Source organism: Bradyrhizobium murdochi, from assembly GCF_000472965.1.
In the GTDB taxonomy this organism is placed as follows: Bacteria; Pseudomonadota; Alphaproteobacteria; order Rhizobiales; family Xanthobacteraceae; genus Bradyrhizobium; species Bradyrhizobium murdochi.
Window position 1 is genome coordinate 225,610 of record NZ_AXAU01000009.1, and the last position, 54,907, is coordinate 280,516.

42 protein-coding genes, 2 pseudogenes and 1 riboswitch (1 of these 45 cut by a window edge) are annotated in these 54,907 nt (G+C 59.8%); of the genes and pseudogenes, 36 read left to right on the forward strand and 8 right to left on the reverse strand.

The features are described from left to right. The 5 genes in view from cobN to cobJ are tightly spaced (at most 2 nt apart) and all read left to right on the forward strand, a layout consistent with a single transcriptional unit that may run on beyond the window. A protein-coding gene (gene cobN, locus YUO_RS0119190; RefSeq protein ID WP_028348746.1) for a cobaltochelatase subunit CobN crosses the window boundary here: on the forward strand, positions 1-2,316 show its 3' portion. The gene continues 927 nt to the left of window position 1, outside the view; 2,316 of the gene's 3,243 nt are visible here — the last part of the coding sequence; the start codon falls outside the window, past its left edge; it ends in the stop codon at positions 2,314-2,316. Next, positions 2,313-3,476: a precorrin-3B synthase gene (gene cobG / locus YUO_RS0119195; RefSeq protein WP_028348747.1), complete on the forward strand. Its 1,164-nt coding sequence runs from the start codon at positions 2,313-2,315 to the stop codon at positions 3,474-3,476. Before cobN ends, cobG begins: the two co-directional genes overlap by 4 nt. Further along, positions 3,476-4,105, forward strand: coding sequence for a precorrin-8X methylmutase (locus YUO_RS0119200; RefSeq protein ID WP_028348748.1), 630 nt, complete (start codon positions 3,476-3,478; stop codon positions 4,103-4,105). Before cobG ends, YUO_RS0119200 begins: the two co-directional genes overlap by 1 nt. A 2-nt stretch (positions 4,106-4,107) precedes the next feature. Continuing rightward, positions 4,108-4,839 (forward strand): precorrin-2 C(20)-methyltransferase, encoded by a 732-nt coding sequence (locus YUO_RS0119205; protein WP_028348749.1) that lies wholly within the window; start codon positions 4,108-4,110, stop codon positions 4,837-4,839. Continuing rightward, complete coding sequence (gene cobJ / locus YUO_RS0119210; RefSeq protein ID WP_028348750.1) at positions 4,836-5,570, forward strand: precorrin-3B C(17)-methyltransferase; 735 nt, start codon at positions 4,836-4,838, stop codon at positions 5,568-5,570. The genes YUO_RS0119205 and cobJ overlap by 4 nt, the downstream gene beginning before the upstream one ends. Here cobJ and YUO_RS0119215 read toward each other — a convergent pair. Continuing rightward, positions 5,546-6,295 carry a cobalt-precorrin-6A reductase gene (locus YUO_RS0119215; protein WP_028348751.1) on the reverse strand — a complete coding sequence of 250 codons (750 nt, stop codon included), beginning with the start codon at positions 6,293-6,295 and terminating at the stop codon, positions 5,546-5,548. The genes cobJ and YUO_RS0119215 overlap by 25 nt on opposite strands. Here YUO_RS0119215 and YUO_RS0119220 point away from each other — a divergent pair. From YUO_RS0119220 to cobT, 8 genes and pseudogenes are all read left to right on the forward strand, one after another. Beyond that, the gene (locus YUO_RS0119220; protein WP_028348752.1) at positions 6,294-7,475 is read left to right on the forward strand and encodes a bifunctional cobalt-precorrin-7 (C(5))-methyltransferase/cobalt-precorrin-6B (C(15))-methyltransferase; all 1,182 of its coding nucleotides are present in this window, start codon (positions 6,294-6,296) and stop codon (positions 7,473-7,475) included. The genes YUO_RS0119215 and YUO_RS0119220 overlap by 2 nt on opposite strands. Beyond that, positions 7,472-7,840 carry a cobalamin biosynthesis protein gene (locus tag YUO_RS0119225; RefSeq protein ID WP_028348753.1) on the forward strand — a complete coding sequence of 123 codons (369 nt, stop codon included), beginning with the start codon at positions 7,472-7,474 and terminating at the stop codon, positions 7,838-7,840. The genes YUO_RS0119220 and YUO_RS0119225 overlap by 4 nt, the downstream gene beginning before the upstream one ends. After that, positions 7,837-8,619: a precorrin-4 C(11)-methyltransferase gene (gene cobM, locus YUO_RS0119230; protein ID WP_028348754.1), complete on the forward strand. Its 783-nt coding sequence runs from the start codon at positions 7,837-7,839 to the stop codon at positions 8,617-8,619. Before YUO_RS0119225 ends, cobM begins: the two co-directional genes overlap by 4 nt. Continuing rightward, positions 8,619-9,929, forward strand: a complete 1,311-nt coding sequence (locus YUO_RS0119235; protein ID WP_028348755.1) for a cobyrinic acid a,c-diamide synthase CobB — start codon at positions 8,619-8,621, stop codon at positions 9,927-9,929. Before cobM ends, YUO_RS0119235 begins: the two co-directional genes overlap by 1 nt. Continuing rightward, positions 9,926-10,653: pseudogene (gene cobA, locus YUO_RS41100) on the forward strand (uroporphyrinogen-III C-methyltransferase). The gene YUO_RS0119235 and the pseudogene cobA overlap by 4 nt, the downstream one beginning before the upstream one ends. A gap of 48 nt (positions 10,654-10,701) precedes the next feature. Beyond that, positions 10,702-10,919, forward strand: a riboswitch (cobalamin riboswitch). A 37-nt stretch (positions 10,920-10,956) separates the two neighbouring features. Next, positions 10,957-11,634 (forward strand): energy-coupling factor ABC transporter permease, encoded by a 678-nt coding sequence (locus YUO_RS0119245; RefSeq protein ID WP_028348756.1) that lies wholly within the window; start codon positions 10,957-10,959, stop codon positions 11,632-11,634. Positions 11,635-11,683: 49 nt separating this feature from the next. Then, entirely contained in the window at positions 11,684-12,433 is a 750-nt protein-coding gene (cobF, locus tag YUO_RS0119250; protein ID WP_028348757.1) for a precorrin-6A synthase (deacetylating), read from the forward strand. Positions 12,434-12,485: 52 nt separating this feature from the next. Then, positions 12,486-13,541: a nicotinate-nucleotide--dimethylbenzimidazole phosphoribosyltransferase gene (gene cobT / locus YUO_RS0119255; RefSeq protein WP_028348758.1), complete on the forward strand. Its 1,056-nt coding sequence runs from the start codon at positions 12,486-12,488 to the stop codon at positions 13,539-13,541. Here the strand turns inward: cobT and YUO_RS0119260 are convergent. Further along, positions 13,536-14,111, reverse strand: a complete 576-nt coding sequence (locus YUO_RS0119260) for a histidine phosphatase family protein (protein ID WP_028348759.1) — start codon at positions 14,109-14,111, stop codon at positions 13,536-13,538. The genes cobT and YUO_RS0119260 overlap by 6 nt on opposite strands. Positions 14,112-16,688: 2,577 nt before the next feature. On the opposite strand from YUO_RS0119260, the gene YUO_RS0119270 reads away from it, so the two are divergent. The 20 genes from YUO_RS0119270 to YUO_RS44825 all read left to right on the forward strand — a co-directional run bounded on the left by YUO_RS0119270 (position 16,689) and on the right by YUO_RS44825 (position 39,879). After that, complete coding sequence (locus tag YUO_RS0119270; protein WP_028348760.1) at positions 16,689-18,164, forward strand: coproporphyrinogen-III oxidase family protein; 1,476 nt, start codon at positions 16,689-16,691, stop codon at positions 18,162-18,164. 19 nt (positions 18,165-18,183) lie between these two features. Beyond that, entirely contained in the window at positions 18,184-19,374 is a 1,191-nt protein-coding gene (locus tag YUO_RS0119275; protein ID WP_028348761.1) for a hypothetical protein, read from the forward strand. 56 nt (positions 19,375-19,430) lie between these two features. Then, positions 19,431-19,958, forward strand: coding sequence for a GNAT family N-acetyltransferase (locus YUO_RS41105; protein WP_051379510.1), 528 nt, complete (start codon positions 19,431-19,433; stop codon positions 19,956-19,958). Positions 19,959-20,421: 463 nt separating this feature from the next. Further along, positions 20,422-21,513, forward strand: coding sequence for a hydrogenase small subunit (locus tag YUO_RS0119290; protein WP_028348762.1), 1,092 nt, complete (start codon positions 20,422-20,424; stop codon positions 21,511-21,513). Between the two features lie 21 nt (positions 21,514-21,534). After that, a complete protein-coding gene (locus YUO_RS0119295) occupies positions 21,535-23,325 on the forward strand; it encodes a nickel-dependent hydrogenase large subunit (protein ID WP_028348763.1) in 1,791 nt (596 codons plus the stop codon). A gap of 10 nt (positions 23,326-23,335) precedes the next feature. After that, positions 23,336-24,064 (forward strand): Ni/Fe-hydrogenase, b-type cytochrome subunit, encoded by a 729-nt coding sequence (cybH, locus tag YUO_RS0119300; RefSeq protein WP_028348764.1) that lies wholly within the window; start codon positions 23,336-23,338, stop codon positions 24,062-24,064. Between the two features lie 12 nt (positions 24,065-24,076). Beyond that, positions 24,077-24,661, forward strand: coding sequence for a HyaD/HybD family hydrogenase maturation endopeptidase (locus YUO_RS0119305; RefSeq protein ID WP_028348765.1), 585 nt, complete (start codon positions 24,077-24,079; stop codon positions 24,659-24,661). Positions 24,662-24,677: 16 nt separating this feature from the next. Then, on the forward strand, positions 24,678-24,968 hold the full coding sequence (locus YUO_RS0119310; RefSeq protein WP_028348766.1) for a HypC/HybG/HupF family hydrogenase formation chaperone: 291 nt from the start codon (positions 24,678-24,680) through the stop codon (positions 24,966-24,968). A gap of 472 nt (positions 24,969-25,440) precedes the next feature. Next, on the forward strand, positions 25,441-26,259 hold the full coding sequence (locus YUO_RS0119315) for a hydrogenase expression/formation protein (RefSeq protein WP_225673238.1): 819 nt from the start codon (positions 25,441-25,443) through the stop codon (positions 26,257-26,259). Next, complete coding sequence (locus YUO_RS0119320) at positions 26,256-26,471, forward strand: rubredoxin (protein WP_028348768.1); 216 nt, start codon at positions 26,256-26,258, stop codon at positions 26,469-26,471. The genes YUO_RS0119315 and YUO_RS0119320 overlap by 4 nt, the downstream gene beginning before the upstream one ends. Continuing rightward, entirely contained in the window at positions 26,461-26,991 is a 531-nt protein-coding gene (gene hybE / locus YUO_RS0119325; protein WP_063830304.1) for a [NiFe]-hydrogenase assembly chaperone HybE, read from the forward strand. The genes YUO_RS0119320 and hybE overlap by 11 nt, the downstream gene beginning before the upstream one ends. 137 nt (positions 26,992-27,128) lie before the next feature. Next, complete coding sequence (locus tag YUO_RS0119330) at positions 27,129-28,082, forward strand: nickel-dependent hydrogenase large subunit (protein WP_347335938.1); 954 nt, start codon at positions 27,129-27,131, stop codon at positions 28,080-28,082. Beyond that, entirely contained in the window at positions 28,075-28,416 is a 342-nt protein-coding gene (hypA, locus tag YUO_RS0119335) for a hydrogenase maturation nickel metallochaperone HypA (protein WP_028348771.1), read from the forward strand. Before YUO_RS0119330 ends, hypA begins: the two co-directional genes overlap by 8 nt. Further along, a complete protein-coding gene (hypB, locus tag YUO_RS0119340) occupies positions 28,416-29,375 on the forward strand; it encodes a hydrogenase nickel incorporation protein HypB (protein ID WP_028348772.1) in 960 nt (319 codons plus the stop codon). The genes hypA and hypB overlap by 1 nt, the downstream gene beginning before the upstream one ends. Continuing rightward, positions 29,372-31,636, forward strand: a complete 2,265-nt coding sequence (hypF, locus tag YUO_RS0119345) for a carbamoyltransferase HypF (RefSeq protein ID WP_028348773.1) — start codon at positions 29,372-29,374, stop codon at positions 31,634-31,636. The genes hypB and hypF overlap by 4 nt, the downstream gene beginning before the upstream one ends. 1 nt (position 31,637) lies before the next feature. Further along, positions 31,638-31,874 (forward strand): HypC/HybG/HupF family hydrogenase formation chaperone, encoded by a 237-nt coding sequence (locus YUO_RS0119350; RefSeq protein ID WP_028348774.1) that lies wholly within the window; start codon positions 31,638-31,640, stop codon positions 31,872-31,874. Next, positions 31,871-33,010 (forward strand): hydrogenase formation protein HypD, encoded by a 1,140-nt coding sequence (gene hypD, locus YUO_RS0119355; protein WP_028348775.1) that lies wholly within the window; start codon positions 31,871-31,873, stop codon positions 33,008-33,010. Before YUO_RS0119350 ends, hypD begins: the two co-directional genes overlap by 4 nt. Beyond that, positions 33,010-34,056 carry a hydrogenase expression/formation protein HypE gene (gene hypE / locus YUO_RS0119360; RefSeq protein WP_028348776.1) on the forward strand — a complete coding sequence of 349 codons (1,047 nt, stop codon included), beginning with the start codon at positions 33,010-33,012 and terminating at the stop codon, positions 34,054-34,056. Before hypD ends, hypE begins: the two co-directional genes overlap by 1 nt. Positions 34,057-34,436: 380 nt before the next feature. Beyond that, positions 34,437-35,771 carry an oxygen-independent coproporphyrinogen III oxidase gene (gene hemN, locus YUO_RS0119370; RefSeq protein ID WP_028348778.1) on the forward strand — a complete coding sequence of 445 codons (1,335 nt, stop codon included), beginning with the start codon at positions 34,437-34,439 and terminating at the stop codon, positions 35,769-35,771. Positions 35,772-38,286: 2,515 nt separating this feature from the next. Beyond that, positions 38,287-39,879 carry a carbohydrate porin gene (locus YUO_RS44825; protein WP_083754631.1) on the forward strand — a complete coding sequence of 531 codons (1,593 nt, stop codon included), beginning with the start codon at positions 38,287-38,289 and terminating at the stop codon, positions 39,877-39,879. 587 nt (positions 39,880-40,466) lie between these two features. Here YUO_RS44825 and YUO_RS0119385 read toward each other — a convergent pair. Both YUO_RS0119385 and YUO_RS0119390 read right to left on the reverse strand, forming a co-directional pair. Next, complete coding sequence (locus YUO_RS0119385; protein WP_028348780.1) at positions 40,467-40,898, reverse strand: hypothetical protein; 432 nt, start codon at positions 40,896-40,898, stop codon at positions 40,467-40,469. A 466-nt stretch (positions 40,899-41,364) separates the two neighbouring features. Further along, on the reverse strand, positions 41,365-42,285 hold the full coding sequence (locus YUO_RS0119390; protein ID WP_028348781.1) for a TauD/TfdA dioxygenase family protein: 921 nt from the start codon (positions 42,283-42,285) through the stop codon (positions 41,365-41,367). A 1,419-nt stretch (positions 42,286-43,704) separates the two neighbouring features. Here YUO_RS0119390 and YUO_RS46320 point away from each other — a divergent pair. After that, complete coding sequence (locus YUO_RS46320) at positions 43,705-44,115, forward strand: hypothetical protein (protein ID WP_156908682.1); 411 nt, start codon at positions 43,705-43,707, stop codon at positions 44,113-44,115. A 1,121-nt stretch (positions 44,116-45,236) separates the two neighbouring features. After that, a complete protein-coding gene (locus YUO_RS46330; RefSeq protein ID WP_156908684.1) occupies positions 45,237-45,404 on the forward strand; it encodes a hypothetical protein in 168 nt (55 codons plus the stop codon). A 293-nt stretch (positions 45,405-45,697) separates the two neighbouring features. On the opposite strand, the gene YUO_RS0119410 is transcribed toward YUO_RS46330, so the two are convergent. From YUO_RS0119410 to YUO_RS47795, 4 genes are all read right to left on the reverse strand, one after another. After that, complete coding sequence (locus YUO_RS0119410) at positions 45,698-46,087, reverse strand: response regulator transcription factor (protein WP_028348784.1); 390 nt, start codon at positions 46,085-46,087, stop codon at positions 45,698-45,700. 97 nt (positions 46,088-46,184) lie between these two features. After that, a complete protein-coding gene (locus YUO_RS0119415; RefSeq protein WP_028348785.1) occupies positions 46,185-46,859 on the reverse strand; it encodes a response regulator transcription factor in 675 nt (224 codons plus the stop codon). Next, positions 46,856-49,390: a PAS domain S-box protein gene (locus YUO_RS41110; protein WP_083754632.1), complete on the reverse strand. Its 2,535-nt coding sequence runs from the start codon at positions 49,388-49,390 to the stop codon at positions 46,856-46,858. The genes YUO_RS0119415 and YUO_RS41110 overlap by 4 nt, the downstream gene beginning before the upstream one ends. A gap of 974 nt (positions 49,391-50,364) precedes the next feature. Then, entirely contained in the window at positions 50,365-50,724 is a 360-nt protein-coding gene (locus tag YUO_RS47795) for a transposase (RefSeq protein WP_235782756.1), read from the reverse strand. An 838-nt stretch (positions 50,725-51,562) separates the two neighbouring features. Between YUO_RS47795 and YUO_RS47800 the strand changes: the two are divergent. Next, a pseudogene (locus tag YUO_RS47800) lies at positions 51,563-54,907 on the forward strand (hypothetical protein); the annotation flags it as partial.

Sequence of the window (54,907 nt, forward strand, 5' to 3'; positions counted from 1 at the left end):
CATGTAGCGTTGCCGGAGATTGACGGCCGGCTATTTGCGGGCGTGGTCAGCTTCAAGTCGGCGGGTGAGCGCGATCCCGATCTGCAATTTGCGCATCTGGCGCACAGGCCTGACGACGAACGTGTCGGTTCGGTCGTGGATCGGGTGGTAGCTTGGCACAGGCTCGCGGGCAAGCCGGCTGGCGTGAAGCGGCTGGCGATTGTGCTCTCGAACTATCCGGGCCGTCCGCACCAGCTCGCGCATGCGGTTGGGCTCGACGCGCTCGCTTCGGTCGAAACGCTGCTGTCCGATCTCGAAGCTGCTGGTTACGACGTGAAAGCGGCGGGAGCGTTCGGTGAAACTCTCCAGCGGGAGGAATTGACCTTTAGCGTCGCGGATTACCGCACGGCGCTGGCGAGGCTTCCGCGCCCGTTACAGGATGACCTTGCGCGCGCCTGGGGCGCGCCGCAGAACGATCCCGCCTGTCGTGGTGGCGAATTTCATTTCGCAGTGATCCAATGTGGCAAGGCGATTATCGCCGTTCAGCCTGAACGCAGTGACGTTACCAATCGTGACGCCGAGTATCATGATCTTTCCCGCACGCCTCGCCACGCCTATGTCGCATTCTATCTTTGGCTCAGGCAGCAAAAGGTCGACGCGGTCGTCCATATGGGCGCTCACGGAACGCTAGAATGGCTGCCCGGCAAGTCCGTGGCGCTGTCCGCTGCCTGTTGGCCTGAAGCGCTGATCGGCGACATGCCCGTGATCTATCCCTTCATTGTCAATGATCCCGGCGAGGCCGCGCAGGCCAAGCGGCGCATCGGCGCTGTCACGATAGGGCATTTGCCGCCACCATTGGCTCGGGCGGCGTTGCCTCAAGGCCTGCGCCGGCTCGAGCAACTGCTCGATGAATATTCGACGGCCGATGGTCTCGATCCCGCGCGCCGCCAGCGCCTAATCGCGTCGATTCGCGATGAAGCGCGTGCCGCGGGACTGGAAGAGGATCTCGGGCTTGGCGCCTCGGCTGCGGCGGCTGAGGCAATTCCCCGGATCGATCGCTTCGTCTGCGACCTCAAGGAAAGCCAGTTCGGCGATGGCCTGCATGTGTTCGGCCGCGGGGCTTGCGGCGAGGCGGAGAAGGGCGCGCTGCTTGACGCTCTCTCTGGTAGGCGCGTTGCTGCGGGGCCGGCAGGCTCGCCCTATCGCGGGCGGCGCGATGTGCTGCCGACCGGACGCAATCTGTTCGCCGTCGATCCCCGCGCAGTGCCGACACCGTCCGCGCATGTACAGGGGATCAAGCTCGCCGAGGAATTGCTGCGCCGTCACCTGCAGGATCACGGCGACTGGCCGAGGGGGCTGCTGGTTGATCTCTGGGGATCATCCACCATGCGCACCGCAGGCGAGGATTTCGCGATGGCCCTGCACCTGGCAGGCATCGCGCCGCGCTGGGACCACGGATCGGGCCGCGTGTCGGGTTATGAGATCATCGCACCAGCGGCTCTTGGTCGGCCGCGCATCGACGTGACGCTTCGCGTGTCGGGACTGTTTCGCGACGTCTTTTCATCTCTTGCGCAATTGTTCGAGGCGGCAACGGAAGCGCTTTCTGAACGCGACGAGGAGGGCGAGGAAAATCCCTATCGTCATCGCGCGGCGCGTGTGTTTGGACCCCGGCCGGGGCAGTACGGTGTCGGTATGGCATCGATGCCGGATGTCTTCACGGCGACGACGCGCGAGGCGGCCGGTGAAGCCTGGCTGTCGGCTTCGTCCTGGGCATTCGCGTCCGACGGCACGATGCGGCCTGATCGTACAGGTATCGAGGCAAGGCTCGTCGCCGCTAATGCCTTTGTCCATGTGCAGGACCTGCCGGAAACGGATCTGCTGCTCGCCGCAGACTATGCCGTGCATGAGGCGGGCCTTGCGGCCGCGGCGGCGCGCCTGGGCGCGGCCACACCATCGCTCTACCACCTCGACGCGACACATCCCGATCAGCCGCGTGCTCGCTCGTTGACCGAGGAAATCTCGCGCGTCGTGCGTGCGCGTGCGGCCAACCAAAAATGGATCGCCGGCATGATGCGCCACGGCTTTCGGGGCGCGGCGGAAATCGCTGCCACGCTAGAGCATATGGCCAGCTTTGCACATCTTGCCGATGCGGTACCCACGCATCTCTTCGATCTCTATTACGACGCGACGCTTGGCAGCGACAACGTGCGAACTTTCATGGCGCGCGAGAATCCGGCGGCGCTCGCGGCGATCGAGGCTTGCTTCACCCGTTTGCATCAAGCTTCGCTCTGGAGGACACGGCGCAATTCGATCGCGGCTGCGCTGGAGGCCTCATGAGCGCCGTTGCGATCAAGGGCTGGTGTCCCGGCGCCTTACGGCCGATGCTGTCGGGGGATGGGCTTGTGGTTCGCATCCGGCCGCACGGTGGCCGGCTCGATGCGAAGCAGGCAGCGGGAATTGCGGTGCTGGCCGAGTGCTACGGCAACGGCCTGATCGATCTGACCAGCCGGGCCAACCTGCAAATCAGGGGTGTCAGTGATCAAGGTCATCGGCCCTTGATCGAGGAACTATCACGGTTGCACTTGCTCGATCCCGATCCGGACTCGGAAGCGCGGCGCAACATCCTTGTCACGCCCTTCTGGAGCGAAAGTGACGATACCTGTTTTCTCGCAGCAGAACTTGAACACGGGCTTGTGATGGGACCGCCCAGCCTGCCGACCAAATTCGGCTTCGCCGTTGATTGCAGCACAGAGCCCGTGCTGGCCGGCGCCTCCGCCGACATCCGCATCGAGCGCAGCATCGCGGGAGAGCTGATCGTGCGTGCCGACGGTGCGGAGCATGGGCGTCCCGTCTCGCGGACAGAAGCGGTAGGCGTTGCGCTCGCGCTTGCCGAGTGGTTCGTCGATTCGGGCGGAGCCAGGGAGGGCAGAGGGCGAATGAGAGCGCATGTCGGGGCTGGCGCAAAACTGCCCGACGCGCTTCGTGGCAACGTCAAGCCGGCTTGCATGACCGCGGAGCCGCATCCCGGACTTTATCCGCAAGGCGCGATGGTCGCTGCGGCTTTCGGACAGCTGACACATGCCGCGCTCAGCCATCTTGCCGGATGCTCGCAAGGATTAAGGATGACGCCCTGGCGTATGATTGTGGCGGAAGAATTGCGCGAAATGCCCCAATGCGAGGGCCTCGTCACCCAAGCGGACGATCCCATCCTGCGCGTCGTCGCCTGCAGCGGTGCGCCCGCCTGCTGTGAGGCGCATTCCGATACTCGTGCACTTGCAGCGGCGCTTGCGCCGCATATTGCCGCGGACGAGAGGCTTCACGTCTCTGGCTGTGCCAAAGGCTGTGCCCATTTGGGGGCTGCCGCGCTCACGCTTGTTGCGACCCGCGAGGGATTTGATGTCATCCGCAGCGGCTCAACGCGGGATACGCCTAGCCAGCGTGGAGTAAGCGCAGGCCGAATAATCGCGGATCCTTCCGTTCTGACGGGAGCGCACTGATGCCGCACGTCTATGAAACCGATGGTGCGGCGATCTACCGTCAATCCTTCGCCACCATCCGTGCCGAGGCGGACCTTGAGCGCTTTTCGGCCGACGAGGAGCCGGTCGTCGTTCGCATGATCCATGCCGCTGGCATGGTCAGTCTCGAATCCTGCATCCGCTTCACGCCTGGCATGGCGCGCATCGCGCGCGCTGCGCTTCAGAACGCCGCGCCTATCCTCTGCGACGCACGCATGGTGTCGGAGGGAATTACGCGTGCGCGCCTGCCGGCCGGCAACGCCATCATCTGTACGCTTGACGATCCCGCGGTTCCCTCCCTCGCGCAATCCATGCGCAATACCCGCTCAGCCGCGGCACTGGAATTGTGGAGGCCGCATCTGGACGGCGCGATCGTCGCTATCGGCAATGCGCCGACCGCGCTATTTCACCTGCTCAACATGCTAGAGGATCGCAACTGTCCAAGACCTGCAGCGATCATAGGTTGTCCGGTCGGCTTTGTCGGCGCGGCTGAAGCCAAGGTTGCGCTGATGGCTGACCAGCCTGCGCCGGCGCTGACGGTCGAGGGGCGCCTTGGCGGCTCGGCAATCACGGTGGCCGCCGTGAACGCGCTGGCGAGCCGGAACGAATAGCCATGGGGCGCATCATCTGTTGCGGCCTCGGGCCAGGAAATCCGGACCTCATGAGCGTGCGCGCCGATCGTGAGGTCCGTGCGGCCAAGCACGTTGCCTATTTCCGGAAGAAGGGACGGCCCGGCCAGGCGCGCCGCATCGTCGATGGACTACTGGCAAAGGACGTCTGCGAATATCCGATGGAGTATCCGGTCACGACTGAGATCGCCTTCGACAGTCTGGAATATATTCGCCTCCTTGCCGGCTTTTACGACGAGTGGGCGGAGCGTCTTGCGCGGATCGCCCGCGCGGTCGACATCGTCGTTCTCTGCGAGGGCGATCCCTACTTCTACGGCTCCTTCATGCATCTGCGTGCACGTCTGCAGGGCCGCGTCGAGATCGAGGTGATCGCCGGCATTCCCGGTATGGCTGGCTGCTGGAATTCGGTCGGCCTGCCGATCGCCCTCGGCGACGATGTGATGACGGTGCTGATGGGTACGCTGTCGGAACACGAGCTCGAGCAACGCGCGCGCAGTTCCGATGCGCTCGTCGTCATGAAGACCGGGCGCAATCTGAAGAAGGTGCGCCGCGCGCTCGCCGCCGCCGGCCGCCTGGGCGAGGCATGGCTGATCGAACGCGGCACCATGCCTGGCGAGCGCGTCGCGCGGCTGAAGGACGTGGACGAGACCGAGTGTCCCTATTTCGCGATCGTGCTCGTGCATGGGCAGGGACGCCGGATGGAGGCGGCCGAATGACGGGCATATTGACCATCGCGGGACTTGGGCCGGGGGACCAGGCGCTAGTCACGCCGGAAGTCTCCGCCGCGCTCGCCGCCGCGACGGACGTCGTGGGCTATGCGCCCTATGTCGCGCGGGTGCAACAGCGTGAAGGACTGACGCTGCATCCATCAGACAATCGCATGGAGTTGCAGCGCGCAAGCGATGCCTTGCAGCTGGCATCGGAAGGACGCCGCGTTGTCATGGTTTCTTCCGGCGACCCGGGTGTTTTCGCCATGGCAGCGGCTGTATTCGAAGCCCTTGAAGTCTCGCCGCAATGGCAGGGCCTTGCAATCCGCGTTCTGCCCGGCGTAACTGCAATGCTGGCAGCGGCCGCGCGCGCCGGCGCGCCGCTCGGCCACGATTTTTGCGCGATCAATCTCTCCGATAATCTGAAGCCGTGGCCGACGATCGAGAAGCGCTTGCGGCTTGCTGCCGAAGCCGACTTTGCGATCGCGATGTACAATCCGCGCTCAGTGAGCCGGCCCGAGGGTTTTGGACGCGCACTTTCGGTTCTGAAGGAGGCAGGTTGGGGCGAACGCCTCGTGATCTTTGCCCATGCGGTCAGCACGGCCGCGGAGCGAATTGAAACAGTGATGCTGCGCGAGGCACGGCCCGAGATGGCCGACATGCGAACCCTTGTCATCGTCGGCAATTCGGCAACGCGCCGCGTCGGCCGCTGGGTCTATGCACCGAGGCATGTCCGATGACCGAGCCATTGCATGACATCCGCCACGCTTTCGACCCGCGGCCTGTCAGGCAATTCGGGCCGCTTGAGCATCACGACGGGAAGGCCGAGCTCGCGCGCGGCGTCGATCTTGGCGCGCGCGCCCGTTCCACCGGAGTTGCGGGCAACAACCCATTCGATGCCGCGCGCGCGCATCATCTCCAATTCGCCGGCGAGGGTGAATGGTCCGCGCGACACGATGACATCGACGTCCGGAAACGGCAGTGGTCCATCGGGGGGATCGACAAACCGCAAAGTGTAGGCATGCTGCGGTCTGGCGCTGAAAGCTGCGATGTGCTGCCGTCCGATCGCAAGAAATATCCGCGCGCGATTGTTCGGCAACGCTGCCGCGGCGGAGGAGATATCCGCGGCCTCGATCCAGGAGTCGCCGGTCCATTTTGCCCAGGGCGCACGCTCGAGCGCGATCAGCGGTGTTCCGGTCGTCTCGCACGCTGCAACCGCATTGCGGCTCATCTCGGCCGCGAAGGGATGGGTTGCATCGACAAGGTGCGTTATTCCCTCGCGTCGAATGAACTCGGCAAGGCCATTCACGCCGCCGAACCCCCCGATGCGGGTCGGCAGCGGCTGGTTCGCGGGGGCGCGGGTGCGACCTCCATAGGAATAGATCGCATTACACCCCGCGCGCGCCACAGCGTCCGCGAGCAGATTGGCATCGCTTGTTCCGCCCAGAATGAGGGCGCGCATCATGCATGATCCCTGGCTGACGATTATCGGCATTGGCGAAGATGGCCTTGCCGGCCTCTCGGATGCAAGCCGAAAGGCGCTTGCGGAAGCCGAGACTGTGTTTGGCGGCGAACGGCATCTCGCGCTGGCAGGGATTGCCGACCGCGGCCGTCCCTGGCCGGTGCCGTTCGAGACCGATTGCGTGCTGACCTGCCGCGGTCGTCCGACGGTGGTGCTCGCCTCGGGCGATCCGTCCTGGTACGGCGTAGGAGCCAGTCTCGCGGAACGGCTCAGCAAGAGCGAATGGATTGCGCATCCCGCGCCCTCGACATTCTCACTTGCCGCCGCGCGGCTCGGATGGCGGCTCGAATCTGTCGTCTGTCTTGGACTCCACGCGGCGCCATTCGAACGCCTGGTGCCGCATCTGACACGTGGAGCGCGCATTATTTGTCTCGTGCGCGACGACAAGGCGCCCGGCGATCTGGCCAAATGGTTGACGGCGCGCGGCTGGGGCGATTCACGGCTGTGGACGCTCACCGCGCTCGGCGGTGCCCGCGAATCCGTAGTGCAATATCGGGCCGACAGCTACGCCGCCGATGGCGGTGCGGGTCCGGTGACAGTTGCGCTGGAAACCAATGGACCGCACGGCGTTCCGCGCAGCTCCGGCCTTTCGGACGCGCTCTTCGTGCATGACGGTCAGTTCACCAAGCGGCCGATGCGCGCGCTCGCGCTTTCGGCGCTGGCGCCGAGATGCGGCGACAGATTATGGGACATTGGCGCCGGTTCAGGTTCGATCTCGGTAGAATGGGCTCTCTGTGGTGGCACGGCGATCGCCATCGAAGCGCGGGCTGATCGCGTAGCGAATATCCGCGGCAACGCGGCAACCTTCGGTCTGACGCATCGCATCGCCATCGTTGAGGGAATAGCGCCTGATATCCTCTCAGGCCTTGGGACACCGCAAGCCGTTTTCATCGGGGGAGGGTTCGACGCGAGGATGTTCGATGCGGTGTGGTCGCGCATTGAGCCGAGAGTAAGGTTAGTTGCGCATGCCGTCACGCTGGAGACCGAGGCGCTACTATCTGACCTTCATCAACGCCACGGTGGCGAGTTGATGCGGATCGAGATTGCGCATGCAGGTCACCTCGGCCGCTATCGATCCTGGGAAGCGGTGCGGCCGGTCGTGCAATGGAGTGCAGTCAAGTGAAAGTCGCAGGTCTGGGGTTCAAGCGGGAGGTCACACTGGCTGCGCTGCGCGAAGCTCTCGCCGCCGCGGGCGGTCCTGAAGATCTCGCGGCAGTTGCAACGGTCAGCGACAAGGCCGAAACCGCCGCGCTCAAATTGCTGGCGCGCGAACTCAACGTGCCGATCCGGCCTGTTTCGGCCGATGTCCTGGCCGGCATTGCCACGCCCACACAGTCAGAATCCATCAAGGCGAAGTTCGGTACGGGCTCCGTCGCCGAAGCCGCAGCGCTTGCGGTCGCCGGCCGTGGTGCGCGCCTCGTTTCGACGCGGGCCCTCTCGCAGGATCGGACGGCGACCGCAGCGATCGCGGAAGGAGACGGCGAATGACGGTGCACTTCATCGGCGCCGGACCGGGAGCAGCTGATCTGCTCACCTTGCGCGGTCGCGATCTGATCGCCGCCTGTCCGGTCTGCCTCTATGCCGGCTCTCTCGTGCCCGAGGGCGTTCTTGCCCATTGCCCAAAGGATGCACGGATCGTGAACACCGCGCCGCTGTCGCTCGACGACATCATGTCGGAGATCGTCGCCGCGCATCATAAGGGCAAGGACGTCGCACGGCTACATTCCGGGGATCTCTCGATCTGGTCGGCGATGGGCGAGCAATTGCGCCGCCTGCGCGCGCTTCAAATCTCCTATTCAATCACGCCCGGCGTGCCGGCCTTTTCCGCCGCCGCGGCCGCGATCGAGGCCGAGCTCACGCTGCCGGGTCTTGTGCAATCGGTCGTCCTGACGCGGATGCCGGGCAGAGCGAGCGCGATGCCGAAAGGCGAGAAGCTCGCCACCTTCGCCGCGACCGGTGCGGTGCTCGCCATCCATCTCTCGATCCATCTGCTTTCCAGGGTAATTGATGAGCTGACGCCGCACTACGGAGGAGACTGTCCAGTCGCAATAGTCTGGCGCGCAAGCTGGCCGGATCAGCGCATCATTCGCGCTACGCTCGGTACGCTGGATTCTGCTGTAAGCACCGAGCTCGAGCGCACGGCCGTTATTCTGGTTGGCCGCACCCTGGGTTCGGAAGATTTCGGAGAGAGCCGCCTGTATGCCGCCGACTATGACCGCCGCTATCGGGCGCTCGGGCCGACGCCGCGCTTTCCGGAAGGCTCGTGATGACGGCGAGCCTCGTCATCTCCGCGCCTGCATCCGGTGTCGGCAAGACGACGCTGACGCTGGCGTTGGCGCGCGCCTATCGCGATCGCGGGCTGAAGGTCCAGTGCTTCAAGAGCGGGCCCGATTATATCGATACCGCCTTTCATGCGGCCGCCGCGGGGCGCACCTCCGTCAACATCGACAGCTGGGCCATGCACCGCGATGAGATCGAGGCGCTCGTTTCGCGCGGTGCGAATGCGGATCTCGTCCTGGCCGAAGGTTCGATGGGCCTCTTCGACGGCGTTGCCGCAGGGGGCCTCTCGGGGACCGGCGCTACCTCCGATATCGCCGAGATGATGGGCTGGCCGGTCCTGCTTGTGATCGATCCCTCCGGGCAGGCGCAAACCGCCGCGGCGGTGGCTGCGGGACTGCGCGATTTCCGCGCAGGCGTGCGTCTTGCCGGCGTCGTTCTCAACCGCGTCGCCAGCACCCGGCACGAGGACCTGGTGCGCCGTGCCATGGCAGGCGCTGGCATTGCCGTGTTCGGGGCGTTGCCCCGCCACGCCGCGATCAGCTTGCCGAAGCGGCATCTTGGCCTGGTGCAGGCTGAGGAGCAGGGCGAGGTCGACGGCCTGATCGCGGAAGCCGCCTGCTTCGTCGCCGAGCATGTCGATCTCGATGCAGTGTTGCAATCGGCGGCATGCGCCTGGACGGCGCCATGCGCCGCACGCCCGAGCGTCAAACCACCCGGCCAGCGCATCGCTCTGGCGCGCGACGGCGCATTCTCGTTCGTCTATCCGCACATGCTGGAGGCCTGGCGTGCCGCCGGTGCCGAGATCGCGACCTTCTCGCCGCTCGCCGACGAGGGTCCTGATGATAGTGCCGACGTCTGCTGGCTGCCCGGCGGCTATCCGGAATTGCACGCCGGCCAACTCGCGGCAAATCGCCAATTCCGCCGTGCGCTAAAATCCTTTGCCGAGATACGGCCGGTGCATGGCGAATGCGGGGGCTACATGGTGCTGGGCACCTCCTTGACCGACGGTGGCGGCACACGCCACGAGATGACTGGACTGCTCGGCCTGCATACGAGTTTTGCCCGACGTCGCATGCATCTGGGCTATCGGCTTGCGGAACTCGCTCTGCCGATGCCCGGATATCAGGCCAGAGCGCTCCTGCGCGGCCATGAATTCCATTACTCCACGATTGTCTCGCAGCCCGATACACCTCTGGCTATCGTGCGCGACGCGACTGGCGCGGTCGTTGCGGAGACGGGCTCGCGGCGCGGCTACGCCACCGGCACGTTCTTCCACCTCATTGCGGAGGACAGGTGAGCGGCTTTGTTTCCTTTGTCTCGGCCGGCCCAGGCGATCCCGAGCTCCTGACGCTCAAGGCGGCTGCGCGTCTGCGCGCTGCTGATGTCGTGCTGTATGACGACGTTGCCTCGGGCGCGATCCTCGATTACGCCCGAGCCGGGGCCAATCTGGTAGCGGTTGGCAAGCGTGTGGGTCGGCCCTCAGCCAAACAGGAGCACCTCAACCGGCTGCTCATCGACTACGCCGCCGCAAACGCCCGCGTTGTACGTTTGAAATCGGGAGACGCCGGCATCTTCGGCCGGCTTGAAGAAGAGATCGAGGCGCTGCGCGCGGCGGGCATCGACTACGAGATCATTCCAGGCGTCACCTCAGCCTGCGTTGCGGCAGCGCGCGCCAGCATTCCACTCACCCGCCGGCGCACCTCGCGCCGCGTCCAGTTCGTGACCGGCGCAGATGTCACCGGGCGGTTGCCCGCGAATCTCAATTGGGCGGCACTGGCCGATCCGGAATCGACGACCGCGGTCTATATGGGCAAGCGCACATTCCCGGCGCTCGCGGCAAAGCTGATAGAGCACGGCATGGCTCCCGACACGCCGGCGCTATTTGCGGAGTCTCTGGGCCGCGCCGAGGGCAGATTGTCCGCACCACGATTGCACAGCTCGTAGAGCAGCTCGCGCAAGCGACCGCCGCAACGACGGCGGCGGTCATTCTTTTCGGCGCGCTGGCGGGAGAGAGTCTATGAGGATGCCGTCGCCCGATCTCGCCAGCCCCTTGACGTCTCCTCGGAAGGAGCACACAGAACAGGCATGGTGCTCGAGGCGGCGGAAAGCGCCGGAGCATAACCGGGAACGGGCAAGGGCGGACGTGAATGCGGCGCCCAAAGCTCCGGCCGCGCCCGCGCCTGTAAGCAGTGAGGGGCTCCGATCCGCCACTGGGCCGTCAAGCTTGGGAAGCCGGGACCCGTTTCGAACCGCGAGCGAGGAGACCGGCCCTGCAATTTTTAACACCAGCGCCGTCGGGTGTGACGGCAGAAGGGACGTAAGTCATGCATATCGAACCAGGTATCGTTACGGGCGCCAAGCTCGTGCTGAGTTACGCGACGAGTGCCGTTGCCGGCGGCTGCGCTCTCAAGCTCACGGTCGAAACCGTGCGCGAGCAGGGGGGTGTTTCATTCGCGGTGCGCACCATCGCAACAACGGTCCTGGTTTTCTCGTTCTTCGAACTCCTGCCGCATTTCCGGATGGGGGTCTCGGAGGTGCATTTCATTCTCGGCTCGACGCTGTTTCTCCTGTTCGGCGCAGCGCCAGCCGCGTTCGGGCTGGCGCTTGGTCTTCTGCTGCAGGGGCTGTTCTTCGTGCCGACCGACCTGCCGCAATATGGTATGAACGTGACGACGCTGCTGGTGCCTTTGTTTGCGATCCAGGCGCTGGCCGGGCGGATCATTCCTCGCAACACCGCCTATGTTGACCTGCAGTATCGGCAGGCACTTGCGCTTTCGACCGCCTATCAATCCGGAATCGTGGCGTGGGTCGCCTTCTGGGCGCTGTATGGTGCGGGCTTTGCGGCCGAGAACCTCGCCTCCATCGCGTCTTTCGCCGCTTCCTACGCGCTCGTCATAGTAATTGAGCCGCTGGCCGATCTAGCCGTGCTGGCACTTGCGAAATCACTGAGAGCTGTGACGGCCGATGGTCTTGTTACTTATCGGCTTCACAACGCCGCCTGAGATGGCCTAAGGGCGGTCGCAAGTCGCGGCCGCCCCGACTCATAACGCGATGCTGACACTCTCCCTGATAGGCATTGGCTGCGGCGATCCCGAGCAGCTCACGCTTGCTGCGATCCGCGCAATCAATGCGGCTGACCTGGTGCTGATTCCGCGCAAGGGCCCGGTGAAGTCCGATCTCGCCGACCTGCGCCGGCTGATTTGCGCGCAAGCCTTGACGAACAGCCGTACGCGCGTTGCCGAGTTCGACCCGCCCATTCGCGACACGGCGCAGGAGGGCTACCGCAAGGCAGTGGACGAATGGCACGACGCCGTCGCAGTGACCTGGTCCCGAGCGATTGCGGCGCATCTCGGTGATGACGGACGCGTTGCCCTGCTGATTTGGGGCGATCCTTCGCTATACGATTCGAGCTTGCGGATCGCACGAAAGCTTGATCCGTTGCCAAGAATCGAGGTCGTGCCAGGCGTCACGTCAATCCAGGCGCTTTGCGCCGCACATTCACTGCCGCTGAACGACATTGGGGAGCCTTTTCTCGTCACCACCGGACGGCGGCTGCGCGAAGGCGGTTGGCCGTCCGGCGCCGACACGGTGGTCGTCATGCTCGATGGCGGCGCCGCGTTCCAGTGGCTCGATCCGAACGGACTACATATCTGGTGGGGCGCCTATCTCGGGATGCCCGAGCAGATCACAATGTCAGGTCCGCTCGCAGAAGTGGGGCCAGGCATCGTCGCCACCCGACAGGAAGCACGCGCCAGGCATGGCTGGATCATGGATAGCTACATCCTCAAGCGCGTGTCGTAGCACTCGTGCGAAGGCAGCTGGCATCTTGAACAATCACCAAGGGCAGGACGACATGCTACCCGAGTGGGTCTACCAGGAGTGCCCGGGCGTTTCGACCTTCCATCGCGATGCCGCCCTGGCCCGTCAGGCCGAGCTCACCAAGCCGACCGGTGCGCTGGGTCGCCTCGAGCACCTCGCGATCGAGCTGGCCGGTCTGCAACAAACCGACCGGCCTCGAGCCGAGCGCGTGCCGATCATCGTCTTTGCAGGGGATCACGGCATCGTCGCGCAGGGCGTATCGGCCTATCCTCAGGAAGTTACGATCGCGATGATGTCGAATTTCGCGTCAGGCGGTGCAGCAATTTCGGTTCTCGCGCGCGAACTGGGCTTAAGTCTGGAAATCGTCGATGCCGGAACGCTCGCCGAACAGCCCGTCCCGGGAGTCGCGACAGACAAGCCGCGCCGGGGCAGCCGGGATTTCAGCAAGGAAGCGGCGCTCGAGTTGGGCGAGGTCGCCTTCGCCTTCGACTGCGGCAAGCGCGCCATCGCGCGGGCGGCCTCAGCAGAGCCAGATCTTCTGATCCTTGGTGACATGGGGATCGGCAACACCACGACTTCTGCGGCAGTCGCCGCCGCCCTGCTTGGTATGCGCGCCGAGCAGGTGACCGGCAATGGCACCGGGATCGATGCAGACAGCCGTGCGCGCAAGGCGCACCTGATTGATGCAGCGCTGGCTCGTCATGACCTTACAAGACCAGGAACTTCTGCCGAGCGGATCCTGTGCGCGGTCGGCGGTCTTGAAACTGCTGCTATTACGGGCGCGATCATCGCCGCCGCACAGCGTCGCCTCCCGATCCTGATCGACGGTTTCATCGTGTCCGTCGCGGCGTTGACGGCGGTGCATCTTAATCCGTCGTGTCGGCCCTTTCTCTTATCCTCGCATCAATCGGCCGAGCAGGGGCACCGCCTAGTTCTTGAGGCGCTGAATGTGCAGCCGTTATTCAATCTGGACCTCAGGTTAGGGGAGGGGTCGGGCGCCGCGCTTGCATTGCCGATCCTGCGGCTTGCATGCGCTCTGCACAACGGCATGGCGACATTCGCGCAAGCCAGCGTTCCGAATCGCTCATAACGCGACATTCTGATTAACTGACACAATCCGCCAATCGTTCCGTAGCCGATCAATTCGGGTGATCGACAGCGGATCGATTACGAAGCGCAACGCTGCTCGCGGTGTGATGTCGAGGGCTACGCAGAGCGCGGCGCGAATAGTGCCGGAATGGACGACGAGCGTTGCTGGACCAGCAGCTATTTTACGAAGTCCATCCCGAACCCTCGCTACCTGATCTTCGAAGCTCTCGCCGCCGGGTGGGTTTGAACGAGCGGGATCCTTCCAGAACTCGGCGTATCCTTCTTCTCCGAGAGCGGCGAGATCGTCGTGACGTCGACCAGTCCAATCCCCGAAGTCCTGCTCCCGGAACTCAGGCACCAGGATTGGATCAAGCTCGAATGCGTGTGCGGTATCGACAGTCCGTCGAGACGGACTCGCATAGCTTGCGGCGTCCCGCGGCAAGCGCCTTCGGACGGCTTCCAAATGCGCCCGATCGCTGAGATCGGCCGATGCGCCCGAAGGGGAGATCGTTCCTTCGATAGAATCGACGACCGCATGCCGTACCAACCAAAGAAAGGCTTCCCCTTCCATCCCTATATCTCCGATGCTTATCAATGCGAGAAACATCCTTAACATTCGCCCGCGGAGGCTTTACCGCGAAGGACTGATATCACGGTCGGAGAAAAATGCGTATCTCAACACCTCCCGGCGCCGCCGACCTGCAACGAAGGCGCGTTGCCGCGCGTCAGGCCAGTTTCGCATGACCGCGCTCGTCGCTTCTCGTTAATGCGACGGCGATGGGCGCTCGAGCCGAAGTGTAGCAACTCGTTGCGAGCGTGGCGGTCGCCTAACCACCTGCGCAAGCCAATTTCCGAAAGAATTGCCGGGGTGTCGCCACAGCGGCGACCTAGAAAAAAGGCCGCTTGTAATGAACAAGCGGCCCAAGTCTAGGGAGGAAACGCCCAAGGAGGGCTGCGATAGCGCATCGCGCTACCGTGGTGCGTATATGCGTTGGCGGTGCACAAAACGCAAGACTTGACTTCCGGATCGGCATCAAAGCGCATAATTTCCCGAGGCGCGCTCACGCCTCCGGGTGAAGCCGTTTGCAGTCACATGCTATTAACGTCAACTGTCTCCTTATCCACTCGGCAACGACATCCCTGTTGATGCTGCCTTGAAATTAAGGCGCGCGGCGAAACTGAGGCGCCAGCGGCTCAGACTTGAAATACGAAAGGAGACGACGGTTCCTGCACAAAAAGCGAGCGAAGAGCAGATCCGTAAGCCGAAAGTTCTCACAAATTCGTGCGAAGACCCTCAAGTGACACTTGAATCGCACGTAGCGTCAAGTTGTATGCTTCAAAGCAGTGTTTCCGACTTTGCGAATGATGTCGTCACAGTGCGTTTGAAAAGGCGCAACGAAGAAGTCCGGAAGCTGAGATGTCCCGATAGCGCGCCACTTCTCATGCTTCCGACGTTCTCGCTTCCGCATATGTTCCGCCGTGCTCGCAGGGCATTCTCGTAGCGACGTGAGCGTCATTGGCCGTGCGCATATAGCAACCACCGTGCCGGAGGCGTCCTTAACGTGTAAGCTGCCGAGTTAGTCTCAAAACAATTGCGGACTATTGCCTGGCTCTGAGAACGTGTTCAGGTGTTACTCAGAGCATCAATCGAGACGCATCTTCAGTGGAGCCGGCATTAGTCGACGGCCAGAGCAAGTTGCATCCCGCTGGCCCGGCGTGGACAAGCGCCCCCAGTCTGCATCGGTGCTCACTAACCAAGGACGGACCCTCGTGTAGGTTTTCGGCCGCTCCCTCGGTATAATTGAGCCCACCTCAACTGCGCTTTCACTGCGCGATCGGTCGGAGCAGCCGAATGCAGGTCTCGAATGCTTCTGCAAGGTGGTCAACAGGATCGAACGTTATCGCAGTCAAAATCATCTGGAAGATGCAGGCGAAGTCGTTGGCGGTTTGGCGCAGATGGCACACACACTCGACGTCATTTCCGTCGTGGATCAGGATCAGTCAGTGAGTGAAGTATTGCCGAATATCCGTTTCCGTGGGGTTTATCGGAGAAGCATGGTCTTTGACGACCTTCATAAGATTACGTGAAGGGAAAAACTGAGGCCGTTGTCGACCTTGTTGCACGCGAACGTTGGGCTGAATTCCTTGGATCTTGTTTCGAGAGGAAAGGAAGCGATCTAAATTTCGTTTGGAACGGATATCGGTCTTCCCTTGGCTAAAGCTAACGGCGACGCCTCGCCGCGAATGAACCGTCGGCACCATCCCTCTGCCGACGGAAGCTGGTGCGATGTGTAGCAGCGTCGCTCCTCCGAGGCTGGCTTCCCGCTCGGCCGACGAAAGGGACCTGGCTTCTTTACTGTGGCGAGTATAAGCTCCCGCTTAGAGATCTTGCATTTGATCTCACACCCCTGAAGTCAGGTGATAATACTATTCCCAAGACCATTCGCCAACTGCCACGGAGCTCCGGAAAGTTGGAAAATGCTGCCAGAGCCCGGCAACGCCCCAAAACCCTAGCACCGCCGTACTACGGGGCTTCTTTGCGGATCGATTACGAAGCGCACCGCCGCCCTCCCAGGCCTACCTCCCGCTCGGCCTCCGGAACAGCGCAACTAAGCTCGTCGAGAGAGGACATCATCGTTTGATGCTCCTCGTGTCGTGTTCAACGTGTCCGGTTGAAGACACGTATGTGCGGAAACCCACACCAAGGCGCAAACATGCCTCGCCGCGGCGCGAAGTACATGGTTTTCGCTCTTCGAGGAAGACTCGCACGACGTGCTTGGTGGCACGTAGTTTGCTGGAAGGGATCCGCACGACTATGCCGCTCTCCCAGTCGTAGGCGCACGAGCGAAATGAAACCTACTCGATTGATCCAAATCAACGCCGGAGACGCCGCACTGAGTGCCGTCGTGTTTCGCAACGCACGAAGACGCATTGGCCGCGACATCTGCCTGTCCTCGACAAACTGTACTCATCCCGCGCGCCGCGCCGGCGCTTGGCGAGGTGCGATCTGACCTGCGTCGAGCGACGGGAGACAAATGCAGTTCGCTGATCGAAATGCGCTTCTCAGTAAGAGGCAAAGAGATGTGACGCCGGCCGCAGCTGCCATCGCGGCTTGCCTACACACGAACATTAATGGGAGTCCGAAGGCATGAACACGCCAAGCTATTCCGAGGCCCTGGAGTTCGCGATCGACCGCTCGTACGAGATCAACCTAGACATGTTGAGATCGCGAAACTTGCACCTTGATTCATACAACGATTATCTCGTCGGCACATATCCGCCTCTCAAAGCAATGGGGGACCTGAATGCCGAAAGATTGTTGAATAAGGTCGCGTCGTCAATTGATCTCTATTTTCACATTCCCTTCTGTAATCAGTATTGCACCTTTTGCCACTTCGCCAAGGAAATCAATCCATCTTCCGAACGAGTGGAACGTTATCTGGCGGCTTTGAATAAGGAGATGAGTTGGTCAGAGGCGGCGCTTGCTGGCAAAGATATTGAAACTGCGTTCTTTGGAGGTGGCACGCCCTCCTTTTTGACGAACCGTCAACTCAAAACGCTGTTTGATATGACTAATCAGCGCTTCGATTTATCGAAATCCGAAGTAAGTTTCGAGTTGCATCCCTCTCTTGTGAAGCATGCGGACGCTGCCGATTGCATATCCACTCTAATTAGAGGTGGGGTAAACCGATTTGTGCTGGGCGTGCAAAGTCTAGACCCGACTATTTTGCGCATTCTGAACCGCGGACACGGTGTAGAGGAGGTGATACAAGTCGTAAAACTGCTGAATGAGATGGGCGTTGAGAATCTGTCGCTTGACCTCATGTATGGGCTGCCGCAGCAAACGCTCCGGAGCTGGTACGACTCGATTGTCGGCCTGTTGGAAATGGGAATTGAGAAGTTCAATGTATTCCCATTGATGTTCAAATCCACTGACCCCGTAGCCCGCCATTTGGCCAGAGGGCGATATCAATTCGCGGGGGCTAAAGAGCGCATCATAATGCACTTTATGGCAGAGCACATTCTCACGAAACTCGGCTATCGCCACGGGCCGATTTTTTATTGGACTAAGAGGTCGCAGCCCCACTCCGTTCAACAACGCCGTAAGTACGATTCCTGGAATGATAACAATCTTGTCCCATTCGGGGTTGGTGGATTTGGCTACATGAGCCAGTGCCAGTTCTATAACGAAGCAGATTTGGATCGCTATCTTTCTAGGGTTGAGGCAGGCGAGAAGCCGGTATGGAAGGGAGCTGTACTCTCGCAGGACGACCTCATGCGGCGAACGTTAATGTTTGCCTTGCGAAGCAGCGGAGTGTTGCTCTCCCGCTTCAAGCGGGAGTTTGGGGTATCGGTTGAGGAATACTTTGGCCGCGAGCTTGAGATCTTAAGGGAGGCAGGTCTCGTCTGCATCTCAAAAGACGGAGTGATGTCGTTAACTGCCGCCGGCAATATCAACTCGGGCGCCGTATCACTGCTATTCTTCTCCGACAATGTGCTTGAGCGGGTCGCGTACAACGATGGCAGGATAGCAGATAAGCGAACCGATCTGCTCGAAAAACACGACTACTCGCCCGCCGCAAGATACGGGACAAGTGCAGAAATGCAGGCTGTCTTTCGATGAAATCAGGGCGCGCTCTTCCATGGTCGCTCACTTATCCTTTTCCACTCCGAAGCCGCCGCCCAATCGGGCGCAGCAGATATTTTCTCATCTAACCGATCGCATTGACCGCGAGCAGCGAAAACGCCCGCTGGGGCTCGTCAGCAACTTTGTCGCCGATCAGCTGCCGCATCGCATTGCCGAGATCAAAGACAGTAAACGGCCAGATGAAGGGGTCAAGGCGCTTGGACGCAGCATTAACGCGATGATTGCATCGGCTGATTATGAGGTACAGCTGCTGAATCTACCGCAGCCCGACTTCGCCATCGCCAAGACAGACATCCACTATCTCGTCAACTGTGCTTATCAGATGTCAGCGTTTGCTGGTCTTCATCCGGTAGAAGCGGAGTTGACCGTGGGAGAGGAGCTGAGCCGTCTTGCCCGATTGAGTTGTCATCGGCAGCCTAGTATTGAGGTTCTCTCGTATGAAGATATGATCCTTACAAACCCGGTGCAGAGCGATCCACGCGTATATTGCCTCGGCGCGGCCGGTGTCGAAGAGCGAGATTTTTGCTTGGGTCACCAACTCATCGAGAGCGAGCTACAGCTGGCAATCGAAGCTCTACTTGAATTGCGTGACACGGCTGAGGCGGACGCTGGCCACTGTCTTGCGGTATGCTTGGAGTGCCTTGAGTCAGCAAAGTTCATTCTGACGCGCTTTTACGAGCATATGTCACCTGACCTATTTGGCCAATTTCGTGTGTTTTACGGAAAAAACCCTTACAAGAATAGGCTTGGCCCGAGCGGCCGGTTCTCTGCGCGGATCGTGGCGGTCTCGGTGCTATTGGTCGGTGATGATCTCTTCCAACAGAAGCCGCAGTTTTATAGGGATGTATATCGGCTGTCTGAATACTATCCGCATGAATGCATTAACGAGGTGTTTCGCTGGTTGTCACCGGGCAATGCAAGCGCGGAGCTCACGCCAGCTTGGCTAAAAGGGAAAGCGGACTTTCCCAGGTCTGCAACCATTTCACCCGTCATCAAACGCCATGGTAATGAAATCGCAAAGCTATGCGCGTCTTGTGTTTATGCGCTGGATCAGTTTACGCGGATGCACCGTATTACTGCCTTAAAATATACGGTCGAACCGGGTCGTCCAATTGTCGGAGTTGAGGCGTCTGAAAGTGTTGAGGCTGTTCTTTCACAGCGGCTGTTGACCGGGGCGCGTTTCTAAGCTGACGATGTGCGTCAGGCGTGTGGTGTCCGACATCGGTCGAAAGGTGATGTGCGATGTCCAAAGAAAGGGTGATCTTTCGTCGGTTTGAGTCGGGGGATACTGATGATGTGTGGCATATGCACAGAAGCGCATCGGAGGATGTTGGTGTGCGCGGCCCTGAAGGGGCGTGGGAGGATGATCTACGCAACATTAGGGAAGTATATATCGCGTCAGGCGGAGACTTCGTGGTTGCGCATATTGGTTCCCAGCTCGTTGCTATGGGCGGATTGAAACCTATTGGCGGTGATGTCGTAGAGCTGAAGCGGATGCGAGTCGATCCCACCTTTCAACGACGTGGGCTTGGGAGGCGAATTCTTAATGAATTGGAATTGCGAGCCGGTGCTCTAGGGTTCAAGTGGATAATTCTTGACACGACAAAGATCCAGGTAGGGGCTCAAAGACTTTACGACACCGCTGGCTACATTCGCCGCAAGGAAGGGATGTTGCATGGATATGCAGTGATCTTCTACGCTAAGCGGCTCACCGGCCGGGATGACCCACCTGACGACATTGCGAGCGTGGAAATCCAAATCCACTCTTGAGAGGCCAGCTTCGTGAAAACTTAAAGAAGGTGGAGGCGCCGGATTTCGGCGCGCGACGACGAAGAGAAGCGCGTAGGGTGAGCTCGACGAGTAGAGAGGTGGCGATATCCTCCTATAGGATGATGTTTAGCTATGAGGCAGTGTCGAACAGAGACTTGGTTATGCAGATGCTGCGGCCGCACACCGTGCGTCCGTTCGGCTTCGCGTCATTTGAACGGCAGACTGATCGCAAAGTCACCGAGCTCTAGCCAGCAGCTTGCGTGCCCTTCTGATCGAATGCGTGCCGTTTCCTCGGCTCTCATCGCGCTTGCGTGACGTATTTGAGCGCGTCTTCTGGAAACGGCCTGGCATCTCTCAAGTGTTTCACGTGTGGTGTTGGCCTGCTTCTTGCTATCAGAGCGCCAGTAAGTCGTGGATAACTGTCGAACGGGCGGGCTGAATAGCCAACAGCGTGGAAGGGTTTATGGGCGGGGCAACGGAAACGTTTTACAGCGTCATCAGACGTCAGGGTATCACACGTCGCAGTTTCCACAAATTCTGCAGTTTGACGGCAACGAGCCTCGGGCTCGGTCCGCTTGCGGCAAGCCAGATTGCCAACGCGCTGGAGACAAAACCGCGTGTGCCCGTGATCTGGATGCACGGGCTCGAATGCACATGCTGCTCGGAAAGCTTTATCCGTTCGGCCCATCCGCTGGCCAAAGACGTGGTGCTGTCGATGATCTCGTTGGATTATGACGATCCAATCATGGCGGCGGCAGGACACCAGGCCGAAGCCATCCTTGAGGAGACCCGCGCCAAGTACAAAGGCCAGTATGTGCTTGCGGTCGAAGGTAATCCTCCCCTTAACGAAGGCGGCATGTTCTGCATTGATGGCGGCAAGCCGTTCGTCGAAAAGCTTAAGGCGATGGCGGCAGATTCCATCGTGATCATCGCTTGGGGGACTTGTGCTTCCTGGGGTTGCGTGCAGTCAGCTAAGCCCAACCCGACTCAGGCGACCCCGATTGATAAAGTGATCACGAACAAACCGATCATCAAGGTGCCCGGCTGCCCGCCCATCGCAGAGGTAATGACCGCCTTGGTGACCTTCATCACCACGTTCGGGAAGCTTCCCGAGCTCGACCGCCAAGGGCGTCCAAAGATGTTCTATTCTCAGCGGATCCACGACAAGTGCTATCGGCGCCCCCATTTCGACGCCGGCCAGTTTGTCGAGAGGTGGGACGACGAGTCCGCGCGCAAGGGCTATTGCCTCTACAAGATGGGATGCAAGGGGCCCACCACCTACAACGCCTGCTCGGCCGTTCGGTGGAACGGCGGCGTTTCCTTTCCGATCCAATCCGGCCACGGCTGCTTCGGCTGCTCGGAAGACGGCTTCTGGGACAAGGGCTCATTTTACGATCGACTGACGACCATCAAGCAATTCGGCATCGAGGCCAACGCCGATCAGATTGGCATGGCCGCTGCCGGCGCGGTCGGCCTAGCCGTTGCCACGCACGCGGCGGTCACGGCCGCGAAGCGGCTGACCCGTAAACCTGGCCGCGTAGCTCAGGAAAAATAACTAATTCAGGGAAGGACAACAATGGGCGCCCAGACACCCAATGGGTTCAAGCTCGATAATTCCGGCAAACGCATTGTCGTCGATCCGCTGACCCGGGTCGAAGGCCATCTCCGCGTCGAGGTCAATCTTGATTCCGATAATGTAATCTGCAACGCGGTCTCATCCGGAACCATGTGGCGCGGCATCGAGACGATCCTGCGTGGACGCGATCCTCGCGATGCCTGGGCGTTCACCGAGCGGATTTGCGGCGTCTGCACGGGCACGCATGCGCTCACCTCGGTGCGCGCGGTAGAGAACGCGCTAGGTATCATCATTCCTGAGAATGCTAATTCGATCCGCAATATCATGCAGCTCTGCTTGCAGGTGCACGATCATCTTGTGCACTTCTATCACCTGCACTCGCTGGATTGGGTCGACGTGATTTCCGCCCTCAAGGCCGATCCCAAAGGGACCTCTGCGTTGGCGCAATCGATCTCCTCCTGGCCGCTATCATCGCCAGGCTATTTCAAGCATCTGCAGATCAGGCTGACAAAGTTCGTTGAATCAGGACAGCTCGGCCCGTTTAAGAATGCCTATTGGGGGCATCCGGCCTACAAGCTTCCGCCGGAAGCGAACCTGATGGCCTTAGCGCACTATCTGGAAGCGCTGGACTTCCAGAAGGACATCGTCAAGATCCACGCCATCTATGGCGGCAAGAACCCGCATCCGAATTGGTTGGTCGGTGGCGTGGCCTGCGCCCTCAATGTCGATGGTACCGGTGCAGTGGGTGCCATCAATATGGAGCGGCTAAACCTGGTATCCTCGATCATTGGCCGTGCGATCGAATTCGTCGAGCAGGTTTATCTGCCCGACGTTGCCGTGATTGGCTCCTTCTACAAGGACTGGCTCTATGGCTGCGGTCTCTCGGGTAAGAGCGTAATGTCCTATGGCGACATTCCCGAGAACGCCAATGATTATTCCGCGAAAAACCTCAAGCAGCCGCGCGGCGTGATCCTCAATGGCAATTTCAGCGAAGTTCTGCCGATCGATCACGGCGATCCCGAGCAGATCCAGGAGTTCGTCGCTCATTCCTGGTACAAGTATCCCGATGAAACCAGGGGGCTGCATCCCTGGGATGGTATAACCGAGCCGAATTTCCGGCTCGGGCCCAACGTTAAGGGCACCAGGACCGACATCAAGGAGCTCGACGAGGGCGGCAAATATTCCTGGATCAAGGCGCCTCGCTGGCGCGGCAACGCCGTCGAGGTGGGACCGCTGGCGCGATACCTCATAGGTCACGCACAAGGCAAAGTGGAGTTCAAGGAGCCGACCGAGAAGCTGATGAAGAGACTCGATCTTCCTTTCGCTGCACTCTTCTCGACGCTCGGCCGCACTGCGGCGCGTGCGCTCGAATGCCAATGGGCCGCGCACCAGATGCGCTATTTCCAGGACAAGCTTATGGCGCATATCAAAGCGGGTGACACCGCTACCGCCAACGTCGATAAATGGAAGCCGGAGAGCTGGCCGAAGGAAGCCAAGGGCTACGGTTTCACCGAGGCGCCGCGTGGTGCGCTCGGGCACTGGATCAAGATCAAGGAGACCAAGATCGACAACTATCAATGCGTCGTGCCGACGACATGGAACGGCTCGCCACGTGATCCAAAGGGCAATATCGGTGCATTTGAGGCCGCCCTTGTGGATACGCCGATCGCTGATCCGGGGAAGCCGCTGGAAATCCTGCGCACGATCCATTCTTTTGATCCATGCCTGGCCTGCTCGACCCATGTGATGGGGCCGGATGGCCAGGAAATGGCAACGGTCAAGGTCCGCTAGGGGAGGCGGCATGTTGGACAAATCTCTGCAAGCGCTAACCGCCGCTGTCACGCTCGACCCCGTGCGCTCCAGCAGCAGCGAGCGTGGCGTCGTCTACGTCTACGAGGCGCCCGTGCGGCTGTGGCATTGGATCAACGCGGCGGCAATCCTGGTGTTGAGCCTCAGCGGCTATTTCATCGGCAGTGCGATACCAACCATGCCCGGAGAGACAAGCGACAATTTCCTGTTCGGCTATATCCGTTTTGCGCATTACCTCACAGCCTATGTGCTCACGCTCGGCTTCCTCTTGCGCATTTACTGGGCGATCGTGGGAAACCCCTATGCTAAGCAGATTTTCTACGTGCCGCTCTGGCGCAAGAGCTATTGGCGCGAGGTGTGGCACGAGATTCGCTGGTACGCTTTCGTTGCGGCCGAGCCGAAAGAATACGTCGCGCACAATCCGTTGGCCCAGCTTGCAATGTTCTTCATGTTTACGCTGACGATCGCATTCATGATCGTCACCGGCTTTGCACTGTACGCGCAGGGCACCGGCAACGACAGCTGGCAGTACAGGCTGTTCGGCTGGGTGTTTTCGATTTGGCCGAACAGCCAGGACGTCCACACCTGGCATCATCTCGGCCTGTGGATGATCATGACATTTGCGCTCATCCACATCTATACAGCAGTTCGCGAAGAGATCGTGTCGCGCCAGAGCATCGTCTCCTCGATCATTTTCGGCGAGCGCGAATTCCGCGATTGATTGACGATGCAGATGCCAACTCCGGAGAACACCAAACGAATCCTGGTGCTCGGCATCGGCAATATCCTGTGGGCCGATGAGGGGTTCGGCGTTCGGGTGGTGGAGCAGTTCCACCGCCGCTACGCCGTCCCTGGCAATGTCACCATGCTCGATGGCGGCACGCAGGGGCTCTACCTCGTCAACTTTCTCCAGGAGGTCGATTGCCTGATCGCGTTCGATGCCATCGATTATGGACTCGCGCCCGGGCACTTGAAGCTCGTGCGAGATGAGGAGGTGCCGAAATTCACCGGCGCCAAGAAGGTGAGCCTGCATCAGACCGGTTTCCAGGAGGTCTTAAGTGCGGCCAACCTCCTTGGCCGCTGCCCGCGAGAGCTCGCTCTAATCGGCTGTCAGCCACTTAATATGGAGAATTGGGGCGGGCCGCTGACGGCTCCGGTGCGCACTCAGATTGCGCCTGCGATCGAACTGGCTTGCGAACTGCTGGCGCAGTGGGGTTCTCCGGCAAAACTGCGGACCGCGCCGCTACCTCAGTCGGATCGTCTGCTCGCGAACGATATCGACCACGCAAACTATGAGAGGAGGGGGCGACCGATCTAGCGGCTCGCGGATTACCATGTGCCTTGGCTTGCCAATGACGATTATTGAGACCGACGGCATGTCGGCGCTTTGCGAATATGGCGATGAACGGCGGCACGTCTCAGTCATGCTGCTCTCCGAGCCGCCGGTCGGTGCCAAGGTGCTTGTCCATATCGATACCGCGGTGCGGCTCTTGGATGACGACGAAGCTCGGCTGATTGCGGACGCGCTTGAGGGCCTTTATGCGGCCCTCAATGACCATGATTGCGATCTTTTCTTTGCAGATTTGATCGCTCAAGAGCCGCAATTGCCCGAGTACCTGCGCTAGCCCGGTGCCGCCTCCCGGTCACTGCCTGCCCATCTTTGCCCATATCAGCGGAATCCGAATTTGAAGCCGAAACAAGCTTCACGAGGAATATCTCGAGCGGGTGCTGATCCGAGCGGGAACGCAATCGCGGAAGAGCAACGATTGGCACGTCCCTTGCTACACCTCATCCAGCAGAACCATGGAATATCAGAGTGGCGGCTAATGGACCTTCAGTCCGGGAAACATGATCTGACGCGGCTCCGTCTGTTCGAGGTGGGGACCGCAAGCGTCCCACAAGCGCGAGACACTCGGCATGATCGCCAAGATCCGGGAGATCTCTATCGACCGCATTTCGAAGCTCATTGATCGCCCGCGCGCCAATGGCGCGTTCGTGGACATAAGTATCATCCCTCTCAGCACACCATCGGAACGTCGCATTATGAAACAGGTTTCCGGCTCGCGCCCGATAGCGCCGAGAAAATGCGAGCGGCCGATGCGCGTGTTTCCTATCGCCGCGGAAAGTCTCCACGCAGCCCATAGCGGACTAACGGCTGCGGGGGCGCTCGCGAAGCCCGCTGCGCTCAATGCCATCGAGCTGGCAAGGAACTGTCCGAACGCCATCGCGCTGTTGTATTCCGTCGCGGCTGCCGTTGCCGGCCAGAAGAGCGATGTGCCGACGCAGCTGTTCCGGATCGGAAATCTCAGCGATCTCGAGCGCAGGCTGATTGCGGAAGTGCTTGGGGAGGGCGATCTCGCCGGCGTCGTTGCGCTGCCGGGTGGCCGCGTGGCGCAAATCCAGGAATCGGTACTTGCGGGAATCTGGCGCGTGCGCATCGAGACCGACACCGCACATGAGTATGTCGAGGTCGGTGCGATCCCGGAGATCGTTCGGCGCGCCGCAACCGATCTGACGTCGAGGGATCTCATGATCGGCGCGGCACCCGACGGCGCGATGAACGTGCTACCGGTGCTCACGGAAATCCGCGAGCGGGCACTGGCCTGGCAGCCCGGTATGCGCTCGCACATCATCAACTTCACCCTGCTGCCGATGAGTCCGGTCGACCTGGCTTTTTTGCAGCAAAGCGTCGGAAACGGTCCGATCCAGATCATCTCGCGCGGCTACGGGAGTTGCCGAGTGCTTGCGACGGGCATCCGGAACGTCTGGTCGGTGCAGTTCTTCAATGCCATGGACACCATCATTCTGGATACGCTGGAAGTCGGCGGCGTGCCAATGGCTGCCTTGGCCGCCGAGGAAGATTTCTGGGGTTCCGCCGAACGCCTGCAAGAAATCATCAAAGCTTACGTCGAATGACGAGCTTCGAGAATTTTGGTGTCCGGAAGGATATCGCAAACGGCGCGCGCATGGAGTGCGGCATCTGTTGCATCGTCTACGACCCGGTTGAGGGAGATGAGACAACGCAAATTGCAGCGGGAACGCCTTTCGGCGGGTTGCCAGAAAATTGGCGTTGTCCAAACTGCGATGCGCCCAAATCGAAGATCATGGCGATTGAAGATGACGCCTGACCGCGAACGGCATTCCCGCAGGAGCATGCACGTCGCTGCGTCGGCGTGGGGCGAGATACTCGCGGCAGTCTATCGGGATATCGCCGATCGTACCATGCGCGACCTGCCGATCTTCAACGAGGCCTTGAGCATCGAAGCGATCGGCTTTCGCGCGCGCGAGGGCAGGGTCGTCGGCATGATGGTCACGCCCTGGTTCATGAACGTGGTCACACCCATGCGTGACAGAACTTCGCATTCGCCTCCGAGCCCGGGATCGAACCTGCGCTTGCGATTTCCGGCCGGCGAGATCGAATTCACCGTCAGTGAGCTGGCGCTCGTGGGCTCGATCGCGAGCTACTCACTGTTCTCGCCGATGTTTGAGTTCAAGGATATGACGTCCGCGCGCGCCACCGCCGAAGCAGCGCTGGCGGCGCTGATGTCGCCGGCCAATCGCCCGGCGTCACATGGGCCCGATGCGCGACATGGTTCGATCGACCGCCGGCATTTCTTGCGCGGTGTACTGACGGAGCGGCGCGCATGAGCCTCGCCGTCCGCAACCAGATCGATGTTACCGTATCGCTTGCTGGCGACGCAATTGCCGCGGTCGAGATTCTGCCGCGCGTCCGCCCGCCACTGGGGCGGCTGTTCGCCGGCCAGCCGGCCGCTTCGTTGCTCAACGTGCTGCCGCGAATCTTCTCGTTGTGTGCCGCCGCGCACCAGGTGGCATTCCTGTCCGCGATCGAGGCGGCGCGCGGCGAAACCATCAGCCTTGCGACGCGACAGCATCGTATCGTTATGGTCGTTGCCGAGCGGCTGGCGGAATTGCTGCGGGGCCTGTTTGTCGGGCATTGCGCGCTGGATACCACCAGCGCCGCAGCGATCCGCGCCCTGATGGAGGGGGTATCGGCACTTCTCAGCAGCGCAGAGCCCAGCTGCGGCCAGGTTCGACGCGAGGTAACAGCGCGGGTTGCGATTGCGCTGGCAGCGCTTGGCATAACGAACGAAGACGGAGCGCCGGCGCTCGGTAACCCACTAGCGCTTAGCGTCGCGGCTCTCGAGGAAGACGCGTTGAACCCAACGCCGATGCAGCAGTCGTTTTTGTCCGTTGCTGACGACCGCGACGTCATTGAACGGCTCGTGGATGATGCAGGATTTTGCCGCTGTCCCCACCTTGAGGGCCGCGTTCCCGAAACAGGTGCGTGGGCACGCCAAATGATGCGTGATCAGCTCACGCTACGCCGGTCGGGGCCGGCCGAGCGGCTGAAGGCGAGGATTGCGGAAATCGTGCGGCTGCACGCTTGGCTCGGCCCCGGTGCTCATGTTGAAACAGCAGAGGATGGGATCATCGAAAGCTACAGGCTGGGGCCGGGCCGTGGTGCGGCCGCGGTCGAATGCGCCAGGGGACGTCTCTATCACGCGGTTGAGCTTGATCGTCAGGGGCAGATGTCGCGCTTCCAATTTCTTGCCCCGACCGAGTGGAATTTCCACGCGCGCGGACCGCTTGTCCGCGGCCTGCAAGGCGCGGTGCTGGCCGCGAAACCACAGGCACAGGGTGCCGTTCGCGCGATGGTCGGATCCTTTGACCCTTGCCTTGGGTTCACTCTGAATTTTCGCGAAATTGGCGATGCATGAAATGGCGCTTTGTGAGGGTATCGTCGAGATCGTCGAGGAGGAGGCGCGCCGGCGATCATTTTCCAGGGTGAAGACCGTGTGTCTGGAGATCGGGGCGCTGAGCCATGTCGCTCCCGAAGCGATGAAGTTCTGCTTTGCGGCCGTTGCCGCGCGGACCATCGCCAATGGCGCGGTTATTAAGGTCGTCGAATTGCCTGGTGTCGCCTGGTGCATGGCCTGTTCAAGGAGCGTTGAGATTGCGCAACGCTGTGAGCCGTGTCCCTGCTGCGGCAGCTATCAGCTGCAGGTGACCGCGGGCGAAGAGATGCGGGTCAAAGAGCTGGAGGTCGACTAATGTGTACCGTATGTGGCTGTAGCGAAGGAACGCCCTCCATCGAACGCGCCGACGCGCAAAGTGCGCAAACCCAGGGGCATCACCATGATCATACGCATGATCACTGCGGTCACCACCATGATCATAGGCATTGCGGTCAAAAGATGCATGATTCTCAGAACCATTACCACGGCCATGATCACCATCATGATCATAGCGGTCAGCATGCTCAGCGCGGAGGGGCGCTTGGGGATTGCGGCGCCGACCCGGCCGGCTTGAAGATCGCGGGTATGAGCAGGGAGCGAGTCATTCAGATCGAGCGCGACATCCTTGGCAAGAACAATAGGATCGCCGCCGACAACCGCGCGCGCTTCCTGGCCGATGACCTGCTCGTATTCAATCTTGTCTCCAGTCCGGGCGCAGGCAAAACCTCGCTGCTCGTCCGCGCCGTCTCCGAGCTCAAGGGTAGCCGCCCGGTCGGCGTCATCGAGGGCGACCAGCAGACCTCGAACGATGCCGATCGCATTCGCGCAACCGGCGTGCCCGCAATCCAGATCAATACCGGCAAGGGCTGCCATCTCGATGCTGCCATGGTCGGCGAGGCTTATCGCCGCTTGCCGCCGCTCAAGGGCGGTATTCTCTTCATCGAGAATGTCGGGAATCTAGTTTGCCCCGCGGCGTTCGATCTCGGCGAGGCCTGCAAGATCGTCGTGTTCTCGACCCCCGATGGTGAAGACAAGCCGCTCAAATATCCGGATATGTTTGCCGCATCGTCGCTGATGCTGATCAACAAGATTGATCTGGCGCCGGTGATCGACTTCGATTTAGCCCAGACCATCGAATATGCGAGACGCGTCAATCCGAACATTGAGGTGCTGACGGTTTCGGCGCGTACGGGCGAGGGCTTTGCCGCGCTCTACGCTTGGATCCGGAAGCAGGCTGCGTATCAGAGGCGTCCGGTCCAGGACGCATTGCGATGAGCGCGAGCAGCGACGCCATCATCCGCGGCGGAACGCGGCTGCGGGTGCGCGTTAGTGGCGCCGTGCAAGGTGTCGGCTTTCGTCCATATGTTTATGGTCTCGCTACCCGCTATGGGTTGACCGGGTTCGTCGCCAACGATCCCGATGGCGTGATCATCGAGGTTGAGGGCGACCGTACGTGCGAGTTTGTGGCCGCTTTGCCACTCGAAAGGCCTCCATTGGCGCGGATCGACCACATCTCCGTTCAGAAGATTGGCGCGCTTGCAGCGAAAGACTTTTCGATCCGCGCCAGCGAACACGGGAGGGTGTCCACCCGAATCGTCGCCGATGCCGCGACATGCCAGCAATGTCTTGATGAGTTGTTCGACCCGAACAGCCGCCATTACCTCTATCCCTTCATCAATTGCTCTCATTGCGGCCCGCGCTATACCATCGCCGAACGGCTTCCCTACGATCGCCGCAATACAGCGATGAGGAAGTTTGCGATGTGTGCCGCCTGCGCGAGCGAATATGCCGATCCGGCGAGCCGCAGGTTTCATGCGGAAGCGATTGCGTGTCCGACATGCGGTCCTCGGCTTAGTCATGGGATCAACGACATTGCCACGGCGGTCGACGGCGGCCAAATCGTTGCGATAAAGGGAGTTGGCGGGTACCTGCTGCTTTGCGACGCTCGCAACCATGACGCCGTGCAGCGTTTGCGCAGGAGGAAGCAGCGCGACCAGAAGCCGTTCGCGGTCATGGTCGGTTCCGTAGAACAGGTCAGCGAGATTGCGGAAGCGAATGCCGCCGAGCTGCCACTGCTCGAATCCGTCGCCCGCCCGATCGTTCTGCTGCCGTCGCGCAACAATCTAGCGCCGGCGATAGCCCCCGGCCTGTCGCGCGTCGGCGTCATGCTGCCGGTGGCCCCGTTGCATCACCTCATCTTCTATGCGCTTCGTTCGACAGGTGCATGGCATGGGGTTGAAGGTCCAGTCATTGTCAGCACCAGTGCTAATCCCGGCGGCGAACCGCTCCCGATCAACAACGCGGAGGCGCTGCGGCGGCTCGCGGGCATCGCCGATCTTATTGTGACCCATGATCGCGATATTCTGACGCGCGCCGATGATTCCGTGGTGGCGGTAGTGGCGGGGCGGCGCCAATTCATTCGTCGAGCCCGCGGCTATGTTCCCGAACCGATCCGGCTTGCGAGGTCTGTGCCGCCCGTGCTCGCCGTCGGCGGCGCGTTGAAATCGACCATCACGGTTACCCGGGGCAGTGAGGCCTTCGTCTCCCAGCACATCGGCGATCTCGATACGGCTGAAGGCATTCGCTTCTTCGAGGAGACGATCGGGCACCTCACATCGACCCTCGACATCGATCCTGTCGTCATTGCCCATGATCTGCATCCCAACATGGCGACTACCCGCTTTGCGGAAGCAAGCGGCCGCGCGCTGGTCGCTGTCCAGCATCACCACGCGCACGCTGCCGCCGTTATCGCGGAGCATGGCCTTGGGCGGCCTACGCTCGCCCTTCTCCTCGACGGCTATGGTTATGGCTCCGACGGCGGCAACTGGGGTGGCGAGCTATTGTTGTGCGAAGGCGCCGGGTTCCGACGGATCGGGCATCTCGCGCCCTTGAAAATGCCTGGCGGAGATCGCGCAGTCCGCGAGCCTTGGCGCATGGCGAGCGCCATATTTCACTTGCTGGGACGGAAAAACGAAATCAGGCTGCGCTTTGCAGCACAGCCGCAGGCCGAGCGTTTGCCGTCATTGCTCGATCAGCCCAGCGTGACGACCACCAGCGCGGGCCGGCTGTTTGACGCAGCAGCGGCGCTGCTGGGGATCGCGACTTTGCAAAGCTATGAGGGCGAAGCCGCCATGAAGCTCGAGGCGTGTGTGCGGCGGACTGCGGTGCTTGAAGCGGGCTGGATGATCGATGGCGACGTGCTGTCCTTACGCCCGCTGTTTGCGCGCTTGATTGCAGACAACGTCGGTGCCACGGAGGGAGCCGGGCTGTTTCATGGCACGTTCGCCGCTGCCTGCGTTGACTGGGTCGCGCGCGCGGCGCGGACAACGGGCGTTGCCACCGTCGTTCTGAGTGGCGGCTGCTTCCTGAACGCGGTACTCGCGGAAGAAATCCAGCGCGGCTGCATTGCGGCCGGCCTCACTCCGCTGCTCCCACGGCGGGTTCCGCCCAATGACGGTGGCTTGAGCCTCGGACAAGCCTGGATCGCCGCTCTGCAGATTGCAGAACGGCCGTCAGTCCTGGAAAGAATAGCGTGATATGTGTCTCTCGGTACCAGCTGAGGTCACGAAGATTCTTGCCGACGACCTTGCCATCGTATCCATCGACGGCATCAGCAAGGAGATATCGATCGCGCTCATCGACGATCTCGCGGTGGGAGACTACGTCCTTGTCCATGTTGGCTACGCCCTGGCTAGAATCGACCCGGCAGAGGCCAAGCGCACGCTGCAGCTCCTACACGAGCTAGGCAGCGTGGGGCATGAGCTCCAGTCATGAAATATGCCGACGAATTTCGCGACAAGACCATCGCGCAGGGGCTTGCGCGCGCGATTGGCGCCGAAGCCGAGTCGCAAAGGGAATATCGGTTCATGGAATTCTGCGGCGGACACACGCATGCGATTTCCCGCTATGGTCTGGAGGATATACTGCCTGCGAATGTTTGCATGATCCACGGGCCGGGTTGTCCCGTCTGTGTTCTCCCCGCCAGCCGGATCGACATGGCGATCAGGCTCGCCGAGCGGCCGGAGGTCACTCTCTGTGTTTATGGCGACCTGATGCGCGTGCCCGGTTCGCAGGGAAAATCCCTGCTGAGCGCCAAGGCGTACGGCGCCGACATACGGATGGTCTACTCGACGCTCGACGCAATCCGGATCGCAGAACAGGCGCCGAATCGGGAGGTGGTCTTTTTTGCCATTGGATTTGAGACCACGACGCCGCCGACGGCGGTGATGATCCGGCTTGCCGAGAAGAAATGGCTGAAGAATGTCAGTGTGTTCTGCAATCACGTGCTAACTCCCGCCGCGATGCATAATATTCTCGAGGGTCCGGATATCCATAATGGCGGGCGGATCGAAATTGATGGCTTCGTCGGGCCTGCGCATGTCAGCACCATCATTGGCACGAAGCCTTACGAGGTCCTCGCAGAACAATTCGACAAGCCGATCGTGATCGGGGGATTTGAACCGCTCGACATGATGCAGGCAATTCTGATGCTGGTGCGGCAGGTGAACGAAGGCCGATATGAGGTGGAGAACCAATACAGCCGTGCCGTGACGCGGAAAGGCAATCGACGCGCCCAGGAAGAGGTATCGGATATCTTCGAACTGCGTGACCACTTCGAATGGCGCGGGCTCGGGCTCGTACCCCATAGCGGACTGAAGCTAAAACAGGCTTACGCTCAATTTGATGCGGAGATGCGTTTCGCGATGCACGAAGTACGTGTTGCCGACAATCCGGCGTGCGAGTGCGGGGCCATCCTGCGCGGCCTGAAGAGGCCGGTCGACTGCAAGCTGTTCGGAACCATCTGCACGCCGGAAATCCCGATAGGATCCTGCATGGTCTCGTCGGAAGGCGCCTGTGCCGCGCATTGGACGTATGGACGGTTTCGCGATCATCAATTGAGGCGGGCGTGATGAGAGCAATGGCCTATCAACGCAAGCTCGATATCAAGAACGGACGCGTCGACCTGTCCCACGGCGCCGGAGGGCGCGCGATGGCGCAGCTGATCTCCGGCCTGTTTCACGAAGCCTTCGGCAATGAATGGCTCGCCCGCGGCAACGATCAGGCGGCCTTCGATGTTGGCGCTGGCAGAATGGTGATGACGACCGATGGCTATGTCGTTTCGCCGCTGTTCTTTCCCGGCGGCAATATCGGATCGCTCGCGGTCCACGGCACGATCAATGATGTCGCGATGGGCGGCGCGCGTCCGCTCTATCTGTCGGCAAGTTTCATCATCGAGGAGGGCTTCCGCTTCTCGGATCTGAAGACGATAGCGGATTCGATGGGCGAGGCCGCGCGCGCCGCCGGCGTTTACATCATCACGGGTGACACCAAGGTCGTCGAGCGCGGGAAGGCGGACGGCATGTTCATCTCGACGACGGGGGTCGGGGTTTTGGCCGATGGGCTCGATCTCTCCGCGGAGAAGGCAAGGGTCGGCGACCGCGTGCTGGTCTCTGGCAGTCTCGGCGACCATGGTGCGGCGATCATGTCGAGGCGTCAGAATCTCGCTTTCGAGACCGAGATCGTCTCGGATTCCGCAGCGCTGCATCATCTCGTAGCACTAATGGTTGCGGCGGGCGGCAGCAGCATCCGGGTGATGCGCGACCCCACGCGCGGCGGTCTTGCCGCGACGCTCAACGAGATTGCGCATCAGTCGGGCCTCGGGTTCCGTCTGCAGGAAAAGGCCATTCCGGTGAAGCCGGCGGTTGCCGCCGCCTGCGAACTCCTTGGGCTTGATCCGCTACATGTCGCCAACGAGGGCAAGCTCGTTGCCATCGTGGCGCCTGATATGGCCGATGCCGTGCTTGCAGCTATGAGGGCGCATCCGCTCGGGTGCGATGCGGCTGATATCGGCGAGGCCGTAGCCGACAATCATCGGTTTGTGCAGATTTCAACCAGCTTTGGTGGCGGGCGAATTGTCGATTGGCTATGGGGAGAACAATTGCCGCGGATCTGTTGAGCACAATTGCAACTTCTGCCATTTCGGTGTTGCTTTGAGGAGATCGCCCGGGCGATTCCTCGTAAAGCACTCGCTCGCCTCGAGCGCATCTATCAAACCGAAGATGCGGGATGGGCCTCGAAGGCAAAATGGCGCGCATGTCAATCCTTCACATCAAGCACTGCTTCAACATCAGTCGTGTAGTAAAGTCCTTCTCTTCACAAACATCAAACGACTGTCAGGGAGTAGCTATCGCTCCCGCTATCATGCTAACCGGTCACCTTAGCAGGGACTTTGACGGAATGCAGATTTCGCAGCTAACGCCGATCGTTTGATATGGCGCAAAGACACAGGGGAGCGCAGCGGTTAGGGTGATTCTATATCGTCGTGGGAAGTAACCGTTGCAGGCCTCAATCCTGAAAAAGTACTGCGATGCCCGCCTGCCTTGGTACACCATCTATCCAACTGTACCGGAGTTCTCCGCGGAGGTCGGTGCACAGGATTGTGAGAAATGGCTGAGGCGCCTGCCGCCTGACGACTCCGTGTCGCTCTATTTCCACATTCCGTTCTGCCGGTCGATCTGCTGGTATTGCGGCTTTCCTACGGCCACCAGTCGCCGGGATGCGCCGATCCTCAATTATCTGTCGGTGCTGCGTGAGGAGATCCGTTTGGTCGCGGAGCAAGCGCCGCAAGCGCTGCCCGTGAGCGACGTGCACTTCGGCGGCGGAACGCCGACGGTCATCGCGCCAACGGAGTTCCTGGCCCTGATGGAACTCCTGCGCCGCCGCTTCGCGTTCAGGAAAACGGCTGCGATCGCCGTCGAGATCGACCCGCGCACGTTCACGGTCGACATGGCCGAAGCCTTAGGAGCAGCCGGCGTGAACCGCGCGAGCCTCGGTGTGCAGAGCTTCGATCCCATCGTTCAAAAAGCGATCAACCGGGTCCAGAGTAAGGCGCAGACCGCCGCTGCCGTCGAAAATCTTCGCCAGCACGGAATAAGCCGCATCAATTTCGACCTTATTTTCGGTCTCCCACATCAGACGGTGCAGTCCTGCGTTGAGAGCGCGACGACGGCGGTCGCCATGCGCCCGAACCGGCTTGCGGTTTTCGGCTACGCGCACGTTCCTTCGTATATGAAACGTCAGCGCCTGATCGATGAGGCAGCACTGCCGGACAGTGCTGCCCGCTCCGAACAGGCCGCGGCCGTGGCCGATACGCTCGTCGCCGCCGGCTACCACCAAATCGGGCTCGACCATTTCGCCTTGCCGGACGATGAGCTCGCGCTGGCGCAGAAAGCCGGTCGCCTGCGGCGTAACTCCTTGGGTTACTCGGCCGACACCTGCAAAACCGTAATCGGCTTCGGCACGTCGGCCATCGGCCGTCTCGGCGAGGGTTACGTCCAGAACGATGTTGCAACAGGCTCCTACAGCCGGCACATCAGAGCAGGCCGTCTGGCGACGTCAAAAGGCTATCGTCTCACCGATGAAGACCGCGTCCGAGCCGCGATCATCGAGCGGCTGATGTGCGATCTGGAGGCCGACGTGCCGGCAATCTGTGCCGCCCACGGATTTGATGCGAACCCTTTTCTCGATTCAGCTGAACGCTTGGCGATGCTCGCCGAGGACGGGATAGTCGACATCGAAAAGGGTTTCGTCCACGTGAAGCAGGAGCACCGCTTTGTCATTCGCGCTGTTGCTGCCGCATTCGACGCTTATCTCAACCGTTCACCCTATTAACAAGCAGCGTAAACGGATCCAAATCCATCACCGCTCGTCAGACGGCGCCTCGACCATGTAGAAACGGTTCTATGCAATCTGATCCAGACTGCCCTCGGTGCGGCAACGATGCCGACGGCCTCTGCGAGCGTCACGTTGGAGACCTGGCACCGCCGTAAGCCTTGGCGCCGTAATCGCCCGGCTGGCCGCTTGGCGAGAAACGATCAACCGCGTTGAGCCGGAGCTGGCGGGCTGGATTAGCTTGTAGCACTCTGGGACGTCATCAAGGCTCGTCCGCGTTCGGTCCTGAGATCAGCGGCGCGCCCCCGACAGAAACCGGCCCTTGTGGTTTAGTCGATCGCACGGGTCTCCTGGCCGACTCCGAAACGGCATGGCCAGGACGATGAACATGAGGAGGAGAAGCCGTGGGTGCCGGACTCTGCAACGAGTCGACCCGTAAAGTGAGCGCTGCGATTTGATCCGAGATTCGTGTTAAATCGGCCAGCTGGGCGCTGATGCTGCGGCTGAGTTCCGCGAGCTCATCGCTAGTCTTCTGTTGTCCCGACTGAATCTCCGACAGGGCCGCTCTGTCCTCAGGTGACAAGCCTGGCATTGGGGCAACTTCACGGGCCGCCGACATCTCGACAAAGTGTTCGACGTTGGTCCAAAAATAGGCTCCTGCAGCGCACAGGCCAACGAGGATAACTACGAGCACTAAAACCCACGGAACGCGTCTCGGCGACGTGTGCAATACCGGCGGCAACTCCGAACCGGTTGCTTGATCCATCATCTCCATCATCCCTCGCTCGATGTCGCGGCCCGTGTTGGCTTTTCTCGTTGACGCGCTATCACACGATGGTCAAGAGCTGCAGCGAGTCGCGACCATCGACAAATCGTTATCCGCAACGTTGCCATCATCGTTTGGTCATCCACTCCTATGATCGGTGCGATGTGACACTTTTTGCGCATGGCCGGCTCCTACATCATAGCGCTACTGCAAAGCAATACTTCTCGTCTTCATCGGCCATGGCGCAGCATTTCCTCGCCATTCAGAAAAACTCTGCGAACAATCTCCATTTGCCGGCCCGAATGCGAGCCAGTCGTTATTTCCTGAATTATCGTTCAGGCTCGTATCGAGCCAGGCATCGCCACTTACCGTGGCCCGCAAGTCCGTCCCTTGACGAGACGCGCCATTTAGAGCTCTACGAGCTGTCGATTGGGTCCACTCTTCACGCGCCGGAATATTCGGCTCGTGCCCAAATACTCTTGAAGCTATCCTGGCCTGCGCAGTCGAGTACGGAGTACAACGCCAACTGTGTTGAGCCCAATTACACAGAAAAATCTTGGGGAGAACAAACCCATTCGGCGGGTCCGGCGGCCCGCATAAATCTGCAAGATCAATGATGCCCGTCCTCTCGCCTACGTCACCGCATCCTGAGGATGATCGTCAATGGTCACCCGAACGACGAACTCAGCCAATTCTTACCCGGGCTATCTACGCAGCCCTTCAAAGCCGTCGCTTGAAAACGACGCTAATGATGCAGATCAACAAATCGCGGTTTCACTGCGTTCCCGCTGAGGGATGGGCGCGTAAAGAACTGAGCGGCTGCAACGCTCACGAGTGACCGCCGCCCGGTTTCCACCGGACCGATGCCACCATCGCCGGAGTTCGTCTAGTTGCCGAGGAGGCCTCATCCGGAGCAGCGAAACAGCCACGATCCCTGCATCGACAGGCAACGCCTTGCCACCCAGTCAACTACTAACGTTAGCAGTTGGAGGAGATGACGGACACATGGCAATTGGCGGTTGATGAAGGTCGCGCGGGTCACACGTCAAGGAACTGGGATGCAATATAGAACTGGCCGCTCCAACGGCCCTGATGGATGTGCCAACACGTCTGCGGCTATCAAATCGGCTCCAACCGCGATCTCTCCTTTCTTATGCATGCCCATGATGGACCTTGCACAGGTTTCAAAGTCTCTGGGCTTCGGGCCTCTCAGTTGCCTCGTCTCTCCGCTGCCGCGATGCCAGTGAAGCATCATGGAGCCAACGCGTCGTCGCTGGCGTGCGAGCCCGGCTTTCTGATGACTGCTATCTTCTCGAAGAAGAGGTCTTCTTCGATCAGAATGCGGCACGGCCGAAATCCTTATGCTTGTGGTGGAAGAGGCGGGCCGTTCGCAGTGTATTGGTGGCGAGGACCGCAAGGCGTCGTCCGCGCCTCGCCACTATCTCGCCGAGCGAAGGCACCGAATAAAGCCGGCCGCTCTCGACACCGAGGCAGCGCAACAGAACTGCGTTGGAACAGTCGATTAGCTTGGCCGCGGTATGGCGTGCTCGACACGTGCGTCGCCGATCAAGCCAATAGCGTGCAGGCGAGGTCGGGAAGGCTCAGCGGGTATCGCTGAGATAGACAGGCCGATTGCTGCCAAGCATCAGCCTCGGAGCCTACGGACATTAGAAGGTTGGGGGCAGCTCCGGGCCAATCAGGCCGGAGCGCAATTCATTCAAGACTAGCAATACGGACGCGGAGTTCACTATGCATGGTTACTTTGTCGTGGCGACGGCTGCGGCACACGTTTTCAGCTTTCGATCAACTACGAAGCAAAGAGGGTTTGCTATCGCACTCTCCGTAGCAGCGAGTCTCGTCGGCAGTTCGGCGCTGGCACAGACTGCCAATGGGCCTAAGCCAAAACGCGACATTGCAGATGAGGTTGCTAAAAGAAGAATTGAGCGGGAGTCCGATTCGGTCGCAAAATTCCGAAGCCGCCAGCTCAAACGAGCAACGCTTCTCGTCGGTAACTCGGCGCTAGCACAAACTGCCAGTTTGTCTTCCGCAAAGCGGGACAGTGCGGATGAAATTGCTAAGAATAGAACTCAAAAGGAGATCGACCCATTCGCAAAGTTCGAGAACCTCCGCGAAAAAGGCATGTGGCTCAATATCCCTGGTCCTGCCGATACGATAGATCAGGATAAAGGCGGCGTTAGATCCGCGCTGGCAGACGTCGGGATCGGCTACGTTGGCGGGACAGTAGTCAGCGTCATAGACAATCAACTGCCAAATGCAGCCAGAGCCACCACCGCCAATCAGCTATACATGGGCCATAATCCGACATTTAGTACCGTAAATTTCATGATAGTGACCTACGATCTCAGCCGCTTTGGAATTCCCGATGGTCAGATCATCGTGGGAGCCGAGCAGCAATACTGGACATGGAAACCCGGTGGGCCAGATAGAGCAGGTCTCAATACGTTGGCCTACTACCAGACGTTCTTCGACAGGAAACTCGAACTCAAAATGGGCTACCTCAGAAATGTAAATGAGTTCGCAGGCACATTGGTCGGAGGGAACGCAGGAGCAAGCGTTTTGGCCCCCTCGTCGAATATCCTGTATCAAGCTGGCATGAGCAACAATGCCGCGCCTACGCCAGCTCTCAACGTGAAGTACAATTTTGATGATCACCTATATGACAAGGTCTCAATCCAGCGCTCAATCAGTCCAGACGGTCAGTATGCGCAGATCAGCGAAAATCCCGCCGGCTTAAGCTGGAGCACGGCCAACGCGGGCATTCTTTTGCTTGATGAAATTGGCTACAAGAACAAAGCTGCTCCGGGCTCACCCGAGACCTGGTTGCGGGCGGGCGCCGGTTTCAATAACAGCAGCTACAAGAACTTGCAGTATCCGCAGCAATCGATAGCCGACGCGAACAGCGTCTACTACGTCGCAGCGGACAGGCAATTCTGGCAGTCTGATGTACAGGGCTCGCCATATCGTGGTATCTATGGTGGGTTCTCCGTAATGTACGCTCCACCTGACCTAAACAAAGTAAGTCAATTTTACGAGCTTCGTCTCTATGCGAAGGGACTGTTTGACAGCCGGCCCAGTGATCAGATTGCTATTGTTGCCACTAACACCGTCTGGAGCAACTTTGCAGTGGACGCTGCCTTGGCTAAAGGGAATCTCGTGCATCGCGACAGCACAGCCATCTTGGGTACCTATACCGCGCATCTGGCACCCGGGATATATGCAAGTGTAGGACTGGCATACATCAACAACCCGACGAGCATTACACACACGCGCCAAACGGGACATGCTCTGAATTTGTTGGTGTCTACCTCGATATTCTTCTAAGTCCTCAAGGCTAGTATGACTCTAAAGTTCGCCACATGAAGTGGCTCCAGCTAAGGAGCAGTCCCAAACGCTGCATGACGCCGAACACTTCATCGCAAGCTGCCAAACGCTAGCACGACGCGGCGGAACCTTGGTGGACAAGATTACTGTGGTCCATCCGATCGGGCCTGGCGAAATCGCCGAAATTGCAGGAGCGCTCTTCTGATCACAATCGTCGGATCGCGCCCCGCGAGGCTGACACGAGCCCATGAGCATCGAAGGCCATCGCCAACCCTGTCCGATTCACCTGAGATAGTGTTGCAAAAGTCGAAAGTTGCAGGGCTCAAGATTTTTTGCGAAAGCACTAAGCAGCAAGCGATCGCTGATTCGTATGACCTCAATCGCGTTATCGAGTGGCATGTGAATTTTGGGTGAGGCCGTGAGGTCCCTCACATTTCGTATACGAAGGTCGCGCCCACTGCTCGCAGAATTTTGGTGATCGGCGAAAATCGACTTTTGCAACACAATCCCCCAGAAAGCGGACCGCGCGTCCTTAGTGATGGTCTTCGGCTTGAGGCCAATAGCCGGCGTTCAGTTCGCTCCTAGCCCTAATCGCGGGGGCCCTGCCGCGGCTGCGGATTGTTGGCAGGGTTGGTATCGTACTTCGATATTCGCGTGATGAGCCCGCTAGTGGTGAGCGGTTGCAAGTCCGCCTCCAGCGCGTCGGCAATCTCCTTGGCATAGATTTCCCGGTCGTCTACGTAGAGTGCAAAGGATTTCAAATACTTTTCCTTCTTCACTGGATTCTCGATCGTCGCCTTTGTCCACTGGTAGAGCGGATAAGTTTCGACTCCGTGCTCTTCTGCCGCGGCGACATACTCCGCAAAGGCATCGAACTGGCATTTCGGTGCAGCGCGATGCTTGGCAAGAATATCGAACAGCGGTGCCAGTGCCGGAACACGAAGCTTTCGGCCTACCGCTTCCGCCGTAGCGGAATCATTCACATCGAACCTAACCTGATACTGCCAGTGAGAAGCCACGCTACGCTCGCCTTCGCACCCAATTTTCTCCTGTTGCCATCGCAAGGCGCTAGCGCTTCCTCACGAGAAGGTCCGACATGCATTGTATCACAAGCTGGCCGCAATGTCAGGCCGACCGTTGGGTTAGTAGCTCCTCGTTTTCAAGGCTCTCGTTAGACGAACGAAAGTCGATCACCACCCGTTAAATGCCGCTGCCGATCTCCTCTATGCCATCGCTTGCCGGAACCTTGAACTCAACTCGTTTTCCCTCGAGTTGATTACCTCGGCCGTCGCGCACACGTGGTAGCCTAAGGCGTGGCGGCGCAGTGCTGTACGTCTACTGCAGCGCCGACCGCGCTCTTGATGAGGCTCGCGAAAAATCAGATCTTCGTCAGACCCGCGCTGGCCGTTTGACCTCAACTAGTACAAGCAGCGAACGCGGCAGCATAGTCCGTAACGGCCGGATCTCCGTGAATGTGCGAGCGCGTCATGGGGGCGGCTGCTTGGTGACCTTTACGCGCGTTACACTACACCGGCCATCAATGCTGACAGGCACGTCACCCTCGATGGTGGCGCGACGAACGACGCGATGCTGGTCGCCGTAATCATTGACAGCATAATGGTGCGTGGCGCGGTTATCCCAGATCGCGACATCGCCCTCCCTCCAGTTCCAGCGCACGGTGTTTTCGGGCGCGGTGATGTGAGCCTGGAATATATCAAGCAGCTTTTGGCCGTCATATTTTGGGATGCCAAGAAAACGCTGTACTAAAGCGCCGAGCACTAGCGTCCGCTCTCCGGTCTCGGGGTGGACACGCACGACGGGATGCTCGGTCTCGAAGATGGTTCTGGTGAAGACCTCGTCAAAATGCTTCTTATCGACCTCGCGGACTCGGGCCATTCCGGCATAGTCGAAGACGTTGCTGTGAACGGCCCAGAGCTCGTCTGCAAGCCGTTGCAGCGGTGGCGGCAGATCGAGATAAGCGGCCGCGGTGTTCGACCAGACCGTATCACCGCCGAATAGTGGGATCACAACGGCCCGCAGCACCAAAATCTTGGGATAGGCTTCGGCGAAGGTCCCATCGGCGTGCCACACATCGGCCCGGCCACCACCGCGAGCGGAGTCAAGCTCGAGGAGCGATGCCGTTCCCTTGGCAACGCCGAGCATCGGATGCGGCACCAGCTTCCCGAAACGGGCAGCAAATCGCTCCTGCTCGGCATCGCCGAGATGACTTTGGTCGCGGAAGAAGATCACCTTGTGGTCGAGCAGCAAGCGGTTGATTGCCGCGATCGTCTCGTCCGGCAAATCGCTCGAGAGCTTGATATTTCTGATTTCGGCGCCGATGCGCGCTGCGCGTTTGACGATATCGGTACGCGGAATGACATCCTCGATCAAGGTCGTTTCGCTCATGGATGTTCCAGCCTTTGCGGTTTCTTCACCAAACGAACGTATTCAGCTGCGACCCGGAATCGGTGAACACTACGTTGCTAATCATCACAATCCGCGGCAATCGGGCAGTCGGAGCGCTGTTCGTGCGATGCCCAAGCGCGTATCGCAGCGGATCCGTACCATTTTCGATGGGATGCGCCTGAAACTCGCCGGTGCCCCTTGCCTCTGTGCAGCATTAGCTTGGTTGAGGATCGACGATCCGCAGATTCAACTTCGAAAAGTCTCATCGAGATGCCTTCGATCATTGGTTTGGTGAAACGTCTCTAGGATCGCGGATACGATCTCGTCCTTTTAAGAAGATACGAAGCGCCTGGTTGCGGGCGGACGGCAGGTGACGTTACCGGCTTTCAAGGCAGACCTCGCATTTAGCGAGTGATCTCCAGCAAGCACCGTGCCAGCCGCGAAAACGAGCCGCGAACGATTACCTGCCGGCAAGAGCGCAAGGAATCGGGAAAACCGCCACGACGTCACGGATTAGGCCGATAATTCGACCAGATAGCCGGCTAGCCCGATGGCCAGCGCGCGCGAAGAAGCAGAGCCTAACGATACGTGAGGTCGAGCGCCTAGGTCGGCGCCAACGCACAGGGAACGCTGATCGTCAGGCATCCGTCCGGCTCAGCTGCACGAGAGGCGATAGTCATCAGATGAGCTTCCATGTTTCAACATCAGACACGTCGGGTTCAAGACGGAGGTGTCGGAGATCTGACAACCTGCAGCGTCGATCCAAAGGCATGCTGGCGGCTGCGCGTGTTGTTTCTCGTGAAGCAAGGCACACACCAAATTCCGGCACCATCGCGGCACCCCTGATCTCCATGTGGTGGCACCTGTCATTCCTGAGCTGCTCCGGCGATAGCCGACCGCCCGATGCGCGTAGACCCAGATCAAGTTACGGGTGCTGGTCGACAATACCGCCGGCACATCGTTTGCAGCTCTCCGCGAGTGATCGAAGATCCCGTCACGAGAACATCGCGGTTCACGTTTGCCGAGGTTGTTCCCAAGAGAAGAGGACCGTGACCCCGCCTCGCTGCTAGTGTTCTGTCCCGCAACTTCGTAGCATGGTTATTGCATGAGTTCCGGGTATCCCGATGAAGGAGATACCGATGCGCACCGGACGGGAAGGCGATGCTGACGATTTCCAGCGACGAAGACACGCAGCTCACGGCCATAACACGGTCGCGCTCGCTGTCGCGGCGCTGACGCAGCGAACAGAGATCGTGCTGGCCTGCCAACGTGAGCCGAGCAACATCGTCTTGGCGACGCGGCTTGGTGGTCGGCCCCATAGGATCGGCAAACGACCCAATCGCTTTATCGCCAATCGAATCGCCGATCATCTACGATGAGACGCGTACCAGCGGACCCCGCGCGGTTGAGAGTGAGGCTGTGGCCGAGCTGATCAGCAAGACACTGCTCGCAGGCCCAAAGCCGCAATCCATTGGACCGTGCGCCGATCTAAAGGGACGGACATTGCCAAAAGCACCGTTCATCGCCTATTCCAACTCTCCGGTTTGCGGCGTCACTGTACCCGCAGCTTTAGACCCTCGACCGATGCTTTTTTGTCGAGAAGTCCCGCTTCCGGAAGATTGGAAGGCGATGGAGGAGATTGCTCGCATGAGTGAGAAGGGCGATGACGCGGCCGCCATCGAGGAGCTGCTCCAACTGCTGATCGACATCCTATCGTCAGCAACTCGGCTTCCGCGCGGCCCAGAAAGCGATGCAGCGTTACTGCAGATAGGGGAACTTCAAAAAAGTGTAGGCGTGGTCCTGCTGAAGCGGTTTTACGATAAAGCATAGCGAGCTCTCATTGCCGTGGGGCAGGGGCTGCCTGCAGACAATCTGCTTCAACTTACGACGGAGCCGCCTAAGGCCCGCAACGAGATGTCGGATCTCGCTTGGCGCTGATGACTCCAGGCGAATCTATACCCGCCCATCGGCCGCCAAATCGTTACAGTCAGCAATCTCGGCGAAGCACAGTGATGGAGCGCGCAGCTTCGGCACGGAGGCGCACATCAGAGTCGAGCTCTTGGGCTGCCGCGAGACTTGGCATCGCTGCACTTCACGTGCCAGCGTGGTGAAGACGTGAAGAAAATGCAAGGGGCTATCCGCCGAAAGGCGAGAATGCGCAACAGCTCCCATACTTCCTCCGCGGTCCGAGAAGGGGCCGCGATATGCGGCAGAAAGTTCGCTGGTTGCGAGCGGCTTGATGAATGGGGCCCATAACCAGGCAGACCTTGAAGGGAGCACATTGCATATTGCGCACAACGTTCTGTTCGGATTTTAGCTTCTAGACACTCGTGCTGAAGCACCATCGGCTATTTTGTTTCAGGGGAGGGTGAGAGATAGGACGACTACCGGCGCGGCCGTAAAGTCTCTGAACGCCGCCGAGAGGCGGCCGTTTTCTAGAGCCGGCCACTCGGGTCGCTTCCGAAATCGGTCGGTTGTGCCGCCCCTTTCACTCAGCGGCAACAGGACCTCCGAAATTCACCTATCGGTACCGGCCGCATTGAACTCGATAGCTGCATCGTAACTGTCCCGACGCTCAAACGCCTCAAGCCCGGTACGCGAAAAAGCCCGGCACTTTCCACCATGTGTGCTGTGATGATGCCGATCGATTACGCGCTCATAAAGGGCCCCACCGCTCGGATCGAGTAGTGCATCGAGAAGCTTGCTGAGGCTGTCGAACCCGTGATCTTACGGGGCTATCACGGCTGCAGCACGGCCGACGCCGGCATTTATCACCGTGAGGAACTTCGCACGAACGACCGCGGGGTGATGACCGAAAGATTGCGGGTCATAACCGATGGCTGGCAGTCCAATTGCAAAGAACTCTTCGATTTCTTGCAGCATATATTGCAAAATCCGAACGTGCGCACTGTCGTGCTTTACGGGTCCTACCATGACGATGGAGTCGGCCCTTGAAGGAGCTCTTGCAGAGGCCCGAACAGCGCTCGCAGCGGCAGTCTCCAGCAGCCCTGACCAAGAAAGTTGAGGAGGCGGGCAGCTTAATCGAGCCGGCTGTGCTTTTCGGCAAGCCAAACATCAATTTCTTTCTTCAACGTGCGGGTTTTTGGCCAAATTCATAAAGCTGAAGCGAGGCGAGCAAGTTCGGTTAGCTAGTGCAACGGAGGACTGGCCGGATGGCTTCATCGGAGACCTCAAAGCACTCACGACCGTAGGGGATGCAGGCCCGACGCAAGCAAGGTGACGAATAGCGAACGAAGAATGTCAATAAAAGAACCCGATCGCCAAGGATTGCTGACGAGTTGCGCGTGAGGCCGAGGTCCTCATCGATTTTGTGGTATGGCGAAGCGCGCGGTTCCGCGGGCCGCGCTCACAAATCAGACCCGAAGTTTGAGCAGACTGCGTGCTCATCGTCTCATGCGCTGGCTCCGCCGCGATGCTTATCCAGTGCAGTATCGAGGCACCTTATCAAGTGCTGTCCGGAGAAGGGCTTGGCCAGGAAGCAAATCGCTCCGGCGCTCAGCGCACGATCGCGAACGCGATCATCGGGAAAGGCAGTGATGAAAATGAACGGTGCACCGTAGCCCTGGTCCCGCATATGTGTCAGCAGGTCCAAGCCGCTCATAATCGACATCTGCACATCCGCAATCACACACGATGTTCCGTTCAGGTGGGGCGAGCGCAAGAACTCCTCGGCTGACACAAATGTATGAACGATATAGCCGCGGGACTTCAAAAGATTATTTATCGCAGCACGAACCGACCCGTCGTCGTCGACGATGGCAATGAGCGGAGGCGTGGACAAGAGGATCCCCTTTATCGCGGGAAAGGCGCTTGCCGAAGCACAGCCGCCTGGACAAAGGGTGAGCTTGCAGGATGAGATTGTAAACTCATACTTAGGCTTATTCGGGGTGGTTGGCACAAATTCCGAGGGTCTCAGCCATTCTGATTAAATCGGCCAGCGTCCGCGCGCCCATTTTCTTCATCACCCGCCCGCGATAGATCTTGACGGTAATTTCGGCAAGCTCGAGCTCTGCGGCTACTTGTTTGTTCATCAGGCCAGCAGCGACCAGTTTCATAACTGCCTGTTCGCGTGAGCTTAGGGTGTCATACAAGGACTGCAGGTTCGCAACTGTCTTCTCAACCTCCCGCCTCTTGCGATCCCGTTCGGTCGCGGCGACGACGGCGTCAAGCAACTCCTGATCGCGGTACGGCTTGGTAAGAAAATCAACCGCTCCACCCTTCATGGCCTTGACGCTCATTGGAATGTCGCCATGGCCAGTGATGAAAATAATCGGAATGTGAAGGTTCAACTTGGCTAGCTCAGTCTGCAGCTCGAGGCCGCTCAATCCCGGCAGCCTGACGTCAAGGACGAGGCAGCTGGCAACCTCCGGAAGGTCGCCTTGCAGCATTTCCTGAGCCGATCCGAACGCAGCAACGTCCAAGTTCACCGATTGAAAAAGATTCGAAAGCGAACGACGGATTGAGACGTCGTCGTCGATCACGAACACGATCGCCCTTCCGCTGGGTTTCTCGGCCTTTACGTCTTGGTGCGGCAAGTCGGAGCGCCCGGTCACGACACGACCTCCTTATGCAACGGCAGGACGAATTGAAAAGTCGCGCCCGGCTCTTGCTTGCGGGCGATCGACAGGCTTCCTCCGTGAGCCTCCACGATCGAACGGCAGATCGAAAGCCCCATTCCAAGGCCGCTTGACTTAGTGGTAAAAAAGGGATTGAACACGCGATCCGCGTCGTCCTCGGTGATCCCGACACCGCAATCAGCCACGGCGAGGTGCACGCGTCCCATATCGTCATGGGATGACCGAATAACCAGTTCACGCGGTCGGTCGCTGACCGTTTGCATGGCCTCAATCCCGTTCATCACCAGATTTGTAATCACCTGTTGCAGTTGAACCCGGTCACCTAAGATCAGGGGGAGGGCCGGCGTCAACTCGGTTCGCAAGGACACCTGATGGCTGACCAGCTCGCGTGTTACCAGCGCGATTACCTCCTTGACGATGTCGTTGACATCGAGCGGAACCATCTCGATCTCGCCTTTCTTCGCAAGCGCGCGGATGCGGCGGATCACCTCGCTCGCCCGGATTCCGTCCTCGATGATCCACTCCACTGAGCGGCGCGCCGCGGAAAGATCAGGAGTTTCGCGACCAAGCCAACCCAGACAAGCCTCGCCATTGGTGACAATGGCGGCGAGCGGCTGGTTTATCTCGTGGGCGATGGAGGTTGTCAGCTCGCCCAGCGTCGTCACGCGCGTCACGTGCGCGAGCTCTGCCTGTGCCTTCCGCAGTTCTCGTTCGGCCTGATCTGCGCGGATGGTTGCGGTGATGTCGGTGCTGACGCCGCGGTAGCCGAGGAAATTGCCGTCAGCGTCAAAGAATGGCTTGCCGCTGGTCCGGACGTAAATTGTAGATCCCATCTGGGTGACGGTGCGATAGATGAAATCGCGAAATGGAAGACGTGCATCGATCGTCGCCCGATGCTGTCGCCACTTCTCGGGTTCTGTCTCGACATCGTGCGCAATTTCCCAGCGAAGCAGGCCGACGACCTTTGTGGTCAGAATTGCTGCGCTGGTGTGCTCCGAGATCCGGGTGATCCGATGGTCCGGTCCGGTCTCCCAGAGCCAGTCGGAGGCTGTTTCGGCGTAGTCGCGAAACCGCTGCTCGCTTTCGCGCAACGCAGCAAGAGCCCTTTCCAGTCGTTCCCTGGCCGCATGTTGCTCGGTGACATCCATATGCGTTCCGATGAGCTCGCTGACTTTGCCATCGCTGCCGACCACGGCGTGCGCAACGGAATGTATGCGCCTTATCGCGCCATCTGGAAGAAGGATTCGGAAATCATACTCAAAGTGCCCTCCCTTGTCTTCGATAGCCTGGCGCGGCACTTCCTGAAGCCGCGGCAAGTCGTCTGGATGGATACGCGAGCGGATGGTCTCTATCGATAAAGCTTCTTGCGGATCAAACCCAAACAGACGATCGTTTTCGGCGGAGCGATACACAAATTCGCGACGGTGGACGTCCCAGGACCAACTGCCCGTGTGGCTGAGATGCTGGGCTTCGGCCAGATAGGCCTCGCTACGACGCAATTGCTGTTCCGCCTGCTTTGCAGCCGTAATATCCGTCACTGCGCCGACAAACTCGATATCACCAGAGGCGGTTCTAATGGCTCGTGCCAGCGCGTGGAGGTGCTTCACCGAGCCGTCCGGCATCAGCAGTCGGTACTCGTGCTCGAAATCCTCTTCGTTTTGGAACGCTCGATCGATGGTCTCTCGCACGGCAGCCCGATCCTCTGGATGGGTTCGATCAACGACGAGTTGCGGGGTCGGTTTCGTCGACGGATCGTATTGGAAAATACGAAAGGTCTCCTTTGACCAGTAGACCTCGCCGGTGGCGACATTCCAGCCGAAGCTGCCGGTGCGGCTCAGTTCCTGTGCCTGGGCTAGATGGGCTTCGCTCCGCCGCAGGGCAGTTTCCGTCCGCTTTCGCTCGGTGATATCTTCGCAGGCGATAAGGACGACGAGCTTGTCTTCTGCCCACTGCATGGCTTTGGCGTTTTCGCGCACCCACAGCACCGAGCCATCCTTCCTGATCTTCTGGATCTCCCAAGTGTGCGATTGGCCGACCGTTTCAATGCACAGCCCGACGCGCTCGCGAACAAATGGACGATCTTCTTCCAGAAATACCTTCAGAACGGAATGCCCGACAAGCTCCGAGGGCGCGTAGCCGAGCTGTGTTGCGCCAAACGTGTTGACGTTCAGGACCATTCCGGTGGCATTGACCATGAAGTGCATGACCGGGTTATGCTCGAAAATTTCGCGCCACTGTTTCTCGCGGTCGCGCAACTCAGCCTCGCCGCGCCGGAGCCTCGCTGCGGCCTCAAGCGCAACGTTCCTTTCTCGGCGGACCTTTTCGATCAGGTGCTTTCCAACAATTGAGACAACAACAAAGGCCACAATCACAGGAAGAGTCTGCGGATTGTCAATCCGTAGATTGAAAGGAGGCGGCGCAAAGAAGTAGGCCAAAACAGCGAAGGGGAAGACGAAAAGCATGGCAGAGGCGATGAGGCTGCCCATCAGTGAAAACACCAATATCATTTCCAAATAGCCGAACGCCGTCGCGGCGAAAGTGAAGGTACAACGAAGTTAGCGTCATCAACGCCCGCGCAAAAAACTGCGTGAGCTTGCGAACTTGAATCTAGTAAGCTGATCACCCATCAACCTAAACTATCGAAAGCAGCTGGAGAATTATACGAATGTTTAGGCTCTCTTGCGCTCGCACTGATTCAGCAGCTAGCGCTAGCATTATCAGGTTGCCTCGGTACAATTAATCCATTGATATCAATGGCTTGAGTGGAAGAGCGAGTTCCGTGCTTAGAAAACTTTCGTTTAAAGAAATTGGCTGATCGAGGCGGCCATGAGGGCCCTTAGAACCCACACGGCCGTGCGCTTAGAACCAGTGGAGCGCAGCAGCCGAGCCGGCACTTCCACCGAAAATAAACCGAGTAACAATCAGGGAAAGCCTTTGGGGGAGATGTCTATCGTTGGCCCGTCTCCTTACTTAGGATTTGAAAAGGTGTGTGGATGGCTTTCGGGGCCATGACACGATCGTCTCGTTTGGCGGCGGCCTTCGCCAAATGCATACGGTGGACAAGACCATAAGAGAGCTGCTTCAAAACAACAAATTGAAGGCCGCTTCATCAGAAGACCCTCTGCTTTCATGCTCGGTTACGTAAGCCTTTTGTTGTTGATCGGCCTGGCCGGGGGCTAGACGGGAGCAGAGACCCGCACGTGACCGGGGAAGTTATAGAGGGCTTGCCCGAGAAACGGTGGTTGAGCATAGTCACCGGTTTGGTTACGCGCTTCTGCGAAATGAAAGGAGATCGACGCGCGTGACGGCCGAGGGAAGGCGTATCGCGCACGCGAACAATGGAGCCTCCGGGGTCGCTGTGCACGAGGCTAGCGTTGTGCGGATGCTGACGCTGAAGCCCTCAGTGCTTTTGCGATCTCGGTCGCTTGCACGTGCAGACAACCGAGTTCAGCGCTGCAACACAAACCGATTTATATCCTCCTTAGCCCTGATCGAGCTGGGTCGCTCGGCTTCTACGATATGCCGTGTCAAACCTTTGTGAGTTCGCCATCAACTCGGGCGAGGGTTGCTGAGAGGCCCGAGTCTTGATCGCGACCGTTTCGGTTTTCGGAGCTCGGCGGTGACAAACTGATGCACCCACCGCGGCTTCGCGACTCGAAAACCGCGACGAGGCCCGAGCATCGCGACGCCAGGTGAAGAGCTGCGACGGGTGAATGCTCCCCGATACACTCCCGCCGGGCTCCAGCGCCTCTGCCACGACTTGTGCCTTGAACTCATCCGACCAGCGTCGGCCAAGTTGTCGCGGGGCTCCCTCAAGACGCTCTGCGACCGCTTCGATCATATGGAAGGTCTAGTTTCAGAACTAGGCGCAGACATAGAAGCTCACATCGGCTCACACACTCCGCAGCCGATAGCCGATCGCTCATCCACTCTGCCAGATGGGGTCTCTTTGCCACTTACCGTTGTCATAGGACTACTCCTCGTGCTTGCAATAGGAGTTGCAGCCTGCAGACCCTCTGAGCAAGGCGGCCCTCGCCGGACCTCGCCGGATGATTACAGCGCAAGTAGCTAGATCTCGGGTGGAGAGTTCCGGCAAAGGCCTAAAATTGGCAGTAGATCGCAAGAGGGCCATTTCGATATCACCGAAGGATGTTTGGTGACCGCTGACCTGCCACTAAACTTTCATCCAGCGGCAGTTAGAGTCTCGGTGGTTCTGCAGCGAGACCGAACTTTGGACCACTCGAAACTAGAGTTTTACGACTCTAAACACGTTGGCGGGCTGGTGGCGCCATCGCGGTTTTGCAGCAAAATCGGGTCGATTGCCGATCGCCCCATGGGGCCGTTCTTCATTATACAACAAGGCTCAGGAAAGCCCACAGAACCGTTCTTCGCGAGGTTCTTTATCGATTTCCGGCCATGGGGGCAGCCTGCGTGTCCGCTGCTGCAAGTCGGCGGCTCCGCGTCAGGTTCTCGACAGCTATCGCACATAGAGTAGGGTCTCCAGAGGCGATCATAGCTGGCGATCGCTGCAAGAATACTGGAGCGCGCGGTCGGGGGTGCTTGGACGGGGCATTTTGGGGCGTTCACGGTAGTTTTCTGCTGGGTTCGATGCTGCCGAGTCGAGTCCGTGGCAAATCACTCAGGCTTCAAATTGGCCTATATTCCGAAAGTGAGAACGAATGAAGTTCCAATCCACCAACTGGGTGCGTCAACAATCGGGCATCGCGGGCCCGCAAGAGAGCTCACCGGCTCCGTCCACAGATGCGGCGGCCTTTGAGCAGCAGCTGAGCGAGATCGCTGTCCCGTCTGCTCCCGTGTTCATGCAGGTCCGGGCCCATCAAGCGGAGGCATCGCGATCTGAGGCGCATGCCGGAAACGATGAGGCGGTGCTGGGCGCCGCAGCGCTGCAGACCGCTCAGTCAAATTGGGTCTTGGTAGGTCGCAGCGAGGACCCGCTTTATGCTAAGGATGCGCGCCTTATTTCCGGCCTTAAGCAGGCGCTCCTCGGGGGTGGAGCCGCCGAGAGCACCGCCACGAGCAACGTCGGTTATCTGCTCAGCTTGAGCCGCTGGCTCTTTGAAAACTACAAGCCGTGCATTGCTGATCGGCTTCATGACGAGTCGATGGACAAGGATGTCGAGGAGTTCATAACCAAAGGTGGGACGGCGAACGTCCGTTGGGCACTAGCTCATCTGCGGACCTCTCAATTGACGGGAGGAGTCGTACCGATCGCAGGCCGCCCTGACCTGACTCCTTATCCCAAGGACGGAACTCTCATCAAAGAATACAGAAAGCAAGCAGTGGCGGCCGGAACTTCAAGTACCGCCAAAACCTATGCATCTATTCTCACGGATTTCAGCCACTACCTTCGGGCAAACAACAAGCCTGGCATTGCTGCTCGGCTTCAGGACGAGACATGGAACGAGGACGAACCGCTCAATGAAGAGATCCAGCGCTACAAGGACGCCGGGGGTAACAAAAGTATCGGCGCGGCACTTGATCATCTCCGTAATGGAGCGAGAAAACTCAACGGTCCGCCTTTTCATCCCGAAGACGCGCCCTTGATTTCCGGACTTCAAGAAGCACTCGTTAAGGCTGGGTACGAGGAGATCACCGCTAAGACGAATTATGTTCGTCCTCTTCGCAGATTCAGCCGGTGGCTCTTTGCAAAAAACAAGCCGGGAGTGGCTGCTCGGCTTAACGACGAATCGCTCAGCAGCGACGCTGCGATCTTCGATCAAAGTCGCAGGCACCTCGTTCTTACCGCACTAGATCGTCTCCGCGCCTCTCAGTCGCCGGGCGGAGTCGCGTCAATCACTGCCCGGGCAGGGGGCATTGAGGCCGCGGCTAAGCAGGGCGGCTCGCAGCCCGCCTTCAGTTGGCCAGCGGCACTCGCTGAGGGGGATGATCAAGATTTATTCTTTGGGACGGTCGACGAAGCCGGTGCATCGTCGTGTCTTCAGCCACCGCGGCATGGCCTGGCATTGAATCCTACAGAGTCCCCTAATCCCGTGAACTGGCGCCACCAGGACGACGAGCTGACGGATGAACGTTACCGCAACATCCTCGTGCCAGGCGAGCAGATTCCCATCATGCGGGCGAGCGGGCACCCATCTACGCCGCCTCCGCACGGTCAAGGCGGTGGAACGATGCTGAATGCCTCGGCGCTACCGCCCGGCCATGCAAAATTGGTTTTCGCAGGTAGCAGCCTGGATCCTGTTTATTGCGAAGATGCCTCTCTTATTGAGGGGCTGAGGCCGGCGCTCATCAAGGCTGGGGCCTCCGAGAGCACGGTCGGCCGCAATCTACGTGGTCTTCTCAGCTTGGGGCATTGGCTCGTGAAGAACGACAAGCCGGGCATTGCTTCCCGGCTTTACGACAAGTCGCTGGACAAGGATGCCCAGGAGTTCGCCGAGAAGGAGGAGAAGGCCATCGCTACCCCACTGGATCATCTTCGAGCCTCCCAATCGCCGGGCGGCATCACGCCGTTTGCAAGCCGGGTTGAGCGGAATCCCTATCCCCAGGATGCGGATCTCATCAAAAGGTACAAGGAAGAAGCAGCCCCAAGCACCGCCAACACCGCCAGGAGCTATGCAACTCTTCTTATCGATTTCAGTGATTACCTCCGTGAAAACGATAAGCCCGGCATTGCTGCTCGGCTTGGCCACGACTCGCTGGATGAAGATGTCAGTCGGTATAAGGAGGCGGACCCCCATGGCCGCAGAAAAGCCGGAGCCGCACTGGCTCATCTCCTGAGGTCGCCGGCGGGTGCTAGAGCGATCGAACCCCTGCGTCATATTCGCCCCCTTCCTGATCTCGAAGACGCGGTTCGCGCCGAGACGAAGCCGACCCTCACCGCGACTGCGCAGCACAGCGGGTCGAACGGAGCTGTCAGCTGGCCGGAGACTCTGCCTGCGAACCAGCAGGATCTGCTTTTGGAGACGATGGACGGACCCAGCTCCTCGCCGCCTCCGCAGGGCGACGCGGTTGAGCGGCAGCTGATGCAGACCCCATCCCATCAACTGGCGGCGTCACCATCGCAGAGGCAAGCTCCGGTGTCGTCGCCGGACGAGCTGATCGGCGAGCAGCTTCCGGCCGAAGACGCGGAGCTCTTGGCGAGGTTTCGTGTAGACGCCCAGCTGCGCAAGCTCACCCCAGGGGCCATCAACAACAGTGTTTCCGGGCTTAGGACTTTTGTCCGCTGGGTCAACGCAAGTCATAGGGGCCCTGTAGCTTCTCGGCTGCGAGACGGTTCATCGCTCGATGAGGAAATAGCGAAGTACAGGAGCTTGGGCCGTGACCCCCAGAACCGCATTAGATCGGCTGTGGACGTTCTCAGGCGGCTGCTACGTGGGGGGGAAGAAGTCGAAGCACCCGAACCCCGCGTTCTCGGTGCCCCCCGTCACCACGTTCCTCATCCAGAAGATGCGCCCCTCATCGAGGGCGCGCTGAGCCAAGCCCTGAAAGATCTTAAAACTCCGACTGCGAAGCTGAGGCAGTCTGCGCAACAGCGGGCGACACGTCTTCGTGCGCTGAGTGCGTGGCTTAGAGGGAATGGCAAAGGGAGCATTATTGGGCGACTAAACGGCTCCAGCAGGCAGCAGTTATCCCTCGACGATGACGTGGTAGCATTCCAACGGACTGGAGGCAGAGTACACGGTCCCGATTTGTCGCATCTTCGCAGCTACTTGAAACTCATCGAGGCGAACCGAGAGCTGGGGCTGCGAGGCCCTGAGCAGCCGAGCTCGCCGGCCGCGCAGGGCGATCGGTTTTCCGGCTCTTCGCAGGATCTCCCCTCAACGCCGGCCAGCCGAAGCGCTGGAGCTTGGGTTTGGTTGAGTGAACAGCGGCAAGAACCAGGATCACCATCCAGGCCCGCGTCAAATGCTAAGGGCAGGCGTGAGCCATTTGTTGATCTGAATGCGCCACCGCCGTCCGAGTTGCGCGACGATGCTCACTTTGCGCCAGCCGCTCCTGCCAGGGTTCGCTCAGACACCTACGCTGGTCTTGAGCCATTTGTTGAT

Excerpts from the sequence above, each read along its gene's own strand:
- YUO_RS41105 (WP_051379510.1), top strand. The coding sequence starts at position 19,431 with ATGTCCAAAGAAAGGGTGATCTTTCGTCGGTTTGAGTCGGGGGATACT.
- YUO_RS0119290 (WP_028348762.1), top strand. The coding sequence starts at position 20,422 with ATGGGCGGGGCAACGGAAACGTTTTACAGCGTCATCAGACGTCAGGGT.
- YUO_RS0119200 (WP_028348748.1), top strand. The coding sequence starts at position 3,476 with ATGCCGCACGTCTATGAAACCGATGGTGCGGCGATCTACCGTCAATCC.
- YUO_RS0119220 (WP_028348752.1), top strand. The coding sequence starts at position 6,294 with ATGCATGATCCCTGGCTGACGATTATCGGCATTGGCGAAGATGGCCTT.
- hypF (WP_028348773.1), top strand. The coding sequence starts at position 29,372 with ATGAGCGCGAGCAGCGACGCCATCATCCGCGGCGGAACGCGGCTGCGG.
- hypE (WP_028348776.1), top strand. The coding sequence starts at position 33,010 with ATGAGAGCAATGGCCTATCAACGCAAGCTCGATATCAAGAACGGACGC.
- YUO_RS0119350 (WP_028348774.1), top strand. The coding sequence starts at position 31,638 with ATGTGTCTCTCGGTACCAGCTGAGGTCACGAAGATTCTTGCCGACGAC.
- YUO_RS0119235 (WP_028348755.1), top strand. The coding sequence starts at position 8,619 with ATGACGGCGAGCCTCGTCATCTCCGCGCCTGCATCCGGTGTCGGCAAG.
- YUO_RS0119305 (WP_028348765.1), top strand. The coding sequence starts at position 24,077 with ATGCCAACTCCGGAGAACACCAAACGAATCCTGGTGCTCGGCATCGGC.
- YUO_RS0119270 (WP_028348760.1), top strand. The coding sequence starts at position 16,689 with ATGAACACGCCAAGCTATTCCGAGGCCCTGGAGTTCGCGATCGACCGC.
- cobG (WP_028348747.1), top strand. The coding sequence starts at position 2,313 with ATGAGCGCCGTTGCGATCAAGGGCTGGTGTCCCGGCGCCTTACGGCCG.
- cobJ (WP_028348750.1), top strand. The coding sequence starts at position 4,836 with ATGACGGGCATATTGACCATCGCGGGACTTGGGCCGGGGGACCAGGCG.
- hypA (WP_028348771.1), top strand. The coding sequence starts at position 28,075 with ATGCATGAAATGGCGCTTTGTGAGGGTATCGTCGAGATCGTCGAGGAG.
- YUO_RS0119245 (WP_028348756.1), top strand. The coding sequence starts at position 10,957 with ATGCATATCGAACCAGGTATCGTTACGGGCGCCAAGCTCGTGCTGAGT.
- YUO_RS0119390 (WP_028348781.1), bottom strand. The coding sequence starts at position 42,285 with ATGAGCGAAACGACCTTGATCGAGGATGTCATTCCGCGTACCGATATC.
- cybH (WP_028348764.1), top strand. The coding sequence starts at position 23,336 with ATGTTGGACAAATCTCTGCAAGCGCTAACCGCCGCTGTCACGCTCGAC.
- hybE (WP_063830304.1), top strand. The coding sequence starts at position 26,461 with ATGACGCCTGACCGCGAACGGCATTCCCGCAGGAGCATGCACGTCGCT.
- YUO_RS41110 (WP_083754632.1), bottom strand. The coding sequence starts at position 49,390 with ATGATATTGGTGTTTTCACTGATGGGCAGCCTCATCGCCTCTGCCATG.
- YUO_RS47795 (WP_235782756.1), bottom strand. The coding sequence starts at position 50,724 with ATGATCGAAGCGGTCGCAGAGCGTCTTGAGGGAGCCCCGCGACAACTT.
- YUO_RS0119215 (WP_028348751.1), bottom strand. The coding sequence starts at position 6,295 with ATGATGCGCGCCCTCATTCTGGGCGGAACAAGCGATGCCAATCTGCTC.
- cobF (WP_028348757.1), top strand. The coding sequence starts at position 11,684 with ATGCTGACACTCTCCCTGATAGGCATTGGCTGCGGCGATCCCGAGCAG.
- cobT (WP_028348758.1), top strand. The coding sequence starts at position 12,486 with ATGCTACCCGAGTGGGTCTACCAGGAGTGCCCGGGCGTTTCGACCTTC.
- YUO_RS0119260 (WP_028348759.1), bottom strand. The coding sequence starts at position 14,111 with ATGGAAGGGGAAGCCTTTCTTTGGTTGGTACGGCATGCGGTCGTCGAT.
- hypB (WP_028348772.1), top strand. The coding sequence starts at position 28,416 with ATGTGTACCGTATGTGGCTGTAGCGAAGGAACGCCCTCCATCGAACGC.
- hypD (WP_028348775.1), top strand. The coding sequence starts at position 31,871 with ATGAAATATGCCGACGAATTTCGCGACAAGACCATCGCGCAGGGGCTT.
- YUO_RS0119320 (WP_028348768.1), top strand. The coding sequence starts at position 26,256 with ATGACGAGCTTCGAGAATTTTGGTGTCCGGAAGGATATCGCAAACGGC.
- YUO_RS0119275 (WP_028348761.1), top strand. The coding sequence starts at position 18,184 with ATGGTCGCTCACTTATCCTTTTCCACTCCGAAGCCGCCGCCCAATCGG.
- YUO_RS44825 (WP_083754631.1), top strand. The coding sequence starts at position 38,287 with ATGCATGGTTACTTTGTCGTGGCGACGGCTGCGGCACACGTTTTCAGC.
- cobM (WP_028348754.1), top strand. The coding sequence starts at position 7,837 with ATGACGGTGCACTTCATCGGCGCCGGACCGGGAGCAGCTGATCTGCTC.
- YUO_RS0119295 (WP_028348763.1), top strand. The coding sequence starts at position 21,535 with ATGGGCGCCCAGACACCCAATGGGTTCAAGCTCGATAATTCCGGCAAA.
- YUO_RS0119310 (WP_028348766.1), top strand. The coding sequence starts at position 24,678 with ATGTGCCTTGGCTTGCCAATGACGATTATTGAGACCGACGGCATGTCG.
- YUO_RS0119205 (WP_028348749.1), top strand. The coding sequence starts at position 4,108 with ATGGGGCGCATCATCTGTTGCGGCCTCGGGCCAGGAAATCCGGACCTC.
- YUO_RS0119315 (WP_225673238.1), top strand. The coding sequence starts at position 25,441 with ATGCGCGTGTTTCCTATCGCCGCGGAAAGTCTCCACGCAGCCCATAGC.